Here is a 57,453-nt window from a genome sequence, read left to right as displayed (position 1 = left end):
TCTGGTGCTGGAGGCCGCATTTGGCCAGGCGGAAGGCTACGTCGATCAATACTTCGCTAAAGCCAGCTACAAATTTGACGTGGCAGGCAGCCCACTCAGCACCAGCTACCAGTTCTACGGCGCCCGCGACAAAGTCAGCAATGGCGGCGTGAACGATATTTACGACGGCACTGCATGGCTGCAAGCGTTGACCTTTGGCTACAAAATTGGTCAGGTTGATTTGCGTCTTGAAGGCACCTGGGTCAAAGCTGACGGTCAGCAAGGATACTTCCTGCAACGTATGACGCCAACCTATGCGTCATCCAACGGACGCCTCGATATCTGGTGGGATAACCGCTCTGACTTTAATGCCAATGGTGAAAAAGCTCTCTTCTTCGGCGCGATGTATGACCTGAAGAACTGGAACCTGCCTGGCTTTACGGTCGGCGCCTCTTACGCCTATGCGTGGGACGCGAAGCCGGCTGATATGGCAACACCGGATGCGTATTACGATCCAAACTACCGCCTGAAAGAATCCGCTTACAGCCTTGATGCGATCTATACCGTTCAGGATGGTCGCGCCAAAGGTACGATGTTCAAGCTGCACTTTACCCAATACGACAACCATTCTGACATTCCGAGCTACGGCGGCGGCTATGGCAACATCTTCCAGGATGAGCGCGACGTGAAATTTATGGTTATCGCACCATTCACCATCTTCTGATGCGTTTGCCGGGTTATGCCCGGCTGAAATACAAGGAATAAGTAATGAAAACAGTACGTTTAAGCATCTTAGCCAGCGCAATCTTTGGGATATTAAGCAGCCCTGCGCTGGCAAACCAGAATACTGTCGACGCCATCAGCCAGTTTCATCTTAACTACGCGGTGAAGGATAACTTTGCCGCACAGAACGGCATTGATTGTGCGAAGCTGGGGGCTGACTGGGCTTCCTGCAATAAGGCGGTGATCACGCTGACCAACAAGGGTGAGGCTGTAACCGACAAGGATTGGGCGATTTACTTCCACAGCATCCGTCCGATACTGGAAGTGGCAAATGACCAGTTTAAGGTTAGCCATATCATGGGCGATCTGCACAAACTGGAGCCAACGGACAAATTTACCGGCTTCCCGGCGAAGCAGGCAGTGGAAATTCCTGTTGTTAACGAGTACTGGCAGTTGTTTGTTACCGATGTGCTGCCTCGCTGGTATGTGACGGCCGAAGGTGCGACGGCAAAAATGATCGCCAATACCGATACCGAAGACCTGTTCCAGTTTGTTACACCGCTCGACGGCCAGTGGAAACGTACGCCGGATGATAAAAACATCCTGATGACCGCTGAAGCGCGCTTTGAGAAAAATAGCGACGTCAAAGCGCTGAACCTCGCCACGTTGCGCGGCCAGATTATACCCACGCCGCAGGAGGTAAAAATCTCCGGTCAGGATGTGGATCTGAGCAAAGGCGTGAAGCTCGATCTCTCTGCGCTAGGCGCGGATGCGCAGGAAGCGGTGAAGTCGCGCTTCGCGCTGCTGGGCGTCAAAGAGGGCAGTTATCCCATCCGTACAGAGATCGCAGTGAAGGCTTTTGCGGGTGATGAAGCCATATCTGGTGCCTATCAGTTGCACATTGGGGCAAATGAGGCGGTAATCACCGGCTTTGATCAGGCTGGCGTGTTCTACGGCCTGCAATCTTTGCTGTCGCTGATCCCTTCCAGTGGCGAGCAGAAAATCGCACGGCTTGAAGCAAAAGACGCACCGCGTTTTGATTATCGCGGTATTCAGCTTGATGTGGGACGTAACTTCCATAGCAAAGATGCCGTACTACGCCTGCTGGATCAGATGTCAGCGTATAAGCTGAACAAATTCCACTTTCACCTTACCGATGACGAAGGCTGGCGCATTGAGATCCCTGGTCTGCCTGAGTTGACCGACATCGGCAGTAAACGTTGCCACGATCTGAGCGAGAAAACCTGCCTGCTGCCGCAATTGGGTTCCGGCCCGGACAGCAACAACAATGGCAGCGGCCACTTCAGCCGAACCGATTACATCGACATACTGAAGTACGCGAAAGCGCGCCAGATTGAAGTGATCCCGGAAATTGATATGCCGGCACACGCCCGTGCAGCCGTGATCTCAATGGAAGCGCGCTATGAGCGCCTGATGAAAGAGGGTAAAGAGAAAGAGGCGAATCAGTACCGTTTGCTGGATCCGACGGACACCTCTAATACCACCGGGGTACAGTTCTATAACCGCACTGGCTATCTGAACCCTTGCCTCGATTCGTCGCGCAATTTCGTCGATAAAGTGATTGGCGAAATCCAGCAAATGCACAAAGAAGCGGGTGTACCGCTGAACACCTGGCATTTTGGCGGTGACGAAGCGAAAAACATCTATCTGGGGGCGGGTTATACCGACCAGAAAAAACCGGAAGCGGGCAAAGGTATCATCGATCAGAGCAAGCAGGACAAACCGTGGGCAAAATCTCAGGTCTGCCAGACTATGGTTAAAGAGGGTAAAGTTGCAGATGTTGAGCATCTTTCCAGCTACTTTGGTATTGAGGTCAGCAAGCTGGTGAAAGCGCACGGTATCGGTACCATGCAGGCGTGGCAGGATGGCCTGAAAGATGCCAAAAATGCCGCTGAGTTTGCCACCGATCACGTCAATGTTAACTTCTGGGATACGCTCTATTGGGGCGGTTTCGATTCAGTAAATGACTGGGCGAACAAAGGGTTCCGCGTCATTGTCTCGAACCCGGACTATGTTTACCTCGACTTCCCGAACGAAGTCCATCCGGCGGAAAGCGGCTACTACTGGGGCACGCGCTTTAGCGATGAGCGCAAGATCTTCAGCTTTGCGCCGGATAACATGCCGCAAAATGCCGAAACCTCACTGGATCGTGACGGCAATCCATTCAGCGCGAAATCGGATAAACCGTGGCCTGGAGCCTATGGTCTTTCTGCTCAGCTGTGGAGTGAAGTGGTGCGTACCGACAACCAGATGGAGTACATGATTTATCCACGCATGATTGCGGTCGCAGAGCGTGCCTGGCACCGCGCCGGTTGGGAACAGGATTATCAGGCCGGGCGCGAGTACAAAGGCGGTGAAACTCATCTGGTCGATGTAAAAGCGCTGGATAAAGACTGGAGCCGCTTTGCAAATCTGTTAGGCCATCGTGAACTGGCAAAACTGGACAAAGCAGGCATCAACTATCGTCTGCCTGTACCGGGCGCGCGCGTGGTTGGCGGCAAGCTGGAAGCCAATACCAGCTTACCGGGAATGGTCGTGGAATATTCTACGGACGGCGGTAAAAACTGGCTGCGCTACGATGATAAAGTGCGTCCTCAGGTGAGCGGGGAAGTGCAGATCCGTACCGCCAGCCCGGACGGTAAACGTTTCAGCCGTGTGGATAGCGTGAAAGCGTAATTATTGCTGAAGTAACCTGCCCGGCAGCGCAAACCTGCCGGGCATTTTTGTTTTTGAAGGGCAAAAAAAAGCCAACCCGAAGGCTGGCTTGAGTATGAAAAGGGATTATTTCGCGTCGTGCGCGTGTTCATCTTCGCGGCAGTCACCCTCGGCGCAGTGACCGTACAGGTAAAGACTATGGTTCGTCAGACGAATGCCGTGTTTCGCGGCGATTTCGCGCTGGCGCGCTTCGATGGAATCATCACTGAATTCGATCACTTTGCCGCAGTCGAGGCAAATCAGGTGATCGTGGTGATGCTGCTGAGTCAGTTCAAAAACGGATTTCCCGCCTTCGAAGTTATGACGGGTCACAATGCCGGCGTCATCAAACTGGTTCAGTACACGGTATACTGTCGCCAGCCCGATCTCTTCGCCCATGTCGATCAGTCGTTTATATAAATCTTCCGCACTGACATGATGGTTATCCGGTTCCTGAAGTACTTCCAGGATTTTTAACCGAGGAAGCGTGACTTTCAGGCCAGCCTTCTTTAATGCGGTATTGTTGTCAGTCATGCGGAATCTGTCCTGTTGCTATACGATTCACTTCCTCAATGGAAGTTAGAAGGAATGCACCTGGGATAATGCGTCTCATTATAGAACTGCCATGGCTAAATGAAAACTGCAAGTCCTCAAGTAAAGTAAGCTTTTAAAACGTGGTGTCACCAGCAACTCCTGTGCTTTATGACACCACTTTAGCAGGGCTTATTGTACAGCGATGGAGAAAAAAGTTAAAAATTTGTAGCAATTATTTCCATTGCTTTTACCTATTAATACCACGTAACCCACAGATTACGCCGTAAAATCAGGCGTTGATGATGTCATCAAGATGCAGCTCTTCGCGAACTTGCTTAACCCATTTTTGCACGCGTTCTGCGGTCAGTTCTGGCTGGCGATCTTCGTCAATGGCCAGACCAACAAAATGGTCGTCATCCACCAGACCTTTAGAGGCTTCGAAATGGTAGCCTGCAGTCGGCCAGTGGCCCACGATGGTCGCGCCGCGCGGCTCAATAATATCGCGGATCGTACCCAGCGCATCACAGAAATATTCTGCATAGTCTTCCTGATCGCCGCAGCCAAACAGCGCAACTAACTTACCATTAAAATCAATGTCTTCCAGCGTCGGGAAGAAATCATCCCAGTCGCACTGCGCTTCGCCATAATACCAGGTCGGAATGCCGAGCAGCAGAATGTCATATCCTTCGATATCTTCTTTGCTGCTTTTGGCAATGTCATGTACGTCGGCAACGTCCTTACCAAGCTGACTCTGAATCATTTTCGCAATATTTTCGGTGTTGCCGGTGTCGCTGCCGAAGAAAATACCTGTAATTGCCATGAGTAAAATAACCTCTTGAAACCTAATGAATATGATGGTGGCGCTACGCCCACAGATAAGGGCAATCATAGCAGAACAGAGAAGCGCGCGAAAACAGCTATCGCCGCGGAGTGCACTGTATGACACATGAAAACGTAAAAATAAGAGAGGTGATTCGGAGTAATTACTTTCCGCGCAATGCGCTCAGCTGTGCCAGCAGCATCTCTTCGATAAGTTCGCTGCGGCTCATGTCGCGCGCATCGGCAAGTTCGTTTAATGCATCAACGGCTTCAACATTCAGTTTTAGCTCGACGCGTTTAAGCCCACGAACTTTATCGCGTTTTAATTGATTGCGTTTGTTGATGCGTAACTGTTCATCACGCGAGAGCGGATTCGTCTTCGGCCGTCCCGGGCGACGCTCATTCGCGAACAGATCCAGGGTTGTACGGTCCGTTTGTTCTTTAGCCATGTTTAAGCATACTACGGGAAAGACAAGCAATCGGGCTGCCGCCCGGGCTGAATAGCGCGCCATCATACATCAGCATAACGGGCGCGCCAACGGGCGGACGCGTTCTGGCGACTGGTCGCCGCCTTTTTAATCAGTTTGACTTTTCAGCGAGATAACGATTAATTGCCCGCATTACCGCTTCAGGTTTTTCCGCATGCACCCAGTGACCGGCGCCAGCAATCACATGCGCGCGCGCCTGCGGGAACTGTTCAAGCAAAGCGCTCCGGTACTGCTCCGTAACGTAAGGGGAGTTGCCGCCGCAGACAAACAGTGCCGGATGAGGCCATGCGGGAATGGTTTCCCAGCCGACAATATGCGGATATTGCTCCCACAACACCGGAACATTGAAACGCCACTCGCCCTCAACAAACGATTTCAGCAGAAACTGGATCACGCCTTCTTCTTTTACATGCTCGCGCATTAGCGAAGCCGCCTGCTGGCGCGTAGTGACCTGCGCGTCAGTGACGGCATTGATCGCGGCAAATATCTCGTCATGGCGGCGAACATGGTAATCGACCGGTGCAATATCAATCGCCACCAGCTTTTCTACGCGTTCCGGCGCCAGTGCCGACAGCGCCATCACGGCTTTGCCGCCCATTGAGTGCCCAATAAAGATAGCTTTGTCGATATGATGGGCGTCCAGCGTATCCAGCAGATCCTGCGCCATTGCCGGATAGTTCATCTCGTCGGAGCGGGGGGAAAGACCGTGGTTGCGCATATCAACCTGCACCACGTCATACTCCTGTACCAGTTCGCGGGCCAGTACGCCGAGGTTATCGAGGCTACCAAACAGCCCGTGGACAAGGACGACAGGAGAATTGTTGTGCGGATGTTGTGCAGATTGCGCTCGCGTATTCAATTTCATAGGAAAGTTCTTTTTTTCACTCTGGCGGGTTAGGTTATTATGGTGAACATTCTGCCGCCCGGCTGCAAGGTTAAGAATTACTCTTACTTTTGCCGCCATCCTGGTTTGACGCTATCCGCTGTTGAGATTTCACTTTATAATCCCAACACTTGTATTCAGATTAGATATCGCACTGGATTAAGATGAAAACGATCGAAGTTGATGATGAGCTCTACAGTTATATTGCCAGCCATACTAAGCATATCGGCGAGAGCGCATCCGACATTTTACGGCGCATGTTGAAATTTTCCGCCGTATCACCGGCACAGCCTGCCGCTTCTCTTGCAACGGTAAAAGAGCCGCGTACCGTCGTTGCTGTCGAAGGCATCAAACCGGCTAATACCGCAAAAGATAAAGTCCGCGCCGTGCGTGAGCTGCTCCTCTCTGATGAATATGCCGAGCAGAAAAAGGCCGTCAATCGTTTCCTGATGGTGCTGTCTACCCTCTATTCACTCGACGACAAAGGCTTTACGGAATCCACTGAATCACTGCACGGGCGCACAAGAGTATACTTTGCCGTCAATGAGCAAACCCTGTTGCAGAACGGCAACCAGACCAAACCGAAGCAGGTGCCGAACACCCCTTACTGGGTCATCACCAACACCAATACGGGTCGTAAATGCAGCATGATTGAGCACATCATGCAGTCAATGCAGTTCCCGGCGGAATTGATTGAAAAAGTTTGCGGCACAATTTAATCCTTGCATTGAAAGGACCAGGCAATGGCTAACCACCCGCGTGCGGGTCAACCTGCACAACAGAGCGATTTGATTAACGTCGCCCAGCTTACTGCGCAGTACTATGTGTTGAAACCTGAAGTCGGTAATTCAGAACATGCGGTGAAATTTGGCACTTCCGGCCACCGTGGCAGCGCCCATCGCCACAGCTTCAACGAGCCACACATTCTGGCCATCGCTCAGGCGATTGCCGAAGAGCGAGCAAAAAACGGGATTACCGGGCCGTGCTATGTGGGTAAAGATACTCACGCGCTGTCTGAAGCGGCGTTTATCTCCGTGCTGGAAGTGCTGACAGCAAACGGTGTGGATGTGATTGTGCAGGAAAATAACGGCTTCACGCCCACGCCTGCCATCTCAAATGCCATTCTGGTACACAACAAAAACGGCGGCGCGCAGGCGGACGGTATCGTTATCACCCCGTCGCATAACCCACCAGAAGATGGCGGGATCAAGTACAACCCGCCTAACGGTGGCCCGGCTGATACCAACGTTACCAAAGTGGTGGAAGACCGCGCGAATGCGCTGTTGGCGGATGGTCTGAAAGGCGTGAAACGTCTTACGCTGGATGCAGCGCTGGCCTCCGGTCATGTGACAGAAAAAGATCTTGTGCAGCCATTTATTGAAGGGCTGGCGGACATTGTCGACATGGCGGCAATCCAGAAAGCTGGCCTGAAACTGGGCGTTGATCCGCTGGGTGGCTCCGGTATTGAATACTGGAAGCGTATCGCGGAGTACTACAAGCTGGATCTGAGCATCGTTAACGATCAGGTCGATCAGACCTTCCGCTTTATGCACCTGGATAAAGACGGCGCGATCCGTATGGATTGCTCCTCCGAATGTGCGATGGCGGGTCTGTTGGCGCTGCGCGACAAGTTCGATCTGGCGTTTGCTAACGATCCGGACTACGACCGTCACGGCATCGTAACCCCGGCAGGGTTGATGAACCCGAACCACTACCTGGCGGTTGCTATCAACTACCTGTTCCAGCACCGTCCGCAGTGGGGCAAAGATGTTGCCGTCGGCAAAACTCTGGTCTCTTCAGCGATGATCGACCGCGTGGTTAATGACCTTGGCCGTAAGCTGGTGGAAGTGCCGGTGGGTTTCAAATGGTTTGTTGATGGTCTGCATGACGGCAGTTTCGGCTTTGGTGGTGAAGAGAGCGCGGGCGCGTCCTTCCTGCGTTTCGACGGTACGCCGTGGTCAACAGATAAAGACGGCATCATCATGTGTCTGCTGGCGGCTGAGATCACCGCCGTGACCGGGAAAAACCCGCAGCAGCATTACGATGAGCTGGCGGCACGCTTCGGAGCGCCGAGCTACAACCGTTTGCAGGCTTCTGCCTCCTCCGCGCAGAAAGCCGCGCTGTCCAAACTCTCTCCGGAAATGGTGAGCGCCAGCACGCTGGCAGGCGACCCTATCACTGCGCGTCTGACGGCTGCTCCGGGCAATGGCGCATCGATTGGCGGCCTGAAAGTGATGACCGACAACGGCTGGTTCGCCGCGCGTCCGTCAGGTACTGAAGACGCCTACAAAATCTACTGCGAAAGTTTCCTCGGTGACGAACACCGGAAGCTGATTGAAAAAGAAGCGGTAGAAATTGTCAGCGAAGTGCTGAAAAACGCGTAAGAAAAAAGGCTCCTTCGGGAGCCTTAAATTTTTGCGGATCGGGGGCTGCCATCTGTTGCAAACTCACCCCAGCGCAACCATCAGCGCACCGGCAGTAATTAACGCCACGCCCGCTGCCGCAATCAGTGAGACTTTCTCGCCAAACAGGATCACCGCCAGGATCACGGCAAACACCACGCTCAGCTTGTCGATGGGAGCAACCCGCGACACGTTGCCGCTTTTGATCGCCATAAAATAGAACAGCCACGACAGCGCGCCCGCGATGCCGCTCAGTACCACAAACAGCAGCGCTTTTTTATCGGCCAGCACGGTGGCGACCAGCGACAATTTGCCCTGCACCACGACCACACCGACCAGAAATACGGCCATTACCACCGCACGGATCGCCGTGGCAGTATTGGCGTCGAGATGTTGCAAACCGATCTTGCCGAAAATAGCCACCAGCGCAGCGGTGACCGCTGATAACAACGCATAAATTAGCCAGGCGCTCATCATTACCCTCCCAAAAAACAGCAGGATACGCCCTCAAAGCATAAACCGGTAGCCAATCCCTGTTTCAGTCAGTAAATGGCGAGGGCGGGCAGGATCGGCTTCGAGTTTCTGGCGCAGGTGGCCCATATAGATGCGCAGGTAGTGGCTGTGCTCGATGGCATTCGGCCCCCAGACCTGGCTTAGCAGTTGTCGCTGAGTTAACACTTTGCCGTGATTGTTCAACAGCACGGCCAGCAGGCGAAATTCAATGGGCGTCAGATGGATCTCTTCCTCACCGCGCTGGATGCGGCGGTTAGCCAGATCGACGCGAATATCAGCAAAGGCCACCACCGGTTCGCCAGGGGTTGTGGCCGCATGACGGCGCAGGGCAACGCGCAGGCGGGCCTGCAACTCGCCAATGCCAAACGGTTTACTGAGGTAATCGTCGGCGCCGGCATCAAGAGCCGCAATTTTGTCGCTCTCTTCAGCACGCGCCGAAAGGACAATCACCGGCATCTGGCTCCACTGGCGCAAATCACGGATAAAGTCCAGACCGTCGCCATCCGGCAGCCCCAAATCGAGGATCACCAGATCGGGTTTGCGGGTGGCGGCTTCAATCAGACCGCGCTGCAAGGTCTCCGCTTCATGGACGCGCAACCCTTCAGCTTCCAGCGCGGTACGCAGAAATCGGCGAATAGCTTGTTCATCTTCGACAATCAGAACGTTGATCACAGATCCTCAGGTAATTCATCCAGTTGCGGAGGTGTTTCACGGGGAAGTGTAACACAAAACAGCGCACCCCCTTGCGGACGATTGCGGGCACTAATGGTACCGCCATGAACCTCAACAATCGCCTGGCAAATCGCCAGCCCAAGACCGACGCCAGGAATCGCTGATTCCTTGGTTCCTCGCGCGAACTTATCAAAAATGGCCTGCTCCTGTCCTGCCGGAATACCTGGCCCGTTATCCCACACATCCAGCATCAACTGTTGCGGCGTGTCATGGGCGGTAATGCCGATCTCTGCCCGCTGTCCTGCATATTTCACCGCATTTTCCAGCAGATTGATCAGCACCCGTTCAAATAATGGGCCGTCAACATGTACCAGCATTAACGGGTCGGGCAGGGCGAGGTTGATATGGCGGCCGCCAAGCCCGGGTTCCAGCGTTCTGAGCGCGCTGCCGACCACCTCTTCCAGCGTTAACCACTCTTTTTTAAGATTAAAACCACCGGACTGAATACGTGCCATATCCAGCAGATTGTTCACCAGTCGCGTGGTATTCAGCACATGCTGACGGATCTCGTTGGCCTGCGGCGCATGCGAGGAGCCTTCACTTGCCAGATCGAGCGTCAGGATCTCTGCCTGGCCAAACAGCACAGTCAGCGGTGTGCGCAAATCATGGGAGAGTGCGGCCAGCAAGGAGTTACGAATGCTTTCCCGCTCGCTGGCGAGGCGAGCCTGTTCTTCGCTGGTGGCAAGCGCCTGGCGTTCAAGCGCACTGGCGACCAGCAGGGTGAAGGTTTCCAGCAGGCGTTGCTGTTCCGGGATCATCAACTGACGTAAGTTGGCCGGTTCCACAATCAATAACCCATGGGTTTTTTGGTCGCTTTTAAGCGGCAAAATTTGATACGGCACGCCGGGCAGGGTGTCGGTTCCCGCTCCGGCAGGCTGGCCTTTATCAAAACTCCAGCGGGCAATTGCGTCATCCCAGGGCGTCATGCCGTGGGTTTGCGTCACCGCTTTCAACTGCCCGTGGCTGTCCGGCAGCAACAATTTGCTGCGGGCATCAAAGGTAGACTGGATAAATGTTTCGCTGGTAACGGCGATATCCTTGTTATTACGCCCGACCGCCAGCGCTTTCGACATCTCATAAAGATGGCGGGTGCGCTGCTCGCGATACCGCGCCACGCGCGCCTGATAACGCACCCCGGCGGTGAGATTGCCAATGACCAAACCGACCGTCATCATCACGCCAAAGGTCAGCAGGTATTGCACATCGGAAACGGCCAGCGTGCCGCGCGGAGCGATAAAAAAGAGATCGAAACTGATGACGTTAATCACCGTGGCGAACGCGGATGGCCAGCGCCCATAAAACAACGCAACCAGCACCACGCCAAGCAGGTAGATCATCACAAGGTTGGCGGCGTCGAAAGCAGTCAGCCACTGCGCGGCGATCAGCGTGATTGCCGCACAGAGGGCGAGGGCGACGGCACAACCTTTTAACTGCACCCGCCAGCGCTCAATCAACGGGCGTGTATCTCCGGCGCGTGAGGGCAATGCTGCCGGAGCGTCGTCCAGCGCGATGATCACCAGATCGAGATCCGGCGCGCGGCGTGCCAGCTTATCGGCAAATGATTCTGGGTTCCACCAGCGGTGCTTATTGCGTCGGCCAATAATAATTTTGCCGAGGTTATGCTCGCGGGCATAACGCAGAATCGCCTTCTCTTCCGCCGGATCGGAAAGCGTTGCCGTTTCGGCCCCCAGTTCCTGTGCAAGGTGCAGGGCGCTTAAAATCGCCCGCCGTTGCGGTTCCGGCAATTTATGTAACGACGGCGTTTCAACGTACACCGCATGCCAGACGCTGCCCAGTTTGGCTGCCAGCCGCGCCGCCGTGCGGATCAGCTTCTCATTGCCCGCGCCATGCCCGACGCAGAGCAGAATAGCATCACGCGTATGCCAGACTTTCTCTTCACCCTGGCGATCGCGCCAGGCGCGCATCTGATCGTCCACACGGTCGGCGGTGCGGCGTAGCGCCAGTTCGCGCAGGGCAATCAGATTACCTTTACGGAAGAAGTGTTCGATGGCGCGCTCGGCCTGGCCGCCGATATAGACTTTGCCTTCGTGCAGGCGCTGGCGGAGATCGTCCGGCGGCAAATCCACCAGTACGACTTCATCGGCGTTATCGAAAAAGGGATCCGGTACGGTTTCACGTACCTGAATACCGGTCACGCCGCTGACCACATCGTTGAGGCTTTCCAGATGCTGGACGTTGACGGTTGTAAAGACATTAATGCCCGCTTCCAGCAGCTCTTCTACATCCTGCCAGCGTTTCGGATGGCGCGAGCCGGGCGCGTTACTGTGCGCCAGCTCGTCCATTAAAATCAGCGCCGGACGGCGCGCAAGGGCGTCGTCCAGCGAAAACTCCTGAATAAGTCGCCCGCGATGGGCGATACGGCGTGGCGGCAGGGTTGCCAGCCCTTCCAGCAGCGCGGCAGTCTCTTTGCGCCCGTGAGTCTCCACCACGCCAACGAGAATATCAAGCCCCTGCGCCCGCAGACGCTGCGCTTCTTGCAGCATAGCGAACGTTTTGCCCACACCGGCGCAGGCGCCGAAGAAGACTTTCAACTTTCCCCGATGCGCCGTTGCGGCGTGTTCCAGCAAGCGGTCGGGATTGGGACGCAAAGGCTCGTCAGTCATGCTTTATTTATCCTTGAGCGCATCCAGCGCCAGATTGAGTTCCACAATATTGACCACCGGCTGGCCGATAAAATTGACCAGCGGTGTGGTGGTATGTTCGGCCACCATTTTTTCCACTTCTGTCACGGGTAAGTGACGAGCCTGCGCCACGCGCGGGATCTGCCAGGCGGTGGCGGCCGGAGAGAGTTGACCATCAAGGCCGCTCGCCGAGGCGGTAATCAACTCCACCGGCACATGCGTATCCGCTTGTGGATTCTCGGCACGCAGTTGCGCCACGCGCGCCGCCACTTCTTTATCCAGCTCCGGGTTGCTGCCTGCCAGATTGCTGCCGCCGGACGCCATTGGATTATAAGGCGCATCGGCAGTGGCAGAAGGGCGGCCGTGAAAATAAACCGGCGCGGTAAAGTCCTGACCCAGCAAGCGCGAACCGCGCACAGTATCGCCCTCACGGATCAGCGAACCGTTCGCCTGCGCGTTAAACCACCACTGCCCGAGCGCGGTGGTCACCAGCGGATAGATCCCGCCGGTAATCAGGGTGAAGAGTAACAAAAGCAGAAATGCGGGACGTAATAAAGCCATTTTTTATACCTCTTACACCAGGCCAAACAGGGTCAAAATCAGGTCGATCGCCTTGATACCGATAAACGGCACTACCAGCCCGCCCAGCCCGTAAATCCACAGGTTGCGGCGCAGCATGGCGGAAGCAGTAAGCGGCTTGTAGCTCACCCCTTTCAGCGCCAGCGGGATAAGAAACACAATCACCAGCGCGTTAAAGATCACCGCGCTTAAAATTGCCGACGCCGGGGAGTGCAGATGCATCACGTTCAGCGTATTCAGTTGCGGATAGGTTGCTGCGAACGCCGCCGGAATGATGGCGAAGTATTTCGCCACATCGTTGGCGATACTGAAGGTGGTCAGCGAGCCGCGAGTCATCAGCATCTGTTTACCGATATGCACCACTTCAATCAATTTGGTGGGGTTCGAATCGAGATCCACCATGTTGCCCGCCTCTTTGGCGGCCTGGGTGCCGGAATTCATCGCTACCGCAACGTCCGCCTGCGCCAGCGCTGGCGCATCGTTCGTGCCATCGCCGGTCATCGCCACCAGACGACCTTCCGCCTGATACTGGCGGATCAACGCCAGTTTCGCTTCCGGCGTCGCTTCCGCAAGGAAGTCATCGACACCGGCTTCAGCAGCAATCGCCGCAGCGGTTAAACGGTTATCCCCGGTGATCATTACCGTTTTAATGCCCATTTTACGCAGCTGGGCAAAACGCTCTTTAATCCCGCCTTTGACGATATCTTTCAGCGCGATAACACCCAGCACTTTCGCCCCTTCGGCAACGACCAGCGGCGTGGCACCCTGGCGGGCGACGCGTTCGACCAGCGTTTCCACATCGGCCGGGAATTGGCCGCCATTGGCGGCGATATGACGACGGATAGCATCCACCGAACCTTTACGGATCATCCGATCCTGCACGTTGATGCCGCTCATGCGGGTTTGCGCAGTGAAGGGCACAAAGGTGGCTTGCAGGCTCTGCATATCGCGCTTGCGCAGATTAAAGCGGCGTTTAGCCAGTATCACAATACTGCGGCCTTCCGGCGTTTCATCCGCCAGCGAAGAGAGTTGCGCAGCATCGGCCAGCGTTTTTTCATCCACGCCCTGCGCGGGCAGGAAATCGGATGCCTGGCGGTTACCTAAGGTGATGGTGCCGGTTTTATCCAGCAGCAGCACATCGATATCACCTGCTGCTTCTACCGCACGACCGCTGGTGGCAATCACATTCGCACCCAGCATGCGACTCATCCCGGCAACGCCAATCGCAGACAGCAGCCCGCCGATAGTCGTTGGGATCAGGCATACCAGCAGGGCCACCAACACAGTTACGCTGACTGCCTGGCCGCCATATACCGAGAATGGCCACAAAGTGGCGGTTGCCAGCAGGAAGACAAGAGTCAGGGCAACCAGCAGAATGGTCAGCGCGATCTCGTTCGGTGTTTTACGCCGCTGCGCACCTTCCACCATCGCAATCATGCGGTCGAGGAACGTTTCGCCGGGGTTAACGCTGCACTGGATCACCAGCCAGTCAGAAAGAATGCGTGTCCCGCCAGTGACCGAAGCGAAGTCGCCACCGGACTCACGGATAACCGGTGCCGATTCGCCGGTTATCGCGCTCTCATCTACCGATGCGCCACCTTCAATCACTTCACCATCGCACGGAATAATGTCACCGGCCTCAACCAGCACCACATCGCCTTTACGCAGGTCTGCTGCCGGAATATGGTCGATTTGTGCATCATGCTGCGGGGCGCGTAATTTGCGGGCGAAAGCGGTTTTTTTCACCCCTTTCAGGCTATTGGCCTGCGCTTTGCTGCGACCTTCCGCCAGCGCCTCTGCAAAGTTGGCGAACAATACCGTAACCCACAACCACAGGCTGACTGTGCCAGTAAACCATGCACTGCCGTCAAGATGGCCTGTTGCCATTGCCACAGTCAAAACTGTGGTCAACAGGCTGCCGATCCAGACAATAAACATCACCGGGTTACGCCACTGTACTTGCGGGCTTAACTTGGTCACCGAATCCATCAGCGCCTGACGAACAAGGTGCGGTTCGAACAGGGCCAGTTGTTTGCGACTCATAAAACGCGTCTCCGCCAGTCTCAAAATAAGAGGTATTCCGCCACCGGGCCGAGCGCCAGGGCAGGAACAAAGGTCAATGCGCCAACCAGCAGTACCGTGCCGATCAGCAGGCCGATAAACAGCGCGCCGTGCGTCGGCAGGGTGCCAGTGCTGGCGGGCTGGATTTTCTTGCCGACCAGTGAACCGGCAATCGCCATCACCGGAACAATCACACCGAAGCGGCCGAAGAACATGCAGAACGCCAGCAGACAGTTCCAGAACGGGGTGTTGGCACTTAATCCGCCAAAGGCGCTGCCGTTGTTGTTGGCCGCCGACGAGACGGCGTACAGCACTTCACTAAAGCCGTGAATGCCGGGGTTAAACATGCCGCTACGCCCGGCATCGGTCATCATCGCCAGCGCGGTGCCAATCAGCACCAGCGCCGGGGTGACGAGGATCGCCAGCGCGGTCATTTTCATTTCGCGGACATCGATTTTTTTGCCGATGAACTCCGGCGTACGGCCAATCATCAACCCGGCAATAAACACCGCCAGCAGCACGAACAGCAGCATGCCGTAAAGACCCGAGCCCACGCCGCCAAACACCACTTCGCCAATCTGCATCAGCCACATCGGGATCATGCCGCCCAGCGCGGTAAAGGAGTCATGCATGGCATTCACCGCGCCGCATGAGGCAGCGGTTGTAACCACGGCATACAGGCTGCTCGCCAGAATGCCAAACCGACTCTCTTTACCTTCCATATTGATGGCGCTGTCGCCACCGAGCGTCAGGAAGTGCGGATTACCCTGGAACTCCGCCCACATCACCACCCCGGCACAGACCACGAAAATCAGCGACATCGACCACAGCAGCATGTGCCCCTGGCGACGGTCCGCCACTGCATCGCCAAAAGCAAAGCAAAGCGCTGCCGGGATCAGGAAGATCACCAGCATCTGCACGATGTTGGTCAATGCGGTCGGGTTTTCAAACGGGTGTGAAGAGTTGGCATTGAAGAAGCCACCGCCGTTGGTGCCGAGCATTTTGATCGCTTCCTGAGACGCGACTGGCCCCATCGGCATCAGATGCTGAACGCCTTCAAGCGAGGTGTAAGGCTGATAAGGTAAAAAGTTTTGCAGGACGCCTTGCTGAATAAAGAACAAGGCAAGGATCAGCGAAATCGGCAGCAGTACCCACAGAGTAATGCGAGTGAGATCTACCCACGCGTTGCCGAGCGTATCCATGCTGCGGCGCGCAAAGGCGCGGATCAACGCGAATATCACCGCAATCCCCGTTGCCGCAGAGAGGAAGTTTTGCACCGTCAGCCCGACCATCTGGCTGAAATAACTCAGTGTGCTTTCGCCTGAATAGGATTGCCAGTTGGTATTCGTGACAAAGCTGACCGCCGTATTCAGTGCCAGATGCCAGGAGAGGCCGGGCAAGTTTTGCGGGTTCATTGGCAAAATGCCTTGCAACATCAGCATGGCAAATAGCAGCACAATACCGAGCACATTGAGCCACAGGATGGCGAACAGATAGTGCCGCCAGTTCATTTCACGGGTATCAATACCCAGTCCACGCCAGAGGATATTTTCGATTGTCGCCGTGCCGGGCAGCGCTTGTCCGGCAATCAGTTTTGCCAGCAGCGATCCCAGCGGGCGCGCAAGAATAAACAGCACCAGCAAAAAGCTGGCGACCAGAAGAAACGCCTGAGCGGCCATCAGAAAGCCTCCGCGTTAATCAGGGCATAAACCAGGTAGCCCAATAACAGGAAAACCAGCACGATGCCGATTATTACGCCTGCACTCACAATTCACCTCCGGGGTGATTTAAGGATGTGTTGTGAAAGTAGTTTTTTCGGCGCAAAGATTTCGCAAAAATCGTCAGGCGGGGTGTAAAAAAAATATAAAAATGGCCAAAAACATTGGGCGGACAAGCGGGGGATCCCCCAGGGGCTTTCAACGTAACGAAAATCTATAAACCACAATTTAACTAATGATTAGTATTAATTTAACTGTTTTGTAACTAATTTACCGCCGGGACATCAATAAATCGTAAATTGACAGAAAAATAGTGGTCGGATGAGTAGTAAAATTACGAATAAAGCGATACTATTTTAACCAGATTTCAGCGCCGCCCTGATTTTCTGTAAGGCGGGAACATTTCCGGTAGTGATTGCCGGCCTGACAAAGGGGAGAGAATTATGAACACATATAAAGCGTTTCCGGTACACGTTGTGTTGATGCGTCGCGCTTTCGCCATTCTGGCAGGCGTTCTGGCATTACCAGTGATGTTATTCTGGAAAGATCGCGCGCGTTTTTACAGCTACCTGCACCGCGTCTGGGCGAAAACCAGTGAAAAACCGGTGTGGATGGACCAGGCCGAAAAAGTGGCCTGCGACTTTTATTAATCGATTACACACAGCAAACTCTCTAAGCCACCGCCTTGCGGTGGTTTTTTTTGCGGTAACCTTTTTGCTACATTTACACTGTGCCGCCTGGCGTAGCGGATTAGATCCGCTACGCTGCGCTTTCGTTATGGACATTAAGGAGTGATATGACCACCCATCTGGTCTGGTTTCGCGCGGATTTACGCGTACAAGATAATCTTGCGCTCGCGGCCGCCTGCCGTTATCCCGATGTCCGAGTTATTGCGCTTTTCATTGCCACGCCAGCACAGTGGCAGCAGCATCATATGGCTCCCCGTCAGGCGGCGCTGCTCAACGCCCATCTTAATGCGCTGCAACAGGCGCTGGCGGAGAAGGGCATTCCGTTGCTCTACCGCGAGGTGGATGATTTTGCTGCCTGCGCGCAGGCCATCGCCCAAATCTGTGCCAGCGAGCAGGTAAGCCATCTTTTTTATAACTATCAATATGAATTCAATGAACGCCAGCGTGATGCGGCGGTAGAAAAAGCGCTGCCGAACGTATCCTGCCAGGGGTTTGATGACAGCGTGATGCTGGCACCTGGCAGCGTTATGACCGGTAATCACGAGATGTATAAAGTCTTTACGCCGTTCAAAAACGCTTTTTTGCGTCGGCTAAAAGAGGAACTGCCGCAATGCGTTGCCGCGCCACATGCACGCGAAGGGGCGCAGCCTGTCGCTAAGCCGATCGCACTTAACTATCCGCAGCAGCCGTTTGATGAACAACTTTTCCCCGCCGATGAGAAAAGCGCGATTGCCCGGCTGCGTCACTTTTGCCAGCAGCAGGCGGCGGAGTATGAGCAGCAGCGTGATTTTCCGGCGATTGAAGGTACCAGCCGCCTCTCCGCCGCGCTGGCGATTGGCGCACTGTCGCCGCGCCAGTGTCTGCATCGTTTACTGGCCGAGCAGCCGCAGGCGCTTGATGGTGGAAGCGGCGCAGTATGGCTCAATGAGCTGATCTGGCGTGAGTTTTACCGTCATCTGATGACATTTCATCCGGCGCTCTGCAAGCACAAACCTTTTATCCCCTGGACTGATAGGGTGCAGTGGCAGGGGAGCCAGCAGCAGCTTGCGGCGTGGCAAGAAGGCAAGACTGGCTTTCCGATTGTCGATGCCGCAATGCGCCAGTTGAACAGCACTGGCTGGATGCACAATCGGCTGCGGATGATTACTGCCAGCTTCCTGGTCAAAGACTTACTTATCGACTGGCGTTGCGGAGAGCGCTATTTTATTTCTCAGTTGATTGATGGCGATCTGGCGGCAAACAATGGTGGCTGGCAGTGGGCAGCCTCAACGGGGACCGACGCGGCGCCGTATTTCCGCATTTTTAATCCCACCACGCAGGGGGAGCGCTTTGACGCCAGCGGCGAGTTTATTCGTCACTGGCTGCCGGAACTGCAAGCAGTGCCGGAAAAGCATCTCCATCAGCCCTGGGCGTGGGCGGATAAACAGGGGCAACGTCTCGATTATCCTCGCCCGATTGTGGACCATAAACAGGCGCGAGCCGCCACCCTGGCGGCGTATGAAGCCGCCCGTAAAGCGTAAAAGAGAGCATTGATGAAAAATACCGAACTGGAAAAACTGATTAACGAGAAGCTGAACAGTGCGGCATTCAGTGATTACGGCCCGAACGGCCTCCAGGTTGAAGGGCGGGAAACGGTGCAAAAAATTGTCACCGGCGTGACCGCCAGCCAGGCGTTGCTGGATGAAGCGGTGCGTCAGCAGGCGGACGCGGTAATTGTCCATCACGGCTATTTCTGGAAAAACGAAGCGCCAGTCATTCTGGGCATGAAGCGTAACCGCCTGAAAACGCTTCTGGCGAACGACATCAACCTGTATGGCTGGCATCTGCCGCTCGATGCGCACCCGGAGCTGGGCAATAACGCGCAACTGGCGGCGCTGCTCGGTATTACCATTCAGGGCGAAATCGAAGAGCTGTTGCCGTGGGGAGAACTCACGATGCCGGTGCCGGGGCTGGAACTGGCTTCGTGGATCGAAGCGCGTCTCGGCCGTAAGCCGCTCTGGTGCGGCGATACCGGGCCGGATGTTGTGAAACGTATCGCCTGGTGTACCGGCGGCGGACAGAGCTTTATCGATAAAGCCGCCCGCTTTGGCGTGGATGCCTTTATCACCGGCGAGGTATCGGAGCAGACCATTCATTCTGCGCGTGAACAGGGGCTGCATTTCTACGCGGCAGGGCACCATGCCACCGAACGTGGCGGCATTCGCGCGTTGAGCGAGTGGCTGAATACCCATACCGATCTTGACGTCACATTTGTGGATATTCCGAACCCGGCCTGAGGAGCAAACAAGTGCAGCGAGCGCGTTGTTATTTATTAGGGGAAACCGCCGTGGTGCTGGAGCTGGAGCCTCCTGTGCAGTTGGCGACGCAAAAGCGGATCTGGCGGCTGACGCAGCGGCTGTCCACGCTGCCGGAGGTGGCAGAAGTCATTCCGGGAATGAATAACATTACGGTTGTGCTGCGCGATCCGGGCACGCTGGCGCTCGATGCCATTGAACGCTTACAGCGCTGGTGGGAAGAGAGCGAGGCGCTGGAGCCGGAATCTCGCGCCATTGAGATCCCGGTGCTGTACGGCGGCGATGCCGGGCCGGATCTCGGACGGGTGGCGGAACATTGCCGGATGAGTGAAAAACAGGTAGTGGAGCTTCATGCCTCTGTTGATTATGTGGTCTGGTTTATTGGCTTCCAGCCTGGCTTTCCCTATCTGGGTGCCCTCCCGGAAGCACTGGCCACGCCGCGACGCGCTGAACCGCGTGTTCGCGTAGCAGCCGGTTCTGTCGGTATTGGCGGCGCACAAACCGGCATCTACCCGCTGGAGACGCCCGGCGGCTGGAACCTGATTGGACGAACAGATTTGGCGCTCTTTAACCCGCGTTTAGCGGAGCCTTCATTGCTGCGTCCTGGCGACACGCTGCGCTTCATTCCGCGTAAGGAGGGCGTATGTTGAACATTATCCGCGCCGGTATTTACACCAGCTTACAGGGTGGTAAGCGTACCGGTTTGCGCCAGTCCGGAATCAGCTATTGCGGCGCGCTGGACGCGCCTGCGCTGCAAATTGGCAATGCGCTGGTGGGCAATGCGCCTGATACGGCCGGGCTTGAGATTACGCTCGGCCAGTTCGAAGTGGTGTTCGAAAGCCGCTGCTGGTTTGCCCTGACCGGCGCCGGTTGTGAAGCGAAGCTCGACGGTAAACCCGTGTGGACGGGGTGGCGTTTTGTGGCAAAAGCCGGGCAGCGGCTGGTGCTGAAACGCCCGCTGCACGGTGTGCGTAGCTATCTGGCAGTGGCAGGAGGTTTCGCGCTGCCGGAGGTGCTGGGTTCAGGGAGTACCGATCTGAAAGCCGCTATCGGCGGGCTGGAAGGGCGACTGTTACGTGATGGCGATACGCTGCCTCTGGCAAAAACGAAGCGGCAGTTTCGTACCCAGCAGGGCGTAAAACAACTGCTGTGGGGTAACCGCATTCGCGCGCTGCCGGGGCCGGAATATCACGAATTCGACACGGCTTCGCAGGAAGCATTCTGGCGTCTGCCATGGCAGATAAGCCCGCAGAGCAACCGCATGGGGTACCGCTTACAGGGGCAGCCACTGTTGCGGACGACCTCGCGCGAGTTGCTCTCCCACGGCTTATTACCCGGCGTTATACAGGTGCCATCAAATGGCCAACCGATTGTGCTGATGAATGATGCTCAGACGACCGGCGGATACCCGCGTATTGCCTGCATTATTGAGGCCGATATGTACCATCTGGCGCAAATTCCTCTTGGGCAACCGGTGCATTTTGTTCAGTGTTCACTGGATGAAGCGCTGCATGCCCGCCAGGACCAACAGCGTTACCTTGAACAACTGGCATGGCGGTTAACGCATGAAGATTGATTTAAACGCCGATCTTGGCGAAGGCTGCGGCAATGATGCTGCGTTGTTGAAACTGGTGTCGTCGGCCAATATCGCCTGCGGTTTTCATGCGGGCGATGCCGGGACGATGCTGACATGCGTGCGCGAAGCGCTGCGTAACGGGGTCGCCATCGGCGCACATCCCTCGTTTCCCGATCGGGAAAACTTCGGTCGTACAGCGATGCAACTGCCGCCGGAAACCGTGTATGCCCAGATGCTGTACCAAATCGGTGCACTGGCAGCGATGGTGCATGCTGAGGGCGGTAAATTACAGCATGTGAAGCCCCACGGCACGTTATACAACCAGGCGGCAAATGATGCGCAACTGGCCGACGCTATCGCCAGTGCGGTACACGATGTTGATTCGGATTTGATCCTGGTCGGGCTGGCGGGCAGTGAACTGATCCGCGCCGGAAAAAACTGGGGGCTGATCACCCGCCAGGAAGTGTTTGCCGATCGCGGCTATCGCAGCGATGGTCGGCTGGTACCACGCAGCGAGCCGGGCGCGTTGATTACTGATGACAATGTGGCGCTGGCGCAAACGCTGGAGATGGTGCTGGCAGGGCGTGTCAAAAGTATTGAAGGCGAATATGTTCCCGTGCAGGCGCAAACGGTGTGCCTGCACGGCGATGGTGAACATGCGTTACTGTTTGCCCGCCGTCTGCATGCTGCTTTTACCCAGCGTGGGGTGATCATTTCCGCGCGATAACACAAGGAGTTTTACATGCCGGAAGGACCGGAGATCCGCCGGGCGGCGGACATGCTTGAAGCGGCGGTTCAGGGAAAACCACTGACCGATGTCTGGTTTGCTCCGCCGCAGCTAACCGATTTTGCCCCAGGTCTGGTGGGACAGCGCATCGAGCAGATTGAAACCCGCGGCAAGGCGCTGTTGACGCACTTTTCCGGCGGGTTGACCCTCTACAGCCATAACCAGCTTTACGGCGTCTGGCGCGTGGTGAATGCGGGCGAAACGCCGCAAACCAACCGCGTGTTGCGCGTAAAATTACAGACGACCGATAAAGCCATCTTGCTTTACAGCGCGTCAGATATCGCCATACTCACGCCAGAACAACTGGCGCAGCACCCGTTTCTACAGCGGCTTGGGCCGGATGTGTTGAACATGACGCTCACTGCGGCGCAGGTGAAAGAACGTCTGTTATCGCCGCGTTTTCGCCGTCGTCGCTTCTCCGGTTTGCTCCTCGATCAGGCGTTTCTGGCCGGGCTGGGCAACTATTTACGCGTAGAGATCCTCTGGCACTGTGCGTTGGCACCGCAGCATTGTGCCGCCGAACTGGATGATACCCAGCTTGACGTGCTGGCGCAGGCGTTGCTGGATATTCCTCGTTTGTCCTGGCAGACACGCGGCACTGTGAATGAGAACAAGCATCACGGCGCGCTGTTTCGCTTCCGGGTCTTTCACCGGGCAGGGGAGATGTGCGAGCGCTGCGGTGGGATCATCGAAAAAACCACGCTCTCATCGCGCCCGTTTTACTGGTGCCCGGGCTGTCAACGCTGAAACAAAAAACGCGCCCACAGGCGCGTTTTTTTATGCGGATTCACCCTTAATCTTTTTTCAGATCGGAGGAGAATTCGCGTTTGGCATAGCCGGTGTAAAGCTGACGCGGACGGGCAATCTTGATGCCGTCGTCGTGCATTTCGTTCCAGTGCGCAATCCAGCCCACGGTACGCGCCATCGCAAAGATAACAGTAAACATGGACGCCGGAATACCCATCGCTTTCAGGATAATACCGGAGTAGAAGTCGACGTTCGGGTAGAGTTTGCGTTCGATAAAGTACGGGTCGTTGAGCGCGATGTGCTCCAACTCCATCGCCACTTCCAGCAGATCATCTTTCGTACCCAGCTCGCGCAGCACTTCGTGGCAGGTTTCACGCATCACAGTAGCGCGTGGGTCGTAGTTCTTGTAGACACGGTGACCGAAGCCCATCAGACGGAACGAATCGTTCTTGTCTTTGGCGCGACGCAGGAATTCCGGAATATGTTTTACGGAGCTGATCTCTTCCAGCATTCTCAGTGCCGCTTCGTTGGCGCCGCCGTGCGCCGGTCCCCACAGAGAGGCGATACCGGCCGCGATGCAGGCAAACGGGTTCGCGCCAGAAGAACCGGCGGTACGCACGGTAGAGGTGGAGGCGTTCTGCTCGTGATCGGCATGCAGGATCAGAATACGATCCATGGCGCGTTCCAGCACCGGATTCACTTCATACGGTTCGCACGGAGTGGCAAACATCATATGCAGGAAGTTGCCGGCGTAAGAGAGATCGTTGCGCGGATAGATAAACGGCTGACCGATGGAGTATTTGTAACACATCGCCGCTACGGTCGGCATTTTGGACAGCAGGCGGAACGCCGCGATTTCGCGGTGGCGCGGATTGTTCACATCCAGCGAATCATGGTAGAACGCTGCCAGCGCGCCGGTCACGCCACAAAGTACTGCCATTGGATGTGAGTCGCGACGGAAACCGTGGAACAGGCGGGTGATCTGCTCGTGAATCATGGTGTGGCGGGTGACCGTCAGTCTGAACTCTTCAAACTGCTCCTGCGTCGGTTTTTCGCCGTACAGCAGGATGTAGCTCACTTCCAGGTAGTTGGATTCGGTCGCCAGTTGATCAATCGGGAAACCGCGGTGTAACAAAATACCTTCGTCACCGTCGATAAAAGTGATTTTTGATTCGCACGATGCGGTAGAGGTAAAACCAGGGTCAAAAGTAAAAACCCCTTTTGAACCGAGACTACGGATATCAATTACATCCTGACCGAGCGTGCCTTTTAGCACATCCAGTTCAATAGCAGCGTCACCATTGTAGGTGATGTTTGCTTTTTTATCAGCCATTTACGGTCTCCTTAGCGCCTTATTGCTTAAGACTGCCAGTTACCGGATTTGCTTTCAACTGCCCGTCAACGTTACCAGTTTGTTATTAGCTCGCAGCTCTGTGGAGAGGGAGAACCAGGGTACAGAGCAATGGCGCGTGCCAGTACACATTGAAAATACAGTGAAAAAACAGCAAATCAGCGTCTCAGCAGTCCGAATTTGTCAAACCTGTATATCACTAATAACTGTCCTGATTACATCGGTCAATACCATCACACTGTTACATAACTTATTCTCAGGTGAAAGCAAGACCCCATAACTTTTGCGAATTATAAGCCTTATTCGGCGTAGTTTGTAACAATAATGTTTAACTTTTGTCAAATCAGATGATTAAATTTTAAAAGAATGTTGTTATCGTGATGAGTGTCACTGTTCTGCATAAAACCCGACAAACTATATGTAGGTTAATTGTAATGATTTTGTGAACGACCTATACTGCCGCCAGGTCTCCGGAATACCCTGCCATCCCGAGCCACCCAGCGTTGTAACCTGTCGTTTAGCATCTGGAAGCTAATTTTTTGCATGACGAGCAGTTATAGAAAAGGACGCTGTCTGACCCGCACGCAGACCGGAGGAAGGAAACTATAAGAATAGCATGTGGGCGTTATTCATGATAAAAAATGTGAAAAAACAAAGACCTGTCAATCTGGATCTGACAACAATTCGGTTTCCTGTTACGGCTATAGCTTCCATTCTTCACCGCGTCTCCGGCGTTATTACGTTTGTAGCCGTCGGTATTCTGCTGTGGTTACTGGGCCTGTCGCTGTCATCTGAAGACGGCTTCCTGACTGCCTCTGCCATCGTGAACAGCTTCTTCGTTAAATTCATTCTGTGGGGCATCCTCACCGCGCTGGCGTATCACGCTGTCGGCGGGATTCGTCACATGCTGATGGATTTTGGCTGGCTGGAAGAAACCTTCGAAGCAGGAAAACGTTCCGCAAACCTTTCTTTTGTGATCACTGTCGTGCTTTCAATTCTCGCAGGAGTTCTCGTATGGTAAGCAACGCCTCCGCATTAGGACGCAACGGCGTACATGATTTTATTCTTGTCCGTGCTACCGCCATCGTCCTGACGTTATACATCATCTATATGGTGGGTTTTTTCGCCCTGCATGGCGACCTGACCTGGGTGGTCTGGACCGGCTTCTTCTCCTCCGCCTTTACCAAAGTCTTCACTCTGCTGGCGCTGTTTTCCATTCTGATCCATGCCTGGATTGGCATGTGGCAAGTGTTGACCGACTACGTTAAACCGCTGGCTGTACGCCTGATTCTGCAACTGGTTATTGTTGTGGCGCTGGCGGCTTACGTGATTTATGGATTCGTTGTGGTGTGGGGTGTGTAATGAAATTGCCAGTCAGAGAATTTGATGCTGTTGTTATTGGCGCGGGCGGCGCAGGTATGCGCGCGGCGCTGCAAATTTCCCAGAGCGGGCAAACCTGTGCGCTGCTCTCCAAAGTTTTCCCAACCCGTTCCCACACTGTGTCTGCGCAGGGCGGTATCACCGTAGCCCTGGGCAATACCCATGAAGATAACTGGGAATGGCACATGTATGACACGGTAAAAGGTTCCGACTACATCGGTGACCAGGACGCGATTGAATATATGTGCAAAACCGGCCCGGAAGCGATTCTTGAGCTGGAGCATATGGGCCTGCCGTTCTCCCGTCTTGATGATGGCCGTATCTATCAGCGTCCGTTTGGCGGCCAGTCGAAGAACTTCGGCGGCGAGCAGGCGGCGCGTACCGCAGCGGCAGCGGACCGTACCGGCCATGCGCTGCTGCATACCCTTTATCAGCAGAACCTGAAAAATCACACCACCATCTTTTCCGAGTGGTACGCGCTGGATCTGGTGAAAAACCAGGATGGCGCTGTCGTGGGCTGTACCGCACTGTGCATCGAAACCGGTGAAGTCGTCTACTTCAAAGCCCGCGCAACCGTGCTGGCAACTGGCGGCGCAGGCCGTATTTACCAGTCCACCACCAATGCGCACATTAATACCGGCGACGGCGTGGGTATGGCACTACGCGCGGGTGTACCGGTGCAGGATATGGAGATGTGGCAGTTCCACCCGACCGGTATCGCCGGGGCAGGGGTGCTGGTAACGGAAGGCTGCCGTGGTGAAGGCGGCTATCTGCTTAACAAACACGGCGAGCGCTTTATGGAGCGTTATGCGCCGAACGCCAAAGACCTGGCGGGCCGTGATGTGGTGGCGCGTTCCATCATGATCGAAATCCGTGAAGGTCGCGGTTGCGACGGTCCATGGGGACCGCACGCCAAACTGAAACTCGATCATCTGGGTAAAGAAGTACTCGAATCGCGTCTGCCGGGGATCCTGGAACTGTCGCGCACCTTCGCACATGTGGATCCGGTGAAAGAGCCAATTCCGGTGATCCCGACCTGCCACTATATGATGGGCGGTATTCCGACCAAAGTGACCGGCCAGGCGCTGACGGTCAACGAGAAGGGCGAAGATGTCGTGATCCCGGGGCTGTTTGCGGTGGGCGAAATCGCCTGCGTATCGGTTCACGGCGCCAACCGCCTGGGCGGCAACTCGCTGCTCGACCTGGTGGTCTTTGGCCGTGCAGCAGGTCTGCATTTACAAGAATCTATCGCTGAACAGGGCGCGCTGCGCGCTGCCAGCGAATCGGATATCGAAGGGTCGCTCAGCCGCCTCAACCGCTGGAATAACAATCGCAGCGGCGAAGATCCGGTCACCATCCGCAAAGCGCTGCAAGAGTGTATGCAGCATAACTTCTCGGTGTTCCGCGAAGGTGATGCGATGGCGAAAGGTCTTGAACAACTGAAAGTGATCCGCGAGCGCCTGAAAGAGGCTCGTCTGGATGATACGTCGAGCGAGTTCAATACCCAGCGCGTTGAGTGCCTGGAGCTGGATAACCTGATGGAAACCGCCTACGCAACGGCTGTTTCCGCAAACTTCCGTACCGAAAGCCGTGGCGCGCACAGCCGCTTCGACTATCCGGATCGTGACGATGAGAACTGGTTGTGCCACAGCCTGTATCTGCCAGAAACGGAATCCATGACGCGCCGTAGCGTGAATATGGAACCGAAACTGCGTCCGGCGTTCCCGCCGAAGATTCGTACTTATTAATGCGGAGACAGGATGATGAAACTCGAATTCTCGATTTATCGCTATAACCCGGATGTGGATGACGCGCCGCGTATGCAGGATTACACGCTGGAAGCGGAAGAAGGGCGTGACATGATGTTGCTGGATGCATTAATCCAGCTGAAAGAAAAGGATTCTACACTGTCGTTCCGCCGCTCCTGCCGTGAAGGTGTATGTGGTTCCGATGGTCTGAACATGAACGGTAAGAATGGCCTTGCCTGTATCACCCCGATTTCCGCGCTTGGCAACGGCAAACAGAAGATCGTTATCCGCCCGCTGCCAGGGCTGCCGGTTATCCGCGATTTGGTGGTGGACATGGGACAATTCTATGCCCAATATGAGAAGATTAAACCTTACTTATTGAATAATGGGCAAAATCCACCGGCCAGAGAACATTTACAGGCACCAGAGCAGCGTGAAAAGCTTGACGGTCTGTACGAATGTATTCTTTGCGCCTGCTGTTCTACGTCCTGCCCGTCATTCTGGTGGAACCCGGATAAGTTTATCGGCCCGGCTGGCTTGCTGGCGGCGTATCGCTTCCTGATCGACAGCCGCGATACCGAAACCGACAGCCGTCTGGAAGGGTTGAGCGATGCTTTCAGCGTATTCCGCTGCCACAGCATCATGAACTGCGTCAGTGTATGTCCGAAAGGGCTGAACCCGACGCGCGCCATCGGCCATATTAAGTCGATGTTGTTGCAAAGAAGTGCGTAATGAGTCCGTGCCGGATAGCGCTTGCGCCTATCCGGCCTACAGTATGAGTGATGTTTGTCGGCCCGGTAAGGGCGATACAAAAGCAGGAAATCTTTAAAAACCGCCACAAAGACATAATCGAGATGTATGGAGCGAGACAAGGCGGCAACTGAGCGCATCCCTGGGAGCATAGTGAACTATGTGACCAGGGTAAGTGAAGGCAGCCAACACAGTCGCAGCCCGGACAGCGAAGATTAGGGCAGTTTTTAAAGGTTCCTTCGCGGGCCGCCAAGAGCCCGCAAGTGAACCCTGGGACGTGCGCTACTCGGTGTACGTCGTAGTTATCCACGGCGAAGTAAGCATAACAATGCTTAAGGGATCACGATGCAGAACGGCGCAATGAAAGCCTGGCTGGACTCTTCTTACCTCTCTGGGTCGAACCAGAGCTGGATAGAACAGCTCTATGAAGACTTCTTAACCGATCCTGACTCGGTAGATGCTAACTGGCGATCTATGTTCCAGCAGTTACCGGGCACCGGAGTCAAACCGGATCAGTTCCACTCCAAAACACGTGATTATTTCCGTCAACTGGCGAAAGATGCCTCACGTTACTCTTCCTCTATTTCCGACCCCGACACCAACGTTAAGCAGGTCAAAGTCCTGCAGTTGATCAATGCCTACCGCTTCCGTGGTCACCAGCATGCGAATCTCGATCCGTTGGGGCTGTGGCAGCAAGAGCGCGTTGCCGATCTGGATCCGGCATTCCACGATCTGAGCGAAGCGGATTACCAGAACAGCTATAACGTAGGTTCCTTTGCGATTGGGAAAGATACCCTGCCGCTGGGCGAATTGATCAAAGCGCTGAAAGAGACCTATTGCGGTTCGATCGGCGCGGAATACATGCACATTACCAGCACTGAAGAGAAGCGCTGGATCCAGCAGCGGATTGAGTCAGCAGCCGGAAAATCGAGCTTCAGCAGCGAAGAGAAAAAACGCTTCTTAAGCGAACTGACGGCAGCTGAAGGTCTGGAGCGTTATCTCGGGGCGAAGTTCCCGGGCGCGAAACGCTTCTCGCTGGAAGGCGGTGATGCGCTGATACCGCTGCTGAAAGAGATGATTCGCCATGCAGGCAAAAGCGGCACCCGCGAAGTGGTGCTGGGCATGGCGCACCGCGGTCGTCTGAACGTGCTGGTCAACGTGCTGGGCAAACAGCCGCAGGATCTGTTCGACGAGTTTGCCGGTAAACATAAAGAACACCTCGGTACCGGCGACGTGAAATACCATATGGGCTTCTCGTCTGACGTTGAGACTGAAGGCGGCCTGGTGCATCTGGCGCTGGCGTTTAACCCGTCGCACCTGGAAATCGTTAGCCCGGTGGTGATTGGTTCCGTACGCGCGCGTCTTGATCGCCTCTCTGAGCCGAGCAGCAATAAAGTGCTGCCGATCACCATTCACGGTGACGCGGCGGTGGCGGGTCAGGGCGTGGTACAGGAAACCCTGAACATGTCCAAAGCGCGCGGTTATGAAGTGGGCGGTACGGTGCGCGTGGTGATCAACAACCAGGTTGGTTTCACCACCTCCAACCCGCTGGATGCCCGCTCTACGCCGTACTGTACCGATATCGGTAAGATGGTGCAGGCGCCGATTTTCCACGTCAACGCGGACGATCCGGAAGCGGTTGCTTTCGTTACCCGTCTGGCGCTGGACTTCCGTAACACCTTCAAACGCGATGTGTTTATTGATCTGGTGTGCTACCGCCGTCACGGCCATAACGAAGCCGACGAGCCGAGCGCAACCCAGCCGTTGATGTACCAGAAAATCAAAAAACACCCGACGCCGCGTAAAATCTACGCCGATCGTCTGGAGCAGGACAAAACCATCACGCTGGAAGATGCCACTGAGATGGTTAACCTGTACCGCGACGCGCTGGATGCGGGCGAGTGTGTGGTCGCTGAATGGCGTCCAATGAATATGCACTCCTTTACCTGGTCGCCGTACCTCAATCACGAGTGGGATGAGAGTTACCCGAACAAAGTAGAGATGAAACGCCTGCAAGAACTGGCGAGGCGCATCAGCACGGTGCCGGAAGCCATTGAGATGCAGCCCCGTGTGGCGAAAATCTACGCCGATCGCCAGTTAATGGCCAATGGCGAGAAACTGTTCGACTGGGGCGGTGCTGAAACGCTGGCTTACGCCACGCTGGTTGATGAAGGCATTCCGGTGCGCCTCTCCGGTGAAGACACCGGGCGCGGTACCTTCTTCCATCGCCACGCCGTGATCCATAACCAGGCCAACGGCTCAACCTATACGCCGCTAAGCCACGTGCATAATGGCCAGGGCCCGTTCCGCGTGTGGGACTCCGTGCTCTCTGAAGAAGCGGTGCTGGCTTTTGAATATGGCTACGCCACCGCTGAGCCGCGTACCCTGACCATCTGGGAAGCACAGTTCGGCGACTTCGCTAACGGCGCGCAGGTGGTGATTGACCAGTTCATCAGCTCCGGCGAACAGAAGTGGGGCCGTATGTGCGGGCTGGTAATGCTGTTGCCGCATGGCTATGAAGGGCAGGGCCCGGAGCACTCCTCCGCTCGTCTGGAGCGTTATCTGCAACTGTGCGCTGAGCAAAACATGCAGGTTTGCGTCCCGTCCACCCCGGCGCAGGTTTACCATATGCTGCGTCGTCAGGCGTTGCGCGGTATGCGTCGCCCGCTGGTGGTGATGTCACCGAAGTCGCTGCTGCGTCATCCGCAGGCGGTCTCCACGCTGGATGAACTGGCGAATGGCACCTTTATGCCGGCGATTGGCGAAGTGGATGATTTGGATCCGCAAGCCGTGAAGCGCGTTATCCTTTGTTCTGGTAAGGTTTATTACGACCTGCTTGAACAGCGTCGTAAAAATGACCAGAAGGATGTCGCCATTGTCCGTATTGAGCAGTTGTACCCGTTCCCGCATCAGTCGGTGCAGGACGCGTTGAAACCTTATGCGCACGTACATGATTTTGTCTGGTGCCAGGAAGAGCCGCTTAACCAGGGCGCATGGTACTGCAGCCAGCATCATTTCCGTGATGTGATACCTTTTGGGGCCGCTCTGCGCTATGCAGGACGCCCGGCCTCCGCCTCCCCGGCGGTGGGATATCTGTCCGTTCACCAGAAGCAACAGCAAGAGCTGGTGAATGACGCGCTGAACGTCGATTCAATAAAGGATAAATAATGAGTAGCGTAGATATTCTTGTTCCCGATCTGCCTGAGTCCGTTGCTGATGCGACTGTCGCGACCTGGCACAAAAAACCAGGCGATAGCGTCCGACGCGATGAAGTATTGGTAGAAATCGAAACGGACAAAGTGGTACTGGAAGTACCGGCTTCAGCGGACGGTGTTCTGGACGCGGTGCTGGAAGACGAAGGTACGACGGTCACTTCCCGTCAGATCCTTGGCCGCCTGAAAGAAGGCAACAGCTCGGGTAAAGAGAGCAGCACCAAATCTGAAGCGAAAGAATCCACGCCAGCTCAGCGCCAGCAGGCGTCGCTGGAAGAGCAAAATAACGACGCGCTCAGCCCGGCGATCCGTCGCCTGCTGGCTGAACACAGCCTCGACGCCAGTGCGATTAAAGGTACCGGCGTTGGCGGCCGCATCACCCGTGAAGATGTGGATAAGTACCTGGCGAAAGCCCCGGCTAAAGAAGAGAGCAAACCGGCCGCTCAGCCGGCAAGCAGCCCGGCGCCGCAGCTGGCTGGCCGTTCTGAAAAACGCGTGCCGATGACCCGTCTGCGCAAACGCGTAGCTGAGCGTCTGCTGGAAGCGAAAAATTCAACTGCCATGCTGACGACTTTTAACGAAGTCAACATGAAGCCAATCATGGATCTGCGTAAGCAGTACGGTGATGCGTTTGAAAAACGTCACGGCATCCGTCTGGGCTTTATGTCGTTCTACGTGAAAGCGGTCGTTGAAGCGCTGAAACGCTATCCGGAAGTGAACGCCTCTATTGATGGCGACGACGTGGTTTACCACAACTATTTCGATGTCAGCATGGCGGTTTCCACGCCGCGTGGTCTGGTTACGCCGGTACTGCGTGATGTGGATACGCTGGGCATGGCCGACATCGAGAAGAAAATTAAAGAACTGGCGGTAAAAGGCCGTGACGGCAAGCTGACCGTTGAGGATCTGACCGGTGGTAACTTTACCATCACTAATGGCGGTGTATTCGGTTCGCTGATGTCCACGCCGATCATCAACCCGCCGCAGAGTGCGATCCTTGGCATGCACGCCATCAAAGATCGCCCAATGGCGGTAGATGGCAAAGTTGAAATTCTGCCGATGATGTACCTGGCGCTCTCTTATGACCACCGCCTGATCGACGGACGTGAGTCTGTGGGCTTCCTGGTCGCAATTAAAGAAATGCTGGAAGATCCGACGCGTCTGCTGCTGGATGTGTAGTGTCCTTTGCCCGGCGGCGCAGGCTGCCGGGTCTATAACGAACACCTGCTTTGCAGGCCGGAAAGCTCTGGCGCTTCCGGCATGACAAATTAAATGAAGGATGGATAGAACACATGAACTTACACGAGTATCAGGCGAAACAGCTTTTTGCCCGGTCAGGACTGCCGACTCCGGTTGGTTACGCCTGTGCTACCCCACGTGAAGCAGAAGAAGCCGCATCGAAAATCGGCACCGGCCCGTGGGTGGTGAAATGCCAGGTCCACGCGGGCGGCCGTGGTAAAGCGGGCGGCGTAAAAGTCGTTAGCAGCAAAGAAGATATTCGCGCTTTCGCGGAACACTGGCTGGGTAAACGCCTGGTAACCTACCAAACAGATGCCAACGGTCAGCCGGTTAACCAGATTCTGGTCGAAGCGGCAACGGATATTGACAAAGAGCTGTATCTGGGTGCGGTTGTTGACCGCAGCTCACGACGTGTGGTGTTCATGGCGTCGACGGAAGGCGGCGTGGAAATCGAAAAAGTGGCAGAAGAGACGCCGCACTTGATCCACAAAACCACCATTGATCCGCTGACTGGCCCGATGCCGTACCAGGGACGCGAACTGGCGTTCAAACTCGGTCTGGAAGGCAAACAGGTTCAGCAGTTCACTAAAATTTTCATGGGGCTGGCGACTATTTTCCTTGAGCGCGATCTGGCGCTGATTGAAATCAACCCGCTGGTCATCACCAAACAAGGTGACCTTATCTGCCTCGACGGCAAACTGGGCGCTGATGGCAACGCACTGTTCCGCCAGCCGGAACTGCGCGAAATGCGCGATCAGTCGCAGGAAGACCCGCGTGAAGCGCAAGCTGCGCAGTGGGAACTGAACTATGTTGCGCTGGATGGCAACATCGGCTGCATGGTTAACGGTGCGGGTCTGGCGATGGGCACCATGGACATCGTTAAGCTGCACGGCGGCGAACCGGCGAACTTCCTCGACGTCGGCGGCGGTGCGACCAAAGAACGTGTTACTGAAGCGTTTAAAATTATCCTATCCGATGAGAACGTGAAAGCGGTGCTGGTGAACATTTTCGGCGGTATCGTGCGTTGCGACCTGATTGCCGACGGCATCATCGGTGCGGTAGAAGAGGTGGGTGTTAACGTCCCGGTGGTTGTCCGTCTGGAAGGTAACAACGCCGAGCTGGGTGCCAAACGTCTGGCGGACAGTGGTCTGAACATTATCGCAGCGAAAAGTCTGACGGATGCAGCACAGCAGGTTGTTGCCGCAGTGGAGGGGAAATAATGTCTGTTTTGATTGATAAGAACACCAAAGTTATCTGCCAGGGTTTTACCGGTAGCCAGGGTACTTTCCACTCCGAGCAGGCGATTGCCTACGGTACGCAGATGGTTGGCGGTGTAACGCCAGGTAAAGGCGGCACCACGCATCTGGGTCTGCCTGTATTTAATACCGTACGTGAAGCGGTGGAAGCCACTGGCGCGACAGCCAGCGTGATTTACGTTCCGGCGCCGTTCTGCAAAGACTCGATTCTGGAAGCCGTCGACGCGGGCATCAAACTGATTATCACCATTACTGAAGGTATCCCGACGCTGGATATGCTGACGGTAAAAGTGAAGCTGGACGAAGCTGGCGTGCGCATGATCGGCCCGAACTGCCCTGGTGTAATCACCCCGGGCGAGTGCAAAATCGGCATCATGCCGGGCCATATTCACAAACCGGGTAAAATCGGTATTGTGTCACGTTCCGGTACGCTGACTTATGAAGCGGTTAAACAGACCACCGATTACGGCTTTGGTCAGTCTACCTGTGTTGGTATCGGTGGCGACCCGATCCCGGGCTCTAACTTTATCGATATCCTGAAACTGTTCGAGGAAGATCCGCAGACCGAAGCGATCGTTATGATCGGTGAGATTGGCGGTAGCGCAGAAGAAGAAGCGGCTGCTTACATCAAAGAACATGTGACCAAACCGGTTGTCGGCTACATCGCGGGCGTCACTGCGCCGAAAGGCAAACGTATGGGCCACGCGGGCGCCATTATCGCGGGTGGTAAAGGTACAGCGGACGAGAAATTCGCTGCGCTGGAAGCGGCCGGGGTGAAAACTGTGCGTAGCCTCGCTGATATCGGCGAAGCACTGAAATCTATCATTAAATAAAACTATTGCTCCTCCCTGAGGGGAGCATAAACTTGTCTCGACATGGTTGGCCGCTCCCGTAGCGGCCTTTTTTATTGCCGTAATTTACGTACTTCAGTATTTGCCGCGGTAAGCCGGTGCCCGTCAGCCGCTTGCGGCAGCATCGGGGGGATGGCTTCGCCGCTCTGGCTATCGATCAATACGGAATGGGGTTCACCAGGAGCAAAAAGATGTTGTTCGCCCCACTGGCGCAGCGCCACTACTACCGGAAATAACGATTCGCCTCTCTCTGTCAGCACATATTCCTGATATGCCGTGCCATCTGATGCGGGTTGAGTGGTAAAAATGCCCGCTTCCACTAGCTTGCGTAGCCTGTCGGTAAGAATGTTACGCGCCACGCCAAGACCACGCTGAAAATCACCAAAACGCCGCGCGCCATCGAAGGCATCACGGATGATAAGCAATGCCCAGCGATCGCCAATCAAATCGACAGAACGGGCAACGGGGCAGGGTTGAGTCTTCAGTGGCACGGCGTATCTCCGGTTTGGAATTCTGGTTGCATTTTAAAACTAGCCTGGCTACGCTTCAACCAGTTTTATTTTGCAACCAGGTTAGTGGAATGAATAAAAACAAGCAGACAACAGAACGGGGTTTGATTGCCCTGTTTGCCGTGGCCAGCGGCTTATGTGTGGCGAATGTTTATTACGCTCAGCCGCTACTTGATGCGCTGGCGCAGAGTTTCGCCATTAGCCAGGCGGCTGTCGGCGGCGTGGTGACTGCAACTCAGGTGGGATCAGCGTTGGCTTTACTGCTGCTGGTACCACTGGGCGATATTGTTGAACGACGTCGGTTATTGTTGGTGCAGTTACTGGCGCTGATGGTGGCGTTGAGCACCGTGGCGCTGGCGCAATCGGCTGTAGTGTTGCTCACTGGCATGCTGGCAACCGGTTTGCTGGGTACGGCCATGACACAGGGATTGATCGCCAGTGCGGCCAGTATTGCCAGTGAACGGGAACGGGGCAGGGTAGTGGGCGCCGCGCAAGGCGGCGTTTTTATCGGCCTGCTGCTGGCGCGTATCTTTGCCGGGGTTATTAGTGACCTGGCGGGATGGCGGGCGGTGTATGGCGTTTCTGCATTGCTGATGATGATGCTGTTGCTGCTCCTCAGGCAACGGTTGCCGATCATGCGCGCCTCTGCGGTTTCTGAAAGCTGGTTTCGTTTGATGTCTTCAATGCTGGTGCTGTTATGCACCGATAGGGTATTGCAAATCCGTGGTGTGCTGGCGCTGTTGATGTTTGCGGCTTTTAATATTTTCTGGAGTGCTATGGTGCTGCCGTTGAGGGCCGCACCATTTGGTTTTTCACATACGGCGATTGGTTTGTTTGCGTTGGCGGGTGTTGCGGGAGCACTGGCTGCGGCGAAAGCCGGAAAGGAAGCGGATCGCGGTAATGCACAGCGCACAAGTTTGCTGTCTCTTCTGCTATTGCTGCTTGCCTGGTGGCCGCTGTCAAGGCTGGAACACTCTCTGGTTCTGCTGATCCTGGGGATTGTACTGCTTGATTTCGGCGGACAGGCGCTGCATGTCACGAACCAGAGTCTGCTTTTGCGCACCAACGTTGCTCAACACGGCAGACTGGTGGCGTTATATATGCTGTTTTACGCGACAGGCAGTGGGTTGGGCGCCATGGCGACAACTGTTATCTATGCTGGATTCGGCTGGCAGGGCGTTTGTTTGCTCGGTGCTACCGTAAGTCTGCTGGCGCTTATCTTCTGGGCTACAACACGGCGCTGGATGCGGCTGAACAATGCCCCATAAAATAAAAGGGTTTAGCACGAGCGAGAATAAAAAGAATAATCACGGAGCGGTGTTAAGTATGATAATCGTAATGGTGAAATATTTGTAAAATAAAAAAGATGTGCAATAAGTCTAATTTCTCAGGTTCTTTATCTGTCATGGACGACCCATTTTTTTACGCAAATGATAAACGTTAAATATACTCGCCATTATTTACCTTTACCTGCCGATTGATAACCATTGATTACGTTAAAATGAACATGCTGTTAACAAGGCTTTTACCACAGCTATACACCAGCTACAAAATTAACAGTAAAGAATAAAAATGATTTAAATCAATATCTAAAAGCTTGGAAAAGATTGTGAAAATCGTTAAATTGTCGCAGATCAAATTGGCTAAAAAGCGGTATGGTTGGCATAAATTGATCGGTGTCGAAAAACGTAAAATTAACTCAATAAAAACCTATTTATCGTAAGGGTTTTCCGAGTTAATATGTTCGCGAGATCAATTCGAAATTTTTATTAACCTGGTTGTAACTTTTTTCATTCATTACCACAATTTATGTGGCAGTGAATAAAAGCAGTGCAACAAATTTGTATTGGGGCATGCGTGTGAACCCGCGCTAACGGGGTTTACTCTCGGAGTCTTCATGCGATGAGCAAGGAGTCAGAATGTTAGATATAGTCGAACTGTCGCGCTTACAGTTTGCCTTGACTGCGATGTACCACTTTCTGTTTGTGCCACTGACGCTCGGTATGGCGTTCCTGCTGGCAATTATGGAAACGGTCTATGTCCTCTCCGGCAAACAGATTTATAAAGATATGACCAAGTTCTGGGGCAAGTTGTTTGGTATCAACTTTGCTCTGGGCGTGGCAACAGGCCTGACGATGGAGTTTCAGTTCGGGACTAACTGGTCATACTATTCCCACTACGTTGGGGATATCTTCGGTGCGCCACTGGCAATCGAAGGGTTGATGGCCTTCTTCCTCGAATCCACATTTGTCGGTTTGTTCTTCTTCGGTTGGGATCGTCTCGGTAAAGTGCAGCACATGGCAGTTACCTGGTTAGTCGCGCTGGGTTCTAACTTGTCGGCATTGTGGATCCTTGTTGCTAACGGCTGGATGCAGAACCCCGTCGCCTCTGATTTCAACTTCGAAACCATGCGCATGGAGATGGTGAGCTTTGCCGAACTGGTGCTGAACCCGGTTGCTCAGGTGAAATTCGTTCACACCGTAGCTTCCGGTTATACCTGCGGCGCCATCTTTATCCTCGGTATTAGCTCCTACTACCTGCTGCGTGGGCGCGACATCGCTTTTGCTAAACGCTCCTTCGCTATCGCTGCCAGCTTCGGCATGGCCGCTGTGCTGTCTGTTATTGTGCTGGGTGATGAATCCGGTTACGAAATGGGCGACGTGCAGAAAACCAAACTGGCTGCCATTGAAGCCGAATGGGAAACGCAACCGGCTCCGGCGGCATTTACCCTGTTTGGTGTGCCGGACCAGGATAAGCAAGAGAACAAATTTGCTATCCAGATCCCTTACGCGCTGGGCATTATCGCGACCCGTTCGGTGGATACCCCGGTTATCGGCCTGAAAGAGCTGATGGTGCAGCATGAAGAGCGTATCCGTAACGGTATGAAAGCGTACCAGTTGCTGGAGCAGCTCCGCTCAGGTTCTGCCGATCAGTCCGTTCGCGATCAGTTCAACAGCGTCAAGAAAGACCTTGGTTATGGCCTGTTGCTTAAACGCTACACGCCGAATGTGACCGATGCGACTGACGCGCAAATTCAGCAGGCGACGAAAGACTCTATCCCTCGTGTTGCGCCGCTGTACTTCGCGTTCCGTATCATGGTGGCGTGCGGTGTTCTGATGCTGTTGATTATCGCCGCGTCCTTCTGGACGGTGATTCGTAACCGTATTGGCGAGAAGAAATGGCTGTTGCGCGCGGCGCTGTATGGTATTCCGCTGCCGTGGATCGCCATTGAATCCGGCTGGTTTGTTGCCGAGTACGGACGTCAGCCGTGGGCGATTGGTGAGGTGTTGCCGACCGCGGTGGCTAACTCGTCGTTAACCGTTGGCGATCTGCTGTTCTCCATGATTCTGATTTGCGGCCTTTATACGCTGTTTATGGTGGCGGAAGTGTTCCTGATGTTCAAATTTGCTCGCCTTGGGCCGAGCAGCCTGAAAACAGGTCGCTATCACTATGAGCAGTCCACTGTGGCTTCTCAGCCGGCACGCTAAGACAGGAGTCGTCAAATGATCGATTATGAAGTATTACGTTTTATCTGGTGGCTGCTGGTCGGTATTTTGCTGATTGGTTTCGCTGTCACAGATGGCTTCGACATGGGTGTGGGCATGCTGACCCGCGTGCTGGGTCGTAGCGACACTGAGCGCCGCGTGATGATTAACGCCATTGCGCCGCACTGGGACGGCAACCAGGTTTGGCTGATCACCGCTGGTGGCGCGCTGTTCGCTGCCTGGCCGATGGTTTACGCTGCTGCGTTCTCCGGCTTCTATGTCGCGATGATCCTCGTGTTGGCTTCTCTCTTCTTCCGTCCGGTGGGTTTCGATTACCGCTCGAAGATTGAAGACAATCGCTGGCGCGGGATGTGGGACTGGGGCATTTTCATCGGTAGCTTCGTACCGCCGCTGGTGATTGGCGTGGCGTTTGGCAACCTGCTGCAGGGCGTGCCGTTCCACCTCGACAACGATATGCGTCTGTTCTACACCGGCAATTTCTTCCAGTTGCTGAATCCGTTTGGTCTGCTGGCGGGTGTGGTTAGTGTGGCGATGATCCTGACGCAAGGCGCAACATATCTACAAATGCGTACCGTGGGTGAACTGCATCTGCGTGCTCGCGCTACTGTGCAGATCGCCGCACTGGTGACGCTGATCTGCTTCGCACTGGCCGGTGTGTGGGTGGTTTACGGCATTGATGGCTATGTAGTGACCTCTGTAATGGATCATCACGCCCCGTCTAATCCGTTGCTTAAAGACGTTGCGCTACAGGCTGGTGCCTGGCTGACTAACTTTAACAACACGCCTGTGTTGTGGGTGATCCCGGCGCTGGGCGTAGTCCTGCCGCTGTTGACCGTACTGACCGCGCGTCTGGATAAAGCGGCCTGGGCATTTGTGTTCTCTTCGCTGACCCTGGCCTGCATCATTCTGACCGCCGGTATCGCGATGTTCCCGTTCATCATGCCGTCAAGCACCATGCTGAAAGCTAGCCTGACCATGTGGGATGCAACATCGACCCAACTGACGCTGAATCTGATGACCTATGTTGCTCTGGTATTTGTGCCAATCGTTCTGCTCTACACCATCTGGTGTTACTGGAAAATGTTCGGCCGTATCACCAAAGAACATATTGAAAGTAATACCCACTCTATGTACTAAGTAAGGAGCTGAATATGTGGTATTTCGCATGGATTTTAGGAACGCTTCTTGCCTGTGCTTTTGGAGTGATTACCGCCCTGGCGCTGGAACACGTTGAAGCGTCGAAAGCCGGACAAGAAGAACAGTAATGGAAAAAGTTATCGCAAAATTGTATGCGGTAATGGATAAGGGCCCGTTAAGGGCCCTTTCCTTAATAATGGCGCTCCTGCTGGCTGGCTGCATTTTCTGGGATCCGTCCCGTTTTGCTGCGAAAACCAGCGAGCTGGAGATCTGGCACGGATTGCTGCTGATGTGGGCGGTGTGTGCCGGGGTTATCCATGGCGTCGGTTTTCGTCCGCGCGCCATTCACTGGCAGGGTTTTTTCTGCCCGCTTATTGCTGATGCCGTTCTGCTGGCGGGGCTTATTTTTTTCTTCTTTTGAATAAGAAATATCCGCTATCCTCATGGGCTTGCAAAAGCCCATAAATTTTTACTATCCGTTTACCTGAACCCATTCCAAAGCACCTTTCCCGCGCGTATAGTAGCGAAGTTTAAAAGCTCTAACTTTTTTTGCATTACCGGGATGTAAAGTGAATACAACGCTGTTTCGATGGCCGGTTCGTGTCTATTACGAAGATACAGACGCCGGTGGTGTGGTTTACCACGCCAGCTACGTAGCTTTTTATGAAAGAGCCCGTACAGAGATGCTGCGCCATCATCACTTTAGCCAACAAGTTCTGCTGGCTGAGCGCGTCGCGTTCGTGGTACGCAAAATGATGCTGGAGTATTTTGCGCCCGCCAGACTCGACGACATGCTCGAAGTCCAAACGGAAATTACATCAATGCGTGGTACCTCCATGGTGTTCACGCAGCGGATTGTCAACGCAGAGAACAAAGTGCTGAATGAAGCTGAGGTGCTGATTGTCTGTGTTGATCCACTCTTAATGAAGCCTCGTGCGCTTCCCAAGTCTATTGTCGCGGAGTTTAAGCAGTGACTGACATGAACATCCTTGATTTGTTCCTGAAGGCTAGCCTTCTGGTCAAACTTATCATGTTGATTTTGATTGGTTTTTCAATCGCATCCTGGGCAATCATCATCCAGAGAACGCGCATCCTCAACGCAGCAGGGCGCGAAGCAGAAGCATTCGAAGACAAGTTCTGGTCCGGCATTGAACTGTCACGTTTGTATCAGGAAAGCCAGGCTCGCCGCGATAATCTGAGCGGTTCGGAACAAATCTTCTACAGCGGGTTCAAAGAGTTTGCCCGTCTGCATCGCGCAAACAGTCACGCGCCAGAAGCGATTGTCGAAGGGGCATCAAGGGCGATGCGCATTTCGATGAGCCGCGAGCTGGAAAATCTGGAAAACCACATTCCTTTCCTTGGTACCGTGGGTTCTATCAGCCCGTATATCGGTCTGTTCGGTACGGTATGGGGGATCATGCACGCCTTTATCGCGCTGGGCGCGGTGAAGCAGGCCACATTGCAAATGGTTGCGCCGGGGATCGCGGAAGCGTTGATCGCTACCGCAATCGGTCTGTTTGCCGCAATCCCGGCGGTGATGGCATATAACCGCCTGAACCAGCGCGTGAACAAACTGGAACTGAATTACGACAACTTTATGGAAGAGTTCACGGCTATTCTGCATCGCCAGGCATTCGCCAGCAGCGACAGCAATAAGGAGTAATCCATGGCCAGAACGCGTGGGCGGGGCAGTCGTGGCCTCAAGTCTGAAATCAACATTGTACCGTTGCTGGACGTGTTGCTGGTGCTGCTGCTGATCTTTATGGCAACAGCGCCGATCATCACGCAGAGCGTAGAGGTCGATCTGCCGGATGCGACGGAATCGCAGACCGTCAGTACCAATGACGATCCTCCGGTCATTATTGAGGTTTCCGGTGTCGGACAGTACAGCGTGGTGGTGGAAAAAGATCGCATGGATCAGCTACCGCCAGAGCAGGTGATTGCCGAGGCGCAGCGTCGCCTGCAATCCAATCCGAAAACCGTGTTCTTAATCGGCGGAGCGAAAGATGTGCCGTACGATGAAATCATTAAAGCGCTGAACCTGTTACATAGCGCGGGTGTGAAATCGGTTGGCTTGATGACGCAGCCTATCTGATCACTCGCCTGACAGGCGGACAGTTTTTGGGAACCGAGAGTGTCAAAGGCAACCGTACAAAACGACAAGCTTAAGCGAGCGATAATCATCTCAGCCGTGCTGCACGTAATTCTGGTGGCGCTGCTGATTTGGAGTTCGTTCGACGAGCATATTGATGCGTCTGCGGGCGGCGGCGGTGGCTCGGCGATCGATGCGGTGATGGTCGATCCCGGTGCTGTGGTGGACAATTACAATCGCCAACAGCAGCAGCAAGCCAGCGCGCAACGAGCCAAAGAGCAGCGCGAAAAACAGGCGCAACAGCAGGCGGAAGAGCTGCGTGAAAAGCAGGCTGCCGAGCAGGAGCATTTGAAACAGCTGGAGCAGGAGCGTTTGCAGGCGCAGGAAGCCGCGCGCGAACAGGCCGAGCAGCAGAAACAAGCGGAAGAGGCGGCGAAAAAAGCGCAGCAGCAACAGAAGCAAGCTGAAGAAGCCGCAGCGAAAGCAGCCGCTGATGCAAAAGCTAAAGCAGACGCTCAGGCAAAAGAAGCAGCAGAAGCAGCGAAGAAAGCCGCTGCCGATGCGCAGAAAAAAGCGGAAGCTGAAGCCGCAAAAGCCGCTGCCGACGCACAGAAAAAAGCAGAAGCTGAAGCCGCAAAAGCCGCCGCAGATGCGAAGAAAAAAGCGGAAGCTGAAGCAGCGAAGAAAGCTCAGGCAGACGCTGAGAAGAAAGCACAGGCCGAAGCGGCTAAACAAGCTGCCTCGGAGAAAGCTGCAGCAGAGAAAGCCGCTGCGGCTGAGAAGGCTGCTGCTGCGAAAGCTGCTGCCGCTGAAAAAGCTGCAGAAGAGAAGAAAGCTGCAGCCGCTGAGAAGGCCGCCGCCGATAAGAAAGCGGCAACTGAAAAAGCGGCTGCTGCCAAGAAAGCCGCCGCTGAAAAAGCCGCTGCTGCCGCTGGCGTTGACGATCTGTTTGGCGATTTAAGTTCCGGTAAGAATGCGCCGAAAACAGGTGGCGGGGCGAAAGGGAATAATGCAGCCGCAGCCGGTTCTGGTAACACTAAGAACAACGGCGCATCAGGTGCTGACATCAGTAACTATGCAGGGCAGATAAAATCGGCGATTGAAAGCCGCTTTTATGATTCCTCCTCCTATGCGGGGAAAACCTGTACGTTGCGTGTCAAACTGGCGCCGGATGGCATGCTGTTAGATATTCAGTCCGAAGGTGGCGACCCGGCGCTTTGTCAGGCGGCTCTTGCAGCTGCAAGACAGGCAAAAATACCGAAGCCGCCAAGTCAGGCTGTGTATGAAGTGTTCAAAAATGCGCCGCTGGACTTTAAACCAGGACCTTAAACCATAAGGTAGACTTTCCTTCGCACCGCGCGGGGGGAAATCGTACCGGTTGTTCCGACGCGGGTAGTTTTGTCTTATTGAGTTTGTTAAAATTCTGCTAAATTATCGCGGGTTTTCCACCCGGATAAGGGAGATATGATGAAGCAGGCATTACGTGTTGCATTTGGTTTTCTGATGCTGTGGGCAGCGGTGCTGCACGCAGAAGTACGTATCGAGATCACCCAGGGGGTGGACTCGGCACGCCCGATTGGCGTTGTGCCTTTCCAGTGGGCAGGCCCTGGTGCCGCGCCTGAAGATGCCGGCGGTATCGTTGCTGCGGATCTGCGCAACAGCGGCAAATTCAATCCCCTCGATCGTTCCCGCCTGCCGCAGCAGCCTGGCAGCGCACAGGAAGTTCAGCCAGCCGCATGGTCTGCGTTAGGCATCGATGCGGTGGTTGTTGGTCAGGTAACCCCGAATCCTGACGGCAGCTACAACGTCGCTTACCAACTGGTGGACACCGGCGGTGCGCCGGGTACCGTGCTGGCGCAGAACTCCTTTAAAGTGAACAAACAGTGGCTGCGTTATGCCGCTCATGCCGCCAGTGATGAAGTATTCGAAAAACTGACCGGCATTAAAGGTGCATTCCGTACCCGTATTGCTTACGTAGTGCAGACTGCGAACAGTCAGTTCCCGTACGAGCTGCGCGTTTCTGACTATGACGGTTACAACCAGTTCCTGGTGCACAAATCGCCGCAGCCGCTGATGTCTCCGGCATGGTCTCCGGACGGGTCCAAACTGGCTTACGTGACGTTTGAAAGCGGTCGTTCTGCTCTGGTTATCCAGACGCTGGCGAATGCGAGCATCCGCCAGGTTGCTTCCTTCCCGCGCCACAACGGTGCGCCGGCCTTCTCGCCGGACGGTTCTAAACTGGCGTTTGCGCTGTCTAAAACCGGTAGCCTGAACATTTATGTCATGGATATTGGTTCCGGCCAGATTCGTCAGGTTACCGATGGCCGCAGCAACAACACCGAACCGACCTGGTTCCCGGATAGCCAGACGCTGGCCTTTACGTCTGACCAGGCGGGTCGTCCGCAGGTGTATAAAGTAGGTATCAATGGCGGCGCAGCGCAGCGTATCTCCTGGCAGGGTTCACAAAACCAGGATGCTGACGTGAGCAGCGACGGCAAATTTATGGTGATGGTAAGCTCTGACGGTGGTCAGCAGCACATCGCTAAACAAGATCTGGCAGCGGGTGGCGTACAGGTTCTGACGTCAACGTTCCTGGATGAAACGCCAAGTCTGGCACCTAACGGCACAATGGTAATCTACAGCTCTTCTCAGGGGATGGGATCCGTGCTGAATCTGGTTTCTACAGATGGGCGTTTCAAAGCGCGTCTTCCGGCGACTGATGGTCAGGTTAAATTCCCTGCCTGGTCTCCGTATCTGTAATAATAAATATTTATAAAGGAATCAAAGAAATGCAACTGAACAAAGTGCTGAAAGGCCTGATGCTGGCTCTGCCTGTTATGGCGATTGCTGCGTGTTCTTCTCACAAGAACAACACCAGCGACCAGAGCGGCGAAGGCATGATGGGTGCTGGCACTGGCATGAACGGTAGTGGCAATATGTCCTCCGAAGAACAAGCGCGTCTGCAAATGCAACAGCTGCAGCAGAACAACATTGTTTACTTCGATCTGGACAAATATGACATCCGTTCTGACTTCGCTGCGATGCTGGATGCTCACGCTAACTTCCTGCGTAGCAACCCGTCCTACAAAGTCACCGTAGAAGGTCACGCGGACGAACGTGGTACTCCGGAATACAACATCTCCCTGGGCGAACGTCGTGCTAACGCCGTTAAAATGTACCTGCAGGGTAAAGGCGTTTCCGCAGATCAGATCTCCATCGTTTCTTACGGTAAAGAAAAACCTGCAGTACTGGGTCATGACGAAGCGGCTTACGCTAAAAACCGTCGTGCCGTACTGGTTTACTAAGAGAATTGCATGAGCAGTAACTTCAGACATCATTTGTTGAGTCTGTCGTTACTGGTTGGCATAGCGGCCCCATGGGCCGCTAATGCTCAGGCGCCAATCAGTAGTGTCGGCTCAGGCTCGGTCGAAGACCGTGTCACTCAACTCGAGCGTATTTCTAATGCTCATAGCCAGCTTTTGACTCAACTCCAGCAACAACTCTCCGATAATCAGGCCGATATTGATACCCTTCGTGGACAAATCCAGGAAAATCAGTATCAGCTTAATCAGGTGGTTGAACGCCAACAGCAAATTTTGCAGCAGATAGGCAATTTGAGCAGTGGCACAGCGGGACAGACGCAGCAAGCTTCCGGCGATCAGAGCGGTGCGGCGGCGCAAGCGCCAGCAGCGGATACGGGCGCAAATAACGGTGCGGCAACGTCTGGTGCTCCCGTTCAAAGCGGCGATGCAAATACGGATTACAATGCGGCGATTGCGCTGGTACAGGATAAATCCCGTCAGGATGATGCGCTCGCTGCTTTCCAGAATTTTGTCAAAAAGTACCCAGATTCAACCTACATACCGAATGCCAACTACTGGCTTGGTCAGTTGAATTATAACAAGGGTAAAAAAGACGACGCTGCTTATTACTTTGCCTCTGTGGTGAAGAATTACCCGAAGTCGCCTAAAGCGCCTGACGCTATGTTCAAGGTCGGCGTGATTATGCAGGACAAAGGTGACAGCGCGAAGGCGAAAGCGGTTTACCAGCAGGTGGTCAGTAAATACCCTGGTACCGACGGCGCGAAACAAGCGCAAAAACGCCTTGGTTCTATGTAATGCATAGCGCATGACCAGAAATCGTGTTTTTTCTGGTCTTGTCGCATGAATCATAAGCAGTTAAGTCATTCTGGTTGAAATTGTTGTTGCGCTGAAATCTTAAATCAGTAATATATGCCGCCGTTGCCACGGGATATCTCTTAAACCAGAGGCAACATGAAAGTGGGTCGTTAGCTCAGTTGGTAGAGCAGTTGACTTTTAATCAATTGGTCGCAGGTTCGAATCCTGCACGACCCACCAATTTAACATCGGGGTGGAGATGTTAAGCGTGAAGGATAACGTTGCGTAGCAACGGCCCGACAGGGTAAGGCAAAGCCGAATTATCCTCACGACCCATCACTTAAAGTAGTATCCAGCACGTAGTATCGGGTGATTAGCTCAGCTGGGAGAGCACCTCCCTTACAAGGAGGGGGTCGGCGGTTCGATCCCGTCATCACCCACCACTCGGGTCGTTAGCTCAGTTGGTAGAGCAGTTGACTTTTAATCAATTGGTCGCAGGTTCGAATCCTGCACGACCCACCAATTTAACATCAATCTAATGGTGTTAAACGTGAAGGATAACGTTGCAGCAGCAGCGACGCCACAGGGCGAGGCAAAGGCCAAATCATCCTGCACGATCCACCACTTAATGTGGTTCCTGGTAAAATTATCTTCGAAGTCACTACCCCTATGGGTCGTTAGCTCAGTTGGTAGAGCAGTTGACTTTTAATCAATTGGTCGCAGGTTCGAATCCTGCACGACCCACCACTTTCAACGTGGGTGATTACTTCGAAGAGCAGTTCCGTAAGGGGTCGTTAGCTCAGTTGGTAGAGCAGTTGACTTTTAATCAATTGGTCGCAGGTTCGAATCCTGCACGACCCACCAATGTAAAAAAGCGCCCTAAAGGCGCTTTTTTGCTTTCTGCGAATAGAGAAGATTCGACAAAATTGTCGGGAACAATTTTGAACAACGCGCAGCGTTCGAAGGGCGAGCGAAGCGAGTCATCCTGCACGACCCACCCATGTAAAATGGCGCTGGCGGGTTTTTTGCTTTCTGACATCCGTCAATCCCGCGATATCCATCCATAGGCCTGCTAAGCACAGCGTCAGCAGTAGCTGCTGTTGGAGGGGGATCTGCCATTCCTTAAAAATTCATCACGACATTTTTTACGCAATCGGCTATCTTGTTTAGTATATAAAACATCTCTGCCGGATTACCCGCTTCCATGGTGACGAACCCGGTTGTTAAGTTCAGCAAGAAAAACGAGTAAGCATGATGAGCGTAATGTTTGACCCTGAAGCCGCAATCTATCCTTTTCCGCCAAAACCCCAGCCGCTGGATCAGCAAGACAAGCAATTTTACCGCGAGAAAATCAAACGCTTGCTGAAAGAACGGGATGCGGTGATGGTCGCGCACTATTATACCGACCCGGAGATCCAACAACTGGCGGAAGAGACTGGGGGTTGTATCGCCGATTCGCTGGAGATGGCGCGCTTTGGTGCCAGACATCCAGCCTCCACGCTGCTGGTCGCTGGCGTTCGTTTTATGGGCGAGACCGCTAAAATTCTCAGCCCGGAAAAAAACATCCTGATGCCAACACTGCACGCCGAATGTTCACTCGATCTGGGCTGCCCGATTGATGAGTTTACTGCTTTCTGCGACGCTCACCCGGATCGTACAGTGGTGGTCTATGCCAATACCTCGGCAGCAGTGAAAGCGCGTGCCGACTGGGTCGTAACGTCCAGTATTGCCGTCGAGTTGATTGAGCATCTCGATAGCCTCGGCGAGAAAATTATCTGGGCGCCGGACAAACATCTGGGAAGCTACGTGCAGAAACAGACCGGTGCTGATGTGCTGTGCTGGCAGGGCGCCTGTATTGTTCATGATGAATTTAAAACCCAGGCGCTGATGCGCATGAAGGCGCTCTACCCGCAAGCCGCTATCCTGGTGCATCCAGAATCGCCGCAATCGGTCGTGCAACTGGCGGATGCTGTAGGATCCACCAGCCAATTGATTGCTGCGGCAAAAACACTGCCGCATAAACAGCTTATTGTCGCCACTGACCGGGGTATCTTTTATAAGATGCAGCAAGCCGTACCGGAAAAAGAGCTGTTTGAAGCGCCGACAGCAGGAGAAGGGGCGACTTGCCGCAGTTGTGCGCACTGTCCGTGGATGGCGATGAATGGCCTGAAAGCGATTGCTGAAGGGCTGGAACACGCCGGTGCTGAGCATGAGATCCATGTTGATGCGGCACTACGCGAAGGCGCGTTGGTATCGCTGAACCGCATGCTGGATTTTGCGGCTACACTACGACCTTAATACTTTTTAACGCGTAACAATACGCTCTGGGGAAAGAATGGATTTTTTTAGTACACAGAACATCCTGGTGCACATACCGCTGGGTGCTGGTGGGTACGATCTCTCATGGATTGAAGCTGCAGGCACGCTGGCGGGCTTACTGTGTATCTGGCTGGCGAGCCTGGAGAAAATCAGTAATTACGCGTTTGGTCTGATAAACGTCACGCTGTTCGCCATTATCTTTTTCCAGATCCAGCTCTACGCCAGCCTGTTGCTCCAGCTCTTTTTCTTTGCTGCCAATATTTACGGCTGGTACGCCTGGTCACGCCAGACATCGCAAAACGAGGCTGAGCTGCAAATTCGCTGGCTGCCGTTGCCGAAGGCGCTGGCGTGGCTGGCCATGTGCGTGGTCGCGATTGGCCTGATGACCGCGTTTATTGATCCTGTCTTTGCGTTTCTGACGAAAATTGCTGTCTCAGTAATGCAAACGCTGGGGCTGAATGTGGCGATGCCGCAGCTGCAACCCGATGCTTTCCCGTTCTGGGATTCTTCCATGATGGTGTTGTCGATTGTGGCGATGATCCTGATGACCCGCAAATACGTCGAAAACTGGCTGCTTTGGGTGATCATCAACGTCATCAGCGTGGTGATTTTCGCATTGCAAGGCGTGTGGGCGATGTCGCTTGAGTATCTGATCCTGACATTCATTGCGCTTAATGGCAGCCGTATGTGGATGAACAGCGCGCGTGAGCGGGGTTCTCACGCGTTTTCACATTAATGGTGATGCTGATGGTGATGGTCAGGCTGTGATTCTCCCAGCGTACAGTCTGGCCCGTTACAGAGCTGATACTCCATCTGCACGGTGGAGTGCTCAATCTGGTAATGGTGGATGAGGAAATGCTGGATCTCACCGAGTAGCTTATCGTGATCCCGCGGTGGAATAACCTGCACATGCAACGTCATTAATGGTTTTTCACCGACCAGCCAGACATGAACATGGTGTACGTCGCGCACTTCCGGAATGGCGCGGCGCAAATGGCGTTTCAACGCGCCAATGTCGAATGTCGACGGCGCACCTTCCAGCAATTCATTGACGCTTTCCTTCAATAAACGCCAGGCGCTGCGCAACACCAGCGCTGAAACCAGCACGGAAAGTATAGGATCGACCGGCGTCCATCCGGTCAGCATAATGACCAGCGCGGCGGCGATCGCCCCAACGGAACCGAGCAGATCCCCCAGTACATGCAACGCTGCAGCACGCACGTTGAGATTCTTCTCTTCGCTACCGCGATGCAGCAACCAGAACGCCAGTAGGTTTGCCAGCAGACCGGCAATAGCGATCACCATCATGGTTAACCCGGCGACCGGCTGCGGATGGTAGAAGCGCTGAAGTGCTTCCCAGACAATCCACACGGTAATCAGCACCAGCGCCAGCGCATTCACAAAGGCGGCCAGCGTCGTCAGCCGCAGCCAGCCAAACGTACGATGCGCGCTGGGCGGCTGGCGAGCAAACCAGACAGCTAATAGCGCGAAGAGCAGGGCGGCGGCATCGGTAAGCATGTGACCAGCATCAGCCAGCAGCGCCAGCGAGCCGGAAATAATCCCACCTGCCACTTCCACCAACATAAAGACGGCGGTGACAATAAATGCCAGCAACAAACGCCGGGCGTTGGCATCGGCGGGAGCGTGTGAATGTGAATGCGCCATGAATGGCTCCTTCCTTTTAACCAGGCTTAACGCCTTACATCATTACAGATTTTTAACCGGTGAGAAGAAAAAAAATAAGGAGAGCCGAAGCTCTCCTCATGTGTCATGGCATCACTCTTTACTGGGTTGTGCCATCGGTTTTGGTATTGACGTCATTATTAGTGCCATTACCGGTTTCGACTTTTTTGTTTACGTCCGGGCAACGCCCATCCTTACACATCGTGTTTTTGTGCACTTCATCTTTGCTCATATGCTGCGATGAGTGAGTTTGCTGCGTACCGGTAGCAGAATTCGTGCTGCCGTTGTTAATTTTGCTGTTATCAACCCCGTTCGGTGCAAGGTTCTGCTGCGCATCCGGGGCGGTCTGACCCGCCGCTGCCGAGGAGTTGGCCTGGCCGTTATTGGCCGAGGCATCAGATGCAGAATCCGCAGCCCATGCTGCGCCACCTGCAAGGGTAAGGGTCGAGGTCAGTAAAAGCGTCGCTAATTTATTCATTTTCATCATAAAGCTCCTGTTCTGGTCGTTTTCATCACCGGCAAAGGCGATAAAAGCAGCGCGAACGAGTCATCACGCTCAGTGGTGAAAGATGCCGCTTTATTTATTAACGGCAGAATGTAATATTGCTAAAATTCAATTTAACGGTGTTTACAGTTAAAAAGTGTAGCTACTATCTAACAGTCTGCGACTTTTGCATGGCATTTTGCGCCATTCCAGGAATTATCCGCCCGAAGTGTAAAAGGGCGTTTACACTTCGGGCCTGACGAGATAGATTGGAAAGATTGCATTCATTACAAAAAGTATGGCCACACTGGAAAGATCATGAATTATCAGAACGACGATTTACGTATTAAAGAGATCAACGAGTTATTACCTCCTGTAGCGCTCCTTGAAAAATTCCCCGCCACTGAAACTGCCGCCCAGACGGTATCCAGCGCCCGCAAAGCGATCCACAACATTCTGCGCGGCAATGACGATCGTCTGCTGGTGGTGATTGGCCCGTGTTCCATTCATGATCCTGCGGCGGCGAAAGAGTACGCTTCGCGCCTGCTGGCATTGCGTGAAGAGCTCGGTGGCGAGCTGGAAGTGGTGATGCGCGTCTATTTTGAAAAACCGCGTACTACCGTTGGCTGGAAAGGGCTGATCAACGATCCGCATATGGACAACAGCTTCCAGATCAACGACGGCCTGCGCATTGCCCGCAAATTATTGCTGGAAATCAATGACAGCGGCCTGCCGGCTGCGGGTGAATTCCTCGATATGATCACGCCGCAATATCTGGCGGATCTGATGAGCTGGGGGGCGATCGGCGCCCGTACTACGGAATCACAGGTACACCGCGAGCTGGCTTCTGGTCTCTCCTGTCCGGTTGGATTCAAAAACGGCACCGACGGCACCATCAAAGTGGCGATCGACGCCATTAACGCCGCCAGCGCGCCGCACTGCTTCCTGTCGGTCACCAAATGGGGCCACTCTGCCATTGTGAATACCGCCGGTAATGGCGACTGCCACATTATTCTGCGCGGCGGCAAAGAGCCGAACTACAGTGCAAAACATGTGGCAGAAGTGAAATCAGGTCTGACCAAAGCGGGCCTGGAACCGCAGGTGATGATCGATTTCAGCCATGCGAACTCCAGCAAGCAGTTCAAAAGGCAAATGGACGTTGGCAGCGATGTCTGTCAGCAGATCGCCAACGGTGAAAAAGCGATTATCGGCGTGATGATTGAAAGCCACCTGGTGGAAGGTAATCAGAGCCTGGAGAGCGGCGAACCGCTGGTCTACGGTAAGAGCATCACCGATGCGTGCATCGGCTGGGAAGATACGGACACTATCCTGCGTCAGTTAGCGGCAGCGGTAAAAGCGCGTCGTGCCTGATTCGAGCCGCAGAGACGTTGGCTTTTCTCGCTAACCTGGGTCACTTTGTGCTAGCTGCCGGAGATTAGCTTCGCCGCCTTTCTGCAACGCGAATTATTTTGTGTCTCTGATTGCGTGTGAAGTGCAAAAAAAAGCGTGGAGCAATCCACGCTTTTTTTATGGGGGGAAAACTTACTTCGCTTTACCCTGGTTTGCTACTGCAGCGGCTTTTGCGGCGATCTCTTCCGCATTGCCCAGGTAGTAGTGTTTCAGCGGTTTGAAGTTTTCATCGAACTCATAAACCAGCGGTACGCCGGTCGGGATGTTCAGTTCGAGGATCTCTTCTTCGCTCATATTGTCGAGGTATTTCACCAGCGCACGCAGGGAGTTACCGTGCGCAGCGATGATCACGCGCTCGCCGCTTTGCAGGCGCGGCAGAATAGTTTCATTCCAGTAAGGAATAACGCGATCGATGGTCAGCGCCAGGCTTTCGGTCTGCGGCAGTTCGGCTTCGCTCAGTTTAGCGTAGCGCGGATCGTGGCCCGGGAAACGCTCATCATCTTTGGTCAGCGCTGGCGGGGTAACGGCAAAGCCACGACGCCACTGTTTAACCTGCTCGTCACCGTATTTCTCTGCGGTTTCGGCTTTGTTCAGACCCTGCAACGCACCGTAGTGACGCTCGTTCAGTTTCCAGCTTTTTTCTACCGGCAACCACGCCTGATCCAGTTCGTCCAGCACGTTCCACAGTGTGTGGATGGCACGTTTCAGCACGGAGGTGTAAGCAAAATCGAAGGAGTAGCCTTCCTCTTTCAGCAGTTTGCCTGCTGCTTTCGCTTCACCAACGCCTTTCTCTGACAGATCGACATCGTACCAACCGGTGAAGCGGTTTTCGTTGTTCCACTGGCTTTCGCCATGACGAACCAGAACCAGCTTAGTAACAGCCATACTCTTACTCCTGTAAGCCTGATTGAATGATAACAATTCTCATTATATTGCCGGAGAGAGAGAGCCCCGGCAACGATTACCCATAACCATAGCGAAAATAGCCGCGCAGTGTAAGGTGCTTGTGAACCAGGGGTTATAGTTTTGTCGATAAGTGACGCTTATTTCAGCAAAATGAGCAAAAAAAAGCCCTCCGGGAGGAGGGCTGAGATTAAAGCGCAATAAAGTGATATTCCGTCAGGCTGACATATTCGCTGCCGGGGCGTAAAACACAGTCCGGCTGCGGATAGTCCGGGCGATTCGGGCTGTCGGGCAAAAATTCGCTCTCCAGCGCCAGGCCTTGCCATGCAGCGTAGGTTTTCCCCCCGCGCGCTGGCGTACCGTCGAGATAATTGCCGGAATAGAACTGGAGCGCAGGAGCGCTGGTATAAACCGTCATTTGCAGTTGATTATCCGCCGACCACAACTGTGCCGCAGGCAGGCTGGCATCGCCCTTCGCCTGCAACAAAAACGCATGATCGTAGCCTTTTACCGCACGCTGATCGTCATCGCTGAGAAACTCTTCCGCCACGGTTTTGGGCGTACGGAAATCAAAACTGGTCAGCGCGACTTTTTTCAACCCACCGGTCGGCAGCCCCATCTCATCCACAGGCAGATATTCATCTGCCAGCAGTTGCAGGGAGTGGCTACGCACATCAGACTGGTACCCATCGAGGTTGAAATAGGCGTGGTTGGTCAGGTTGACCGGGCAGGGTTTATCCGTCGTGGCACGATATTCAATTGCCAGACGGTTATCCTCGCCGAGGCGAAAATGCGCCGTGGCGTTTACGTTGCCCGGAAAACCCTGATCGCCATCCGGCGAAGTCAGCGAAAACAGCACTTCGTTTTCATTCTGACGCTCAATCCGCCAGCGACGCTTGTCGAAACCTTCCGGGCCGCCATGCAACTGATTTTCGCCCTGGCTGGGCGTAAGCGCATATGTCTGACCATCAAGCTGAAAACGGCTCTTGCTGATACGGTTGGCGTAACGGCCCACCGAAGCGCCGAGAAACGCGGATTGTTGCAGATAGTATTCCGGTGACGCGCAGCCGAGCAGCGCTTCACGCACGGAGCCATCTTTCAGTGGCACGCGAGCCGAAAGCAGCGTCGCGCCCCAGTCCATCAGTGTCACCACCATTCCGGCGCTGTTGCGCAGAGTAATGAGACGAAAGGGCAGCCCGTCCGGAGCCGCCGTCGCAGATTCGTTTAGCACTGTCCTGCTCCCTGTGAAGGTTTGCACACATAAAAGGTTTCTTTGATGCCGGTTTTGGCTTCGTACTGGTTTTCCACGGCCTGTTTCACCGCAGGAACCAGCGCTTCCGGCACCAGCGCGACAACGCAGCCGCCAAAGCCGCCGCCAGTCATGCGCACACCGCCTTTATCACCGATGGTGGCTTTCACAATCTCGACCAGCGTATCGATTTGCGGCACGGTGATTTCAAAATCATCGCGCATCGACGCGTGGGATTCAGCCATCAGCACACCCATGCGTTGCAGATCGCCTTTCTCCAGCGCGGCGGCCGCTTCGACCGTGCGCGCGTTTTCTGTCAGCACATGGCGTACGCGTTTGCTGACCAGCGGATCCAACTCATGCGCTACCGCATTGAACTGATCGATGCTGACATCACGCAGCGCTTTCTGCTGGAAGAAACGCGCGCCGGTTTCGCACTGCTGACGACGCGTGTTGTATTCACTGCCAACCAGCGTGCGTTTGAAATTGCTGTTAATGATGACAATTGCCACGCCTTCCGGCATCGACACCGCTTTGGTGCCGAGCGAGCGGCAGTCGATCAGCAACGCGCTGCCTTTTTTGCCCAGCGCCGAGATCAACTGATCCATAATGCCGCAGTTGCAGCCGACGAACTGGTTTTCCGCTTCCTGGCCGTTAAGGGCAATCTGCGCGCCATCCAGTGGCAGATGGTAAAGTTGCTGGAAGACGGTGCCGACCGCCACTTCCAGCGATGCTGAGGAGCTTAACCCCGCGCCTTGCGGTACGTTGCCGCTGATCACCAGATCGGCACCGCCAAAGCCTGCATTGCGTTTTTGCAGGTGTTTCACTACGCCACGCACATAGTTGGACCACTGCTGGCTGTCGTGAGTCACAATCGGGGCGTCGAGGGAAAATTCATCCGTCTGGTTATCGTAATCGGCGGCAATCACCCGCACGATGCGATCGGTGCGCGGCGCGCAGCTAATCACCGTCTGGTAATCAATGGCGCAGGGCAGTACAAAACCGTCGTTATAGTCAGTATGTTCACCAATCAGATTCACGCGGCCCGGAGCCTGAATGGTATGGGTGGCAGGGTAGCCAAATTTCTCAGCAAACAGGGATTGTGTTTTCTCTTTCAGACTCATTGTTATTCTCCGGATTCGCGAAAATGGACATCGCTCAGCGCACGCAGGCGTTCAGCGGCTTGTTCTGCCGTCAGATCGCGCTGGGTTTCCGCCAGCATTTCGTAGCCCACCATAAATTTACGCACGGTAGCGGAACGCAGCAGCGGCGGATAGAAATGCGCGTGTAACTGCCAGTGATCATTCTCTTCACCGTTAAACGGCGCGCCGTGCCAGCCCATCGAGTAGGGGAAAGAGCACTGGAACAGATTGTCGTAACGGCTGGTCAGTTTTTTCAGCGCCATCGCCAGATCGCTGCGCTGTGCTGCGGTTAAGTCGGTAATGCGCTGGATATGCGCCTTCGGCAACAGCAGCGTTTCGAACGGCCAGGCCGCCCAGTAAGGCACCACGGCCAGCCAGTGGTCCGTTTCTACCACCGTACGGCTGCCGTCATTCAGCTCGCGCTGCACATAATCGACCAGCATCGGTGAGTGATGTTCAGCAAAGTACGCTTTTTGCAGGCGGTCTTCGCGTTCCACTTCGTTGGGCAGAAAGCTATTCGCCCACACCTGGCCATGCGGATGCGGATTGGAGCAGCCCATTGCCGCGCCTTTGTTCTCAAACACCTGCACCCATGGATAGTGCTGGCCCAGCTCGGCGGTTTGCTGTTGCCAGGTTTTTATTACCTCTTCCAGCGCGTTCAGGCTCAGTTCCGGCAGCGTTTTGCTGTGATCCGGCGAGAAGCAAATAACCCGGCTGGTCCCGCGCGCGCTCTGGCTGCGCATCAGCGGATCGCTGCTTTCCGGCGCCTGCGGCGTGTCGGTCATCAGCGCCGCAAAATCATTGGTGAACACGTAAGTACTGGTGTAATCCGGGTTTTTATCGCCCGTTACGCGAGTATTACCCGGACACAGGAAGCAATCCGGATCGTGTGCAGGCAATGTTTGCTTCGCAGGCGTTTCTTGCGCCCCTTGCCAGGGACGCTTTGCGCGATGCGGAGAAACCAGGATCCACTGATCGGTCAGCGGGTTGTAGCGGCGATGCGGGTGATCGACCGGGTTAAATTGCGTCATTACTGCTCCTTCAATCCGGATAACCCTGCGGATGGCGTGACTGCCAGCGCCAGGTATCTTCTGCCATTTCGTCAAGCGTACGGGTTACGCGCCAGTTCAGCTCTTTATCGGCTTTGGTCGCGTCGGCCCAGTAGGCCGGTAAATCGCCCTCGCGGCGCGGCGCAAAGTGCCATGCCACCGGTTTGCCGCAGGCTTTGCTGAACGCGTTGACCACATCCAGTACGCTGCTGCCGACGCCGGCGCCGAGGTTGTAAATATGGACGCCCGGTTTGCCGGCCAGTTGTTGCATAGCCGCAACGTGACCGTCAGCGAGATCCATCACATGAATGTAATCACGCACGCCCGTACCATCCGGCGTCGGATAATCGCTACCGAAGATCGCCAGAGAATCTCGACGGCCAACGGCAACCTGCGCGATGTAAGGCATCAGGTTATTCGGGATACCCTGCGGATCTTCGCCCATATCTCCTGACGGATGCGCGCCAACCGGGTTGAAGTAGCGCAGCAGCGCGATGCTCCACTCCGGCTGGGCTTTTTGCAGGTCGGTGAGGATCTGTTCCACCATCAACTTGCTTTTGCCGTACGGACTTTGCGGCGTTCCGGTAGGGAAGCTTTCGACATAAGGGATTTTCGGTTGATCGCCGTAGACCGTGGCGGAGGAGCTGAAAATCAGGTTTTTGACGTTGGCCGCGCGCATGGCGTCGATCAGGCGCAGCGTACCGTTGACGTTGTTGTCGTAGTACTCCAGCGGCTTCGCCACGGATTCGCCAACGGCCTTCAGCCCGGCAAAGTGAATGACCGCTTCAATGGCATGATCGTGCAGGATTTCGGCCAGCAGCGCTTCATCGCGAACATCGCCTTCAACGAACAGCGCGGATTTCCCGCCGAAGCGCTCGATTTCATTGAGCACGCTGCGCTTACTGTTACAGAGGTTATCCAGAATGATGACGTCATGGCCGTTTTGCAGCAGTTGCACGCAGGTGTGGCTTCCTATGTAACCGCTACCACCAGTAACCAGAACTCGCATATTTCACTCCATAAAGCATTTGATATGAACAAACCTTAGCATAACAGAGAGGTGAAAACTGTGACATGGGATAAATTAGTGGAATCGTTTACACTGAATTTTCTGTCGTCCGGTTTGTCGCGTAACCGCCGGAAAAACCCTGCTTTAGCGGCGCTTATCCGGCGAATATGAATAG

At 54.5% G+C, this 57,453-nt stretch carries 54 protein-coding genes and 5 tRNA genes (1 of these 59 running past the window's edge); 39 read left to right on the top strand and 20 right to left on the bottom strand.

Annotation, left to right across the window (positions count from 1 at the left end; all coding sequences use genetic code 11):
* On the top strand, positions 1 to 703 hold the 3' portion of the coding sequence (gene chiP, locus CWM66_RS05335; RefSeq protein WP_107146314.1) for a chitoporin. Its footprint begins 695 nt before the window's first position; 703 of the gene's 1,398 nt are visible here — the last part of the coding sequence; its start codon lies beyond the left edge, outside the window; it ends in the stop codon at positions 701 to 703.
* 44 nt (positions 704 to 747) lie between these two features.
* Entirely contained in the window at positions 748 to 3,399 is a 2,652-nt protein-coding gene (locus CWM66_RS05330) for a beta-N-acetylhexosaminidase (protein WP_107146313.1), read from the top strand.
* 105 nt (positions 3,400 to 3,504) lie between these two features.
* Here the strand turns inward: CWM66_RS05330 and fur are convergent, their stop codons facing one another.
* From fur to ybfF, 4 genes are all read right to left on the bottom strand, one after another.
* Positions 3,505 to 3,951 carry a ferric iron uptake transcriptional regulator gene (fur, locus tag CWM66_RS05325; protein WP_007373881.1) on the bottom strand — a complete coding sequence of 149 codons (447 nt, stop codon included), beginning with the start codon at positions 3,949 to 3,951 and terminating at the stop codon, positions 3,505 to 3,507.
* A gap of 289 nt (positions 3,952 to 4,240) precedes the next feature.
* Positions 4,241 to 4,771 (bottom strand): flavodoxin FldA, encoded by a 531-nt coding sequence (gene fldA, locus CWM66_RS05320; RefSeq protein ID WP_007373882.1) that lies wholly within the window; start codon positions 4,769 to 4,771, stop codon positions 4,241 to 4,243.
* A 163-nt stretch (positions 4,772 to 4,934) separates the two neighbouring features.
* A complete protein-coding gene (gene ybfE / locus CWM66_RS05315) occupies positions 4,935 to 5,219 on the bottom strand; it encodes a LexA regulated protein (protein WP_007373883.1) in 285 nt (94 codons plus the stop codon).
* A gap of 130 nt (positions 5,220 to 5,349) precedes the next feature.
* Positions 5,350 to 6,123 (bottom strand): esterase, encoded by a 774-nt coding sequence (gene ybfF, locus CWM66_RS05310; protein WP_007373884.1) that lies wholly within the window; start codon positions 6,121 to 6,123, stop codon positions 5,350 to 5,352.
* Positions 6,124 to 6,305: 182 nt separating this feature from the next.
* On the opposite strand from ybfF, the gene seqA reads away from it, so the two are divergent.
* Entirely contained in the window at positions 6,306 to 6,860 is a 555-nt protein-coding gene (gene seqA, locus CWM66_RS05305) for a replication initiation negative regulator SeqA (protein WP_007373885.1), read from the top strand.
* 24 nt (positions 6,861 to 6,884) lie between these two features.
* Complete coding sequence (pgm, locus tag CWM66_RS05300) at positions 6,885 to 8,525, top strand: phosphoglucomutase (alpha-D-glucose-1,6-bisphosphate-dependent) (RefSeq protein WP_072438425.1); 1,641 nt, start codon at positions 6,885 to 6,887, stop codon at positions 8,523 to 8,525.
* 63 nt (positions 8,526 to 8,588) lie between these two features.
* Here the strand turns inward: pgm and CWM66_RS05295 are convergent, their stop codons facing one another.
* The 7 genes from CWM66_RS05295 to kdpF are packed head-to-tail and all read right to left on the bottom strand — an operon-like array spanning position 8,589 to position 16,838.
* Positions 8,589 to 9,017: an EamA family transporter gene (locus tag CWM66_RS05295; RefSeq protein ID WP_035886081.1), complete on the bottom strand. Its 429-nt coding sequence runs from the start codon at positions 9,015 to 9,017 to the stop codon at positions 8,589 to 8,591.
* A gap of 33 nt (positions 9,018 to 9,050) precedes the next feature.
* On the bottom strand, positions 9,051 to 9,728 hold the full coding sequence (kdpE, locus tag CWM66_RS05290; protein ID WP_007373888.1) for a two-component system response regulator KdpE: 678 nt from the start codon (positions 9,726 to 9,728) through the stop codon (positions 9,051 to 9,053).
* Complete coding sequence (gene kdpD / locus CWM66_RS05285; protein ID WP_107146311.1) at positions 9,725 to 12,412, bottom strand: two-component system sensor histidine kinase KdpD; 2,688 nt, start codon at positions 12,410 to 12,412, stop codon at positions 9,725 to 9,727. The genes kdpE and kdpD overlap by 4 nt, the downstream gene beginning before the upstream one ends.
* A gap of 3 nt (positions 12,413 to 12,415) precedes the next feature.
* Positions 12,416 to 12,991, bottom strand: a complete 576-nt coding sequence (gene kdpC / locus CWM66_RS05280; RefSeq protein WP_090397265.1) for a potassium-transporting ATPase subunit KdpC — start codon at positions 12,989 to 12,991, stop codon at positions 12,416 to 12,418.
* Between the two features lie 12 nt (positions 12,992 to 13,003).
* Entirely contained in the window at positions 13,004 to 15,052 is a 2,049-nt protein-coding gene (gene kdpB / locus CWM66_RS05275; RefSeq protein WP_035885979.1) for a potassium-transporting ATPase subunit KdpB, read from the bottom strand.
* A 20-nt stretch (positions 15,053 to 15,072) separates the two neighbouring features.
* Positions 15,073 to 16,749, bottom strand: a complete 1,677-nt coding sequence (gene kdpA, locus CWM66_RS05270) for a potassium-transporting ATPase subunit KdpA (protein ID WP_007373892.1) — start codon at positions 16,747 to 16,749, stop codon at positions 15,073 to 15,075.
* Entirely contained in the window at positions 16,749 to 16,838 is a 90-nt protein-coding gene (gene kdpF, locus CWM66_RS05265) for a K(+)-transporting ATPase subunit F (RefSeq protein WP_035885978.1), read from the bottom strand. Before kdpF ends, kdpA begins: the two co-directional genes overlap by 1 nt.
* Positions 16,839 to 17,231: 393 nt before the next feature.
* On the opposite strand from kdpF, the gene CWM66_RS05260 reads away from it, so the two are divergent.
* From CWM66_RS05260 to nei, 7 genes are all read left to right on the top strand, one after another.
* Positions 17,232 to 17,438: a YbfA family protein gene (locus tag CWM66_RS05260; RefSeq protein WP_035885977.1), complete on the top strand. Its 207-nt coding sequence runs from the start codon at positions 17,232 to 17,234 to the stop codon at positions 17,436 to 17,438.
* Positions 17,439 to 17,584: 146 nt separating this feature from the next.
* Positions 17,585 to 18,997: a deoxyribodipyrimidine photo-lyase gene (gene phrB, locus CWM66_RS05255; protein ID WP_072438432.1), complete on the top strand. Its 1,413-nt coding sequence runs from the start codon at positions 17,585 to 17,587 to the stop codon at positions 18,995 to 18,997.
* Between the two features lie 12 nt (positions 18,998 to 19,009).
* Entirely contained in the window at positions 19,010 to 19,753 is a 744-nt protein-coding gene (locus tag CWM66_RS05250) for a type 2 GTP cyclohydrolase I (RefSeq protein WP_007373895.1), read from the top strand.
* Between the two features lie 11 nt (positions 19,754 to 19,764).
* The gene (pxpB, locus tag CWM66_RS05245; RefSeq protein WP_107146310.1) at positions 19,765 to 20,421 is read left to right on the top strand and encodes a 5-oxoprolinase subunit PxpB; all 657 of its coding nucleotides are present in this window, start codon (positions 19,765 to 19,767) and stop codon (positions 20,419 to 20,421) included.
* Positions 20,415 to 21,347, top strand: coding sequence for a 5-oxoprolinase subunit PxpC (gene pxpC / locus CWM66_RS05240; protein ID WP_007373897.1), 933 nt, complete (start codon positions 20,415 to 20,417; stop codon positions 21,345 to 21,347). The genes pxpB and pxpC overlap by 7 nt, the downstream gene beginning before the upstream one ends.
* Positions 21,337 to 22,074 carry a 5-oxoprolinase subunit PxpA gene (pxpA, locus tag CWM66_RS05235; RefSeq protein ID WP_107146309.1) on the top strand — a complete coding sequence of 246 codons (738 nt, stop codon included), beginning with the start codon at positions 21,337 to 21,339 and terminating at the stop codon, positions 22,072 to 22,074. The genes pxpC and pxpA overlap by 11 nt, the downstream gene beginning before the upstream one ends.
* A 15-nt stretch (positions 22,075 to 22,089) precedes the next feature.
* Positions 22,090 to 22,881, top strand: coding sequence for an endonuclease VIII (nei, locus tag CWM66_RS05230; RefSeq protein WP_007373899.1), 792 nt, complete (start codon positions 22,090 to 22,092; stop codon positions 22,879 to 22,881).
* Positions 22,882 to 22,927: 46 nt separating this feature from the next.
* Here nei and CWM66_RS05225 read toward each other — a convergent pair whose 3' ends face one another.
* Positions 22,928 to 24,214, bottom strand: coding sequence for a citrate synthase (locus CWM66_RS05225; protein ID WP_035885975.1), 1,287 nt, complete (start codon positions 24,212 to 24,214; stop codon positions 22,928 to 22,930).
* A 634-nt stretch (positions 24,215 to 24,848) separates the two neighbouring features.
* Here CWM66_RS05225 and sdhC point away from each other — a divergent pair.
* The 8 genes from sdhC (at position 24,849) to sucD (ending at position 34,650) form a co-directional block, all read left to right on the top strand.
* Positions 24,849 to 25,253 carry a succinate dehydrogenase cytochrome b556 subunit gene (gene sdhC / locus CWM66_RS05215; protein WP_035885974.1) on the top strand — a complete coding sequence of 135 codons (405 nt, stop codon included), beginning with the start codon at positions 24,849 to 24,851 and terminating at the stop codon, positions 25,251 to 25,253.
* Positions 25,247 to 25,594, top strand: coding sequence for a succinate dehydrogenase membrane anchor subunit (gene sdhD / locus CWM66_RS05210; protein ID WP_007373902.1), 348 nt, complete (start codon positions 25,247 to 25,249; stop codon positions 25,592 to 25,594). Before sdhC ends, sdhD begins: the two co-directional genes overlap by 7 nt.
* Positions 25,594 to 27,360 carry a succinate dehydrogenase flavoprotein subunit gene (gene sdhA / locus CWM66_RS05205; protein ID WP_035885973.1) on the top strand — a complete coding sequence of 589 codons (1,767 nt, stop codon included), beginning with the start codon at positions 25,594 to 25,596 and terminating at the stop codon, positions 27,358 to 27,360. Before sdhD ends, sdhA begins: the two co-directional genes overlap by 1 nt.
* A gap of 15 nt (positions 27,361 to 27,375) precedes the next feature.
* Entirely contained in the window at positions 27,376 to 28,092 is a 717-nt protein-coding gene (gene sdhB / locus CWM66_RS05200) for a succinate dehydrogenase iron-sulfur subunit SdhB (RefSeq protein WP_007373904.1), read from the top strand.
* 363 nt (positions 28,093 to 28,455) lie between these two features.
* A complete protein-coding gene (gene sucA, locus CWM66_RS05195) occupies positions 28,456 to 31,278 on the top strand; it encodes a 2-oxoglutarate dehydrogenase E1 component (RefSeq protein WP_035885972.1) in 2,823 nt (940 codons plus the stop codon).
* Entirely contained in the window at positions 31,278 to 32,501 is a 1,224-nt protein-coding gene (gene odhB / locus CWM66_RS05190; RefSeq protein WP_107146308.1) for a 2-oxoglutarate dehydrogenase complex dihydrolipoyllysine-residue succinyltransferase, read from the top strand. The genes sucA and odhB overlap by 1 nt, the downstream gene beginning before the upstream one ends.
* 113 nt (positions 32,502 to 32,614) lie before the next feature.
* Positions 32,615 to 33,781, top strand: coding sequence for an ADP-forming succinate--CoA ligase subunit beta (gene sucC / locus CWM66_RS05185; RefSeq protein WP_007373908.1), 1,167 nt, complete (start codon positions 32,615 to 32,617; stop codon positions 33,779 to 33,781).
* Positions 33,781 to 34,650: a succinate--CoA ligase subunit alpha gene (gene sucD, locus CWM66_RS05180; protein ID WP_035885970.1), complete on the top strand. Its 870-nt coding sequence runs from the start codon at positions 33,781 to 33,783 to the stop codon at positions 34,648 to 34,650. The genes sucC and sucD overlap by 1 nt, the downstream gene beginning before the upstream one ends.
* Before the next feature lie 71 nt (positions 34,651 to 34,721).
* On the opposite strand, the gene CWM66_RS05175 is transcribed toward sucD, so the two are convergent.
* Positions 34,722 to 35,159, bottom strand: coding sequence for a helix-turn-helix domain-containing protein (locus CWM66_RS05175; RefSeq protein ID WP_007373910.1), 438 nt, complete (start codon positions 35,157 to 35,159; stop codon positions 34,722 to 34,724).
* 89 nt (positions 35,160 to 35,248) lie between these two features.
* Between CWM66_RS05175 and CWM66_RS05170 the strand changes: the two genes are divergently transcribed.
* From CWM66_RS05170 to pnuC, 19 genes are all read left to right on the top strand, one after another.
* Positions 35,249 to 36,445: an MFS transporter gene (locus CWM66_RS05170; RefSeq protein ID WP_107146307.1), complete on the top strand. Its 1,197-nt coding sequence runs from the start codon at positions 35,249 to 35,251 to the stop codon at positions 36,443 to 36,445.
* A 651-nt stretch (positions 36,446 to 37,096) separates the two neighbouring features.
* A complete protein-coding gene (cydA, locus tag CWM66_RS05165) occupies positions 37,097 to 38,665 on the top strand; it encodes a cytochrome ubiquinol oxidase subunit I (protein ID WP_007373913.1) in 1,569 nt (522 codons plus the stop codon).
* A 15-nt stretch (positions 38,666 to 38,680) separates the two neighbouring features.
* Positions 38,681 to 39,820, top strand: a complete 1,140-nt coding sequence (gene cydB, locus CWM66_RS05160; RefSeq protein WP_007373914.1) for a cytochrome d ubiquinol oxidase subunit II — start codon at positions 38,681 to 38,683, stop codon at positions 39,818 to 39,820.
* Between the two features lie 14 nt (positions 39,821 to 39,834).
* Entirely contained in the window at positions 39,835 to 39,948 is a 114-nt protein-coding gene (cydX, locus tag CWM66_RS05155; RefSeq protein ID WP_007373915.1) for a cytochrome bd-I oxidase subunit CydX, read from the top strand.
* On the top strand, positions 39,948 to 40,241 hold the full coding sequence (gene ybgE / locus CWM66_RS05150) for a cyd operon protein YbgE (RefSeq protein ID WP_035885968.1): 294 nt from the start codon (positions 39,948 to 39,950) through the stop codon (positions 40,239 to 40,241). The genes cydX and ybgE overlap by 1 nt, the downstream gene beginning before the upstream one ends.
* A 148-nt stretch (positions 40,242 to 40,389) precedes the next feature.
* Positions 40,390 to 40,794: a tol-pal system-associated acyl-CoA thioesterase gene (gene ybgC / locus CWM66_RS05145; RefSeq protein ID WP_007373917.1), complete on the top strand. Its 405-nt coding sequence runs from the start codon at positions 40,390 to 40,392 to the stop codon at positions 40,792 to 40,794.
* A complete protein-coding gene (gene tolQ / locus CWM66_RS05140; protein ID WP_090474323.1) occupies positions 40,791 to 41,483 on the top strand; it encodes a Tol-Pal system protein TolQ in 693 nt (230 codons plus the stop codon). The genes ybgC and tolQ overlap by 4 nt, the downstream gene beginning before the upstream one ends.
* 3 nt (positions 41,484 to 41,486) lie before the next feature.
* Entirely contained in the window at positions 41,487 to 41,915 is a 429-nt protein-coding gene (tolR, locus tag CWM66_RS05135) for a colicin uptake protein TolR (RefSeq protein ID WP_007373919.1), read from the top strand.
* Positions 41,916 to 41,954: 39 nt separating this feature from the next.
* The gene (gene tolA / locus CWM66_RS05130; protein ID WP_107146306.1) at positions 41,955 to 43,241 is read left to right on the top strand and encodes a cell envelope integrity protein TolA; all 1,287 of its coding nucleotides are present in this window, start codon (positions 41,955 to 41,957) and stop codon (positions 43,239 to 43,241) included.
* Positions 43,242 to 43,379: 138 nt separating this feature from the next.
* A complete protein-coding gene (gene tolB, locus CWM66_RS05125; RefSeq protein ID WP_035885966.1) occupies positions 43,380 to 44,672 on the top strand; it encodes a Tol-Pal system beta propeller repeat protein TolB in 1,293 nt (430 codons plus the stop codon).
* A 29-nt stretch (positions 44,673 to 44,701) separates the two neighbouring features.
* Positions 44,702 to 45,217 carry a peptidoglycan-associated lipoprotein Pal gene (pal, locus tag CWM66_RS05120; RefSeq protein ID WP_007373922.1) on the top strand — a complete coding sequence of 172 codons (516 nt, stop codon included), beginning with the start codon at positions 44,702 to 44,704 and terminating at the stop codon, positions 45,215 to 45,217.
* 9 nt (positions 45,218 to 45,226) lie between these two features.
* Entirely contained in the window at positions 45,227 to 46,030 is an 804-nt protein-coding gene (cpoB, locus tag CWM66_RS05115) for a cell division protein CpoB (RefSeq protein ID WP_035943222.1), read from the top strand.
* A gap of 164 nt (positions 46,031 to 46,194) precedes the next feature.
* A tRNA-Lys gene (locus tag CWM66_RS05110) sits at positions 46,195 to 46,270 on the top strand.
* A gap of 127 nt (positions 46,271 to 46,397) precedes the next feature.
* A tRNA-Val gene (locus CWM66_RS05105) sits at positions 46,398 to 46,473 on the top strand.
* 3 nt (positions 46,474 to 46,476) lie between these two features.
* Positions 46,477 to 46,552: transfer RNA gene (locus CWM66_RS05100), tRNA-Lys, on the top strand.
* A 149-nt stretch (positions 46,553 to 46,701) separates the two neighbouring features.
* Positions 46,702 to 46,777, top strand: a tRNA-Lys gene (locus CWM66_RS05095).
* 41 nt (positions 46,778 to 46,818) lie between these two features.
* Positions 46,819 to 46,894: transfer RNA gene (locus CWM66_RS05090), tRNA-Lys, on the top strand.
* 390 nt (positions 46,895 to 47,284) lie between these two features.
* Positions 47,285 to 48,328: a quinolinate synthase NadA gene (gene nadA / locus CWM66_RS05085; protein ID WP_035886080.1), complete on the top strand. Its 1,044-nt coding sequence runs from the start codon at positions 47,285 to 47,287 to the stop codon at positions 48,326 to 48,328.
* 37 nt (positions 48,329 to 48,365) lie between these two features.
* A complete protein-coding gene (pnuC, locus tag CWM66_RS05080) occupies positions 48,366 to 49,085 on the top strand; it encodes a nicotinamide riboside transporter PnuC (protein ID WP_107146305.1) in 720 nt (239 codons plus the stop codon).
* Here pnuC and zitB read toward each other — a convergent pair.
* Complete coding sequence (gene zitB, locus CWM66_RS05075) at positions 49,082 to 50,014, bottom strand: CDF family zinc transporter ZitB (RefSeq protein WP_071920501.1); 933 nt, start codon at positions 50,012 to 50,014, stop codon at positions 49,082 to 49,084. The two genes, pnuC and zitB, sit on opposite strands and share 4 nt — an antisense overlap.
* A gap of 118 nt (positions 50,015 to 50,132) precedes the next feature.
* Positions 50,133 to 50,516 (bottom strand): YbgS-like family protein, encoded by a 384-nt coding sequence (locus CWM66_RS05070; RefSeq protein ID WP_035885963.1) that lies wholly within the window; start codon positions 50,514 to 50,516, stop codon positions 50,133 to 50,135.
* 318 nt (positions 50,517 to 50,834) lie between these two features.
* Here CWM66_RS05070 and aroG point away from each other — a divergent pair, with 318 nt between their 5' ends.
* A complete protein-coding gene (aroG, locus tag CWM66_RS05065; RefSeq protein ID WP_035885962.1) occupies positions 50,835 to 51,887 on the top strand; it encodes a 3-deoxy-7-phosphoheptulonate synthase AroG in 1,053 nt (350 codons plus the stop codon).
* Between the two features lie 171 nt (positions 51,888 to 52,058).
* On the opposite strand, the gene gpmA is transcribed toward aroG, so the two are convergent.
* The 5 genes from gpmA to galE form a co-directional block, all read right to left on the bottom strand.
* Entirely contained in the window at positions 52,059 to 52,811 is a 753-nt protein-coding gene (gpmA, locus tag CWM66_RS05060; RefSeq protein WP_007373930.1) for a 2,3-diphosphoglycerate-dependent phosphoglycerate mutase, read from the bottom strand.
* Positions 52,812 to 53,019: 208 nt separating this feature from the next.
* Positions 53,020 to 54,060 carry a galactose-1-epimerase gene (galM, locus tag CWM66_RS05055; protein WP_035885960.1) on the bottom strand — a complete coding sequence of 347 codons (1,041 nt, stop codon included), beginning with the start codon at positions 54,058 to 54,060 and terminating at the stop codon, positions 53,020 to 53,022.
* Positions 54,054 to 55,202: a galactokinase gene (gene galK / locus CWM66_RS05050; RefSeq protein WP_079518219.1), complete on the bottom strand. Its 1,149-nt coding sequence runs from the start codon at positions 55,200 to 55,202 to the stop codon at positions 54,054 to 54,056. Before galK ends, galM begins: the two co-directional genes overlap by 7 nt.
* Before the next feature lie 2 nt (positions 55,203 to 55,204).
* The gene (gene galT / locus CWM66_RS05045) at positions 55,205 to 56,251 is read right to left on the bottom strand and encodes a galactose-1-phosphate uridylyltransferase (protein WP_107146304.1); all 1,047 of its coding nucleotides are present in this window, start codon (positions 56,249 to 56,251) and stop codon (positions 55,205 to 55,207) included.
* A gap of 10 nt (positions 56,252 to 56,261) precedes the next feature.
* A complete protein-coding gene (gene galE / locus CWM66_RS05040) occupies positions 56,262 to 57,278 on the bottom strand; it encodes a UDP-glucose 4-epimerase GalE (RefSeq protein WP_071920502.1) in 1,017 nt (338 codons plus the stop codon).
* Between the last annotated feature and the right edge of the window lie 175 nt (positions 57,279 to 57,453).

Origin of the sequence: Kosakonia sp. H7A, assembly GCF_003028445.1 — a bacterium.
GTDB classification, from domain to species: domain Bacteria; phylum Pseudomonadota; class Gammaproteobacteria; order Enterobacterales; family Enterobacteriaceae; genus Kosakonia; species Kosakonia radicincitans.
This window is presented reverse-complemented; position numbering and strand designations above follow the sequence as displayed.

What these genes read in the sequence shown, in the direction of transcription:
- tolR (WP_007373919.1), top strand. Translation starts at nt 41,487, where the DNA reads ATGGCCAGAACGCGTGGGCGGGGCAGTCGTGGCCTCAAGTCTGAAATC.
- sdhD (WP_007373902.1), top strand. Translation starts at nt 25,247, where the DNA reads ATGGTAAGCAACGCCTCCGCATTAGGACGCAACGGCGTACATGATTTT.
- gpmA (WP_007373930.1), bottom strand. Translation starts at nt 52,811, where the DNA reads ATGGCTGTTACTAAGCTGGTTCTGGTTCGTCATGGCGAAAGCCAGTGG.
- kdpD (WP_107146311.1), bottom strand. Translation starts at nt 12,412, where the DNA reads ATGACTGACGAGCCTTTGCGTCCCAATCCCGACCGCTTGCTGGAACAC.
- aroG (WP_035885962.1), top strand. Translation starts at nt 50,835, where the DNA reads ATGAATTATCAGAACGACGATTTACGTATTAAAGAGATCAACGAGTTA.
- seqA (WP_007373885.1), top strand. Translation starts at nt 6,306, where the DNA reads ATGAAAACGATCGAAGTTGATGATGAGCTCTACAGTTATATTGCCAGC.
- pnuC (WP_107146305.1), top strand. Translation starts at nt 48,366, where the DNA reads ATGGATTTTTTTAGTACACAGAACATCCTGGTGCACATACCGCTGGGT.
- CWM66_RS05260 (WP_035885977.1), top strand. Translation starts at nt 17,232, where the DNA reads ATGAACACATATAAAGCGTTTCCGGTACACGTTGTGTTGATGCGTCGC.
- cydB (WP_007373914.1), top strand. Translation starts at nt 38,681, where the DNA reads ATGATCGATTATGAAGTATTACGTTTTATCTGGTGGCTGCTGGTCGGT.
- galT (WP_107146304.1), bottom strand. Translation starts at nt 56,251, where the DNA reads ATGACGCAATTTAACCCGGTCGATCACCCGCATCGCCGCTACAACCCG.
- kdpC (WP_090397265.1), bottom strand. Translation starts at nt 12,991, where the DNA reads ATGGCTTTATTACGTCCCGCATTTCTGCTTTTGTTACTCTTCACCCTG.
- cpoB (WP_035943222.1), top strand. Translation starts at nt 45,227, where the DNA reads ATGAGCAGTAACTTCAGACATCATTTGTTGAGTCTGTCGTTACTGGTT.
- fur (WP_007373881.1), bottom strand. Translation starts at nt 3,951, where the DNA reads ATGACTGACAACAATACCGCATTAAAGAAGGCTGGCCTGAAAGTCACG.
- tolB (WP_035885966.1), top strand. Translation starts at nt 43,380, where the DNA reads ATGAAGCAGGCATTACGTGTTGCATTTGGTTTTCTGATGCTGTGGGCA.
- CWM66_RS05295 (WP_035886081.1), bottom strand. Translation starts at nt 9,017, where the DNA reads ATGAGCGCCTGGCTAATTTATGCGTTGTTATCAGCGGTCACCGCTGCG.
- fldA (WP_007373882.1), bottom strand. Translation starts at nt 4,771, where the DNA reads ATGGCAATTACAGGTATTTTCTTCGGCAGCGACACCGGCAACACCGAA.
- nei (WP_007373899.1), top strand. Translation starts at nt 22,090, where the DNA reads ATGCCGGAAGGACCGGAGATCCGCCGGGCGGCGGACATGCTTGAAGCG.
- CWM66_RS05225 (WP_035885975.1), bottom strand. Translation starts at nt 24,214, where the DNA reads ATGGCTGATAAAAAAGCAAACATCACCTACAATGGTGACGCTGCTATT.
- odhB (WP_107146308.1), top strand. Translation starts at nt 31,278, where the DNA reads ATGAGTAGCGTAGATATTCTTGTTCCCGATCTGCCTGAGTCCGTTGCT.
- zitB (WP_071920501.1), bottom strand. Translation starts at nt 50,014, where the DNA reads ATGGCGCATTCACATTCACACGCTCCCGCCGATGCCAACGCCCGGCGT.
- kdpA (WP_007373892.1), bottom strand. Translation starts at nt 16,749, where the DNA reads ATGGCCGCTCAGGCGTTTCTTCTGGTCGCCAGCTTTTTGCTGGTGCTG.
- galE (WP_071920502.1), bottom strand. Translation starts at nt 57,278, where the DNA reads ATGCGAGTTCTGGTTACTGGTGGTAGCGGTTACATAGGAAGCCACACC.
- pgm (WP_072438425.1), top strand. Translation starts at nt 6,885, where the DNA reads ATGGCTAACCACCCGCGTGCGGGTCAACCTGCACAACAGAGCGATTTG.
- sucD (WP_035885970.1), top strand. Translation starts at nt 33,781, where the DNA reads ATGTCTGTTTTGATTGATAAGAACACCAAAGTTATCTGCCAGGGTTTT.
- sdhC (WP_035885974.1), top strand. Translation starts at nt 24,849, where the DNA reads ATGTGGGCGTTATTCATGATAAAAAATGTGAAAAAACAAAGACCTGTC.
- ybfE (WP_007373883.1), bottom strand. Translation starts at nt 5,219, where the DNA reads ATGGCTAAAGAACAAACGGACCGTACAACCCTGGATCTGTTCGCGAAT.
- CWM66_RS05170 (WP_107146307.1), top strand. Translation starts at nt 35,249, where the DNA reads ATGAATAAAAACAAGCAGACAACAGAACGGGGTTTGATTGCCCTGTTT.
- kdpB (WP_035885979.1), bottom strand. Translation starts at nt 15,052, where the DNA reads ATGAGTCGCAAACAACTGGCCCTGTTCGAACCGCACCTTGTTCGTCAG.
- sucC (WP_007373908.1), top strand. Translation starts at nt 32,615, where the DNA reads ATGAACTTACACGAGTATCAGGCGAAACAGCTTTTTGCCCGGTCAGGA.
- pxpA (WP_107146309.1), top strand. Translation starts at nt 21,337, where the DNA reads ATGAAGATTGATTTAAACGCCGATCTTGGCGAAGGCTGCGGCAATGAT.
- pxpC (WP_007373897.1), top strand. Translation starts at nt 20,415, where the DNA reads ATGTTGAACATTATCCGCGCCGGTATTTACACCAGCTTACAGGGTGGT.
- phrB (WP_072438432.1), top strand. Translation starts at nt 17,585, where the DNA reads ATGACCACCCATCTGGTCTGGTTTCGCGCGGATTTACGCGTACAAGAT.
- sucA (WP_035885972.1), top strand. Translation starts at nt 28,456, where the DNA reads ATGCAGAACGGCGCAATGAAAGCCTGGCTGGACTCTTCTTACCTCTCT.
- nadA (WP_035886080.1), top strand. Translation starts at nt 47,285, where the DNA reads ATGAGCGTAATGTTTGACCCTGAAGCCGCAATCTATCCTTTTCCGCCA.
- ybgE (WP_035885968.1), top strand. Translation starts at nt 39,948, where the DNA reads ATGGAAAAAGTTATCGCAAAATTGTATGCGGTAATGGATAAGGGCCCG.
- CWM66_RS05070 (WP_035885963.1), bottom strand. Translation starts at nt 50,516, where the DNA reads ATGAAAATGAATAAATTAGCGACGCTTTTACTGACCTCGACCCTTACC.
- sdhA (WP_035885973.1), top strand. Translation starts at nt 25,594, where the DNA reads ATGAAATTGCCAGTCAGAGAATTTGATGCTGTTGTTATTGGCGCGGGC.
- CWM66_RS05330 (WP_107146313.1), top strand. Translation starts at nt 748, where the DNA reads ATGAAAACAGTACGTTTAAGCATCTTAGCCAGCGCAATCTTTGGGATA.
- galK (WP_079518219.1), bottom strand. Translation starts at nt 55,202, where the DNA reads ATGAGTCTGAAAGAGAAAACACAATCCCTGTTTGCTGAGAAATTTGGC.
- pal (WP_007373922.1), top strand. Translation starts at nt 44,702, where the DNA reads ATGCAACTGAACAAAGTGCTGAAAGGCCTGATGCTGGCTCTGCCTGTT.
- cydA (WP_007373913.1), top strand. Translation starts at nt 37,097, where the DNA reads ATGTTAGATATAGTCGAACTGTCGCGCTTACAGTTTGCCTTGACTGCG.
- CWM66_RS05250 (WP_007373895.1), top strand. Translation starts at nt 19,010, where the DNA reads ATGAAAAATACCGAACTGGAAAAACTGATTAACGAGAAGCTGAACAGT.
- sdhB (WP_007373904.1), top strand. Translation starts at nt 27,376, where the DNA reads ATGAAACTCGAATTCTCGATTTATCGCTATAACCCGGATGTGGATGAC.
- cydX (WP_007373915.1), top strand. Translation starts at nt 39,835, where the DNA reads ATGTGGTATTTCGCATGGATTTTAGGAACGCTTCTTGCCTGTGCTTTT.
- ybfF (WP_007373884.1), bottom strand. Translation starts at nt 6,123, where the DNA reads ATGAAATTGAATACGCGAGCGCAATCTGCACAACATCCGCACAACAAT.